The following is a 57671-nucleotide window of genomic DNA, read 5'->3' on the forward strand; positions in this document are numbered from 1 at the left end:
GGCCATGGATGGCCCATCGGCGCGGCCCCATGGAACAACGCCGGAGCAAGGGAACCCCGCCGTCAGGCGGGGCCGAACCGGAGCCCATGGTTTCGCCCCTTTGCCGAAACAAAGGGGCCCGCCGTAAAGGCGGAACCCGTAGGAGCGGATTTATCCGCGAAAAAGCTTCATCCAATCCGGATATGCCCACTGACGAGAAACGATACATTCCCCACACCCGCGCAGGCAGAACAAATGCATTCCCGGATAAATCCGGTCCTACATCAGCTCAAGCTCTCATCAATCACCAGCACAATCTTGCCCGACACCTGATTGGTCGCCAACTCCGCAAAGGCCGCTTCGGCGTCCTTGATCGGGAAAGTCCTGGCCAGTTGCGGCTTGAGACGACCTTCAGTGAACAGCGGCCAGACATGCTGCCCCAGATCACTGAGCAGATCAGCCTTGAACTGTTCATCACGGCTACGCAAGGTAGAACCCAGAATCTGGATACGCTTGCCCAGAACCTGAGCCAGATCCAGCTGGGCATCACGCCCGCCCATCAGGCCGATCAATACCCAGCGACCATCGAGCCCGAGCAGTTTGACGTTCAGCCCCGCGTAATGGGCCCCGACCGGGTCGAGAACCACATCGAACGGTGCAAAGTCACTGAGACTTTCCAGACTGTCGCTACGTACTACGCCGCCCTGCGCTCCCAGCTCGACACAATACGCCAGACGCTCGGTCGAGCCGACGCTGACCCATACCGGGTTGCCGAACGCCTTGCAGAGCTGAATACCTGCTGAACCCACGCCACTGGCCCCGGCATGCAACAAGACTTTTTCGCCAGGCTTCAGACCCGCCAGTTGAAACAGGTTCAACCAGGCCGTGGCATAGACTTCCGGGATCCCGGCAGCTTCATGCAACGACAACCCTTCAGGCACAGGCAGCACATGACGTGCATCGACCACCACTTCTTCGGCCATGGCCCCGCCCGCCAACAACGCGCAGACACGGTCCCCGACCTGCCAGGAAGTGCCCGGACCGACTTCGTCGATCACGCCCGAGCACTCCAGACCAATGATGGACGTGACGCCCGGCGGTGGCGGATACAACCCGGCACGCTGTAACAAATCGGCCCGGTTCAGGCCCGCAGCAGCCACCTTGATACGCACCTGCCCTACATCGAGGGCCGGACTTGGCTCTTCGACCCATTCCACACGTCCTTCAACGCCTTGTAGTGCCTTCACAGTGCCTCCATCGTGAGTCAAGACTGAACCCAAGGCTGTCGCCCCGAGCTGTTGCATTATGCGGCCGGGTCCACGAATGGGCGACCTTTAATCTGCCGACTGTCCGGCACTGTCATTTCTGACAGTGACAAGCAGGTTCATCGATTAAATACTCCCCTGGCACTCCTGCAGCGCAGGACTCCGGAAAGGATTTTGGAGACTTCAAGGAGGTTATCACTCAGCAAGGAGCCATTCGTGAATACGTCCTCACCCCCACAAAACCAGCAAACCGGGCAACTGACTGCCCTGCATATCCCTTCCATCGACCTTGGCGGCAAAAACGGGCTGGGCTGGGCCGATCTGAAAGACCCACTGAAAGGTGTAGCACTGTTCGCAATCACACCAACGGCAACAGTCAAAGGCGACCTCATCGAGTTGCTGTGGAACGGCCAGGTTATCCAGAATCTGCTCGCGAGCCCTGACCGGCCCTCCATCGACTTTTCAGTGCTGCCTCAGGATATTCCCGATGACCCGGAAGTGTCCGAGGTGTTCTACCGGATCACACCCGCAGCGGGCGGTGCACCTGAGGACTCTCCCGTGCGCCAGGTACAGGTCAAACGCAGCGTGCCGGGTGGCCTCGATACGGATAACCACACGCCCTACATCAATGAAAACCTGGCGACTGTCGAAAACCTGCCCTCGAATATCGACATGCCAGCCGACCTGACGCTGACCATCCCCGCCTGGGACAACATGCAGGAAGGCGACGTCCTCCGCCTGTTCTGGACGAGCAACGAATTCGTCGTCGAAAATCCGCCACTGCCTGTGGATCAGGCAGGCAAGCCGCAAACCCTTATTGTCAGCGCCGCGTTGCAAATAGCAGCTGGCAACGGTGACAACCTGACGGTCTATTACGAGATCCGCGACCGGGTGGGCAACTGGTCGGGCTATTCGCTCGTCGCATTTACCAGCATCGATATCCTGGTGCTGCCTGCGCCGATGGTAGAAGAAGCGCCCAACGGCGAGCTGGACCCTATGCTGGGCGTGGCAGGTGCAACTGTGGTGGTGGCTTACCCCGACATGCGTGATACCGACAGCATTCGCGTACGCTGGGACAGCGACGAGGACGTGACCGATCCGCCTTCCCAACCCGGCAATCCTGCAGCAAGCGTGCAGTTCACCGTCACGCCCGATGCAATTGCATCGGGTGTGGGCAAGACACTCCCGATCACTTATGTCGTTACCCGAGGAACAGACGAACAGGAATCCGAGCCTCTGCCCTTGAAAATACAGCCGATACCTGAGTCTGCCCTGCCGAAGCCAGAAGTCCCGCTAGCCAGTTGGCACAAGACCCTGACAGTCCAGCGATTGGTAAAGGATATCGATCTAAACGTGAAAGTGTGGCCGTTCATCGCGATCGGTCAGCGCATCTGGCTGCGTTTTGAAGGCACCGCCCATGATGGCTCGGTCCATAACTGGAATCACCCGACCTGGCAGGATTTCGCGATTACCACTGCTACAGCCCAAAGTACCCAAGTGGCATTGAGTGAACTGCAAAAACTCAAGGGCGGCAGTGACCTGCGGCTGATCATGGAAATATCGTTCGATGGCGGACTGACCCGGACATCTCTCCCGATCGAAACGCTGGGAATCATTTTTTATTACCCTGTCACAGGTGCCGAAAACTGGCATACCTTCCCGAAAGAGGAGTTGCCACTGGATCTTTATGTGCCATGCTCGGACGGCTCGCACCTCAGGGTATTCGGCGCCCCTGCATTCATTGTGGACGTGAGAGATACCTATCCCTCGTTCAGCGAACATACGCTTCAGCTCGCACCGAATTGCAATATCTTATTTGGTTTCGGGGGCTTTATCGAAAGGCTGACCTTATCTCATGTAAGAGCGGACTCAGATGAGAACTACATCAGCTTCTTCGACATCATGGAGACTGAGGTCGAAAGAGAGCCACTACACTCGGGTGTAGATTTCATCAGGTACCAAAAGGATTTCACCTGGCCCTGCCTGTATTTCCGGATAATTTTGAAGAACAACACAGACACCGTATTGCTGGACAACCTGAACTGGTACGCATGGAGCCCTTGAGCCGGCTCCAGCTCCTGAACCGCTGATCCAGCAGATGCAGGATCTCTAACAGAATCAGGCGAGGTTTTGATGGAATACATCCGCCCGCCTGACCCCACTTTCACAATGCATGCATTGAGCAAAAGCTGAATGCTGGCTGAATCGACACCATTTGGCACCAATGCCCTCCAATGACTTCAGAGACCGGCCTATCGCATCCTGTAACGCGGCAGGCGTGGCACTCTGGACAGGAACGCACTCTTCATCCACTCCCTGACCTGATGCCTTCAGCCCCGGAACATATGCTTCGACGCCTTGCAATGCCTTCACAGTGCCTCCATAGTGAGTCCAGACTGAGCCCGAAGCCGTTTGCCCGGGCTTTTGCATTATGCGGCCGGGTCCGAAGGAACCGGCGACCTCAAAGACGGCCTAATATGCGTTATCAATTGTCACCACGTCGAATCAGCATGAAGCACTTATTCCCAAGCACCGCCCTTGCACTGTTTATCGGCCTGAGCGTCTTGCCGATGTCAGCCAGCACCTTTGCCGCCAACAGCTGGGACAACCTTCAGCCTGACCGCGACGAAGTGGTTGCCAGCCTCAACGTGGTTGAGCTGCTCAAGCGACATCACTACAGCAAGCCACCTCTGGACGACAAACGCTCGATCATCATCTATCAGAGCTACCTGAAGCTTCTGGACCCGGCTCGCAGCTATTTCACGGCCAGCGACATCACCGAATTCGACAAGTGGCAGACCCAGTTCGATGATTTCCTCAAGAGCGGCGACCTGAACCCCGGGTTCATCATCTACAAGCGTTATCTGGATCGCGTGAAGGCGCGTATGGATTTCGTGCTGGCCGAGTTGAACAAGGGCGTCGACAAGCTCGACTTCAATGCCAAGGAAACCCTGCTGGTAGACCGCAAGGACGCCGCATGGCCGAAGAATGAAGCCGAACTGGACGACCTGTGGCGCAAACGCGTGAAGGATGAGGTCCTGCGCCTGAAGATCGCGGGCAAGGACCCGTCGAAAATCCAGGAAACCCTGACCAAGCGCTACAAGAATCAACTGGCACGTCTGGGCCAGACCCGCGCCGAAGATATCTTCCAGGCGTACATCAACACCTTCGCCATGTCCTACGATCCGCACACCAACTACCTGTCTCCTGACAGCGCGGAGAACTTCGACATCAACATGAGCCTGTCGCTGGAAGGCATCGGCGCCGTGTTGCAGAGCGATAACGACAACGTGAAGATCGTGCGTCTGGTGCCAGCAGGTCCGGCCGCCAAGACCAAGCAGGTCGCTCCGGCCGACAAGATCGTCGGTGTCGCCCAGGGCGACAAGGAAATGGTCGACGTGATCGGCTGGCGCCTGGACGAAGTGGTCAAGCTGATCCGCGGCCCTAAAGGCTCGGTGGTTCGCCTGGAAGTCATCCCGGCCAGCAACGCGCCGAACGACCAGACCAGCAAGATCGTTTCCATCACCCGCGAAGCGGTCAAGCTTGAAGAACAGGCAGCGAAGAAGTCGATCCTGCACCTGAATCAGGATGGCCGTGACTACAAGCTCGGCGTCATTGAAATTCCCGCGTTCTACCTGGACTTCAAGGCCTACCGCGCCGGCGATCCCGAGTACAAGAGCACCACGCGCGACGTCAAGAAGCTGCTGACCGAGCTCAAGAGCGAGAACGTCGATGGCATCGTGCTGGACCTTCGCAACAATGGCGGTGGTTCGTTGCAGGAAGCCACCGAGCTGACCAGCCTGTTCATCGAACAGGGTCCGACCGTGCTGGTGCGCAATGCCGACGGCAAGGTCGACGTACTGGAAGACGAAGCCAAGGGTGCCTTCTACAAAGGCCCGATGGCGTTGCTGGTCAACCGCCTCTCGGCCTCGGCCTCGGAAATTTTCGCAGGCGCCATGCAGGATTATCACCGTGCACTGGTGATCGGCGGGCAGACCTTCGGCAAAGGCACCGTGCAGACCATTCAGCCGCTCAATCATGGCGAACTGAAACTGACGCTGGCCAAGTTCTACCGGGTTTCCGGTCAGAGCACCCAGCATCAGGGCGTGGTCCCCGATATCACCTATCCGTCGTTGATCGACACCAAGGAAATCGGTGAAAGCGCCCTGCCTGAAGCCATGCCGTGGGACAGCATCAAACCGGCGATCCGCCCAGCCATCGATCCGTTCAAACCGTTCCTGGCGCAGTTGCAGGCACGGCATGACACTCGCACGGCCAAGAACGCCGAGTTTGTGTTCATCGAAGATCGCCTGGCCCTGGCCAAGAAGCTGATGAGCGAGAAGACCGTCAGCCTCAATGAAGCCGACCGTCGTGCCGAACACAGCGCCATCGAAAGCAAGCAGCTGGCCCTTGAAAACACTCGCCGCAAGGCCAAGGGCGAAGAGCCGCTCAAGGAGCTGAAGAAAGAGGACGAAGATGCATTGCCGGTAGAAAACGAGAAGACCAAGCCCGAGGACGATGCCTACCTGGCAGAGACCGGCCGGATTCTGATCGACTACCTGGGCCTGAGCGCGTCAGTGGCAAAGAAATAAGCCCTACGATTAATGGCGATTTAATGGCATTTGTCATCAAACAGTCATTAAGCTGTCGTGAAATATGGGGCTGGACGCACATGCGTTCAGCCCCTTTTTAATAAGAGACCGCCATGACGATGACCGAACAGTTGAGCGCACTGAGTTCTATTCTGGCTCGTAGTGATTTGCAAAGCCTGTTCCAGCCCATCGTCTCGCTTTCAGAGCGCCGTATCCTCGGCTACGAAGCCCTGACTCGCGGCCCCTCCAACAGCAAGCTGCACTCCCCCATCAACCTGTTTTCCGTGGCACGCCAGGCCGGTCGCCTCAGCGAACTGGAACTGGTCTGCCGAGAAAGCGCCTGCCGCCGTTTCAGTCAGCAGAAACTGCCCGGCAAGCTGTTTCTCAATGTCTCCCCCGAATCCCTGCTGGAAATCACCCATCCACCGGGGCGCACGCTCGAGATGCTGCAACGTCATGACATCGCCCCGAAAGATGTCGTGATCGAACTGACCGAGCAGATGCCAACCGACGATTTCGAGCTGCTGTACAACGCTCTGCACCATTATCGCGACATGGGTTTTTCCATCGCCCTCGATGACCTGGGAGCCGGTTATTCCAGCCTGCGGCTGTGGTCGGAGCTGCGTCCCGATTATGTGAAGATCGATCGTCACTTCATCGACGGCATCCATCAGGACGCCGTCAAACGCGAATTCGTCGGCTCCATGCTGCAAATGGCCAAGGCCTCCCGGGCAACCGTGATCGCCGAAGGCATAGAACTGCCGGAAGAGCTGGCGACCCTGACCGACATGGGTGTGGATCTGGTCCAGGGCTACCTGCTGGCCCGGCCACAGGAGCGGCCGCCTCGCGACACACGGGCCATGCTTCCCAAGACCGAGGTGGCCACCGCCTCCTTGAATGAAGATGCCTCCGACCTGAGCGCCCTGCTCAACCCGCAACCTTCGGTGAACCAGGAAACGCCCACCGCCGATGTGCTTGAGGCCTTTCGCAAACAGGCGAACCTCAACTCTCTGGCCGTATTGGATCAGGACGACAAGCCCTGTGGCATCGTTCACCGTCACTCCTTGTCCGAAGTGCTGCTCAAACCCTTCGGTACCGAGCTGTTTGCCCGTAAACCGATCAGCCGCCTGATGAGCGATGACTTCCTGGCCGTGGAAGTCAGCCAGTCGTTGCAACAGGTCAGCCGCCTGCTGACCAGTCGGGCCCGCCAGCGTATCGAAGAAGACTTCATCATCACCAACAATGGTGTCTACGTCGGGCTGGGACGGGTGATCGACGTACTCAAGCTGATCACCGAACTGAAGATCCAGCAGGCCCGCTACGCCAACCCGCTGACCCTGTTACCGGGTAACGTGCCGATCCAGCAATGCCTGACGCGCCTGCTGCAACAGAAACGCGAATCGATGATCTGCTATGTCGATATCGACAGCTTCAAGCCATTCAACGATATCTACGGCTACGCCCGCGGTGACGAGGTGTTGCTCTGTCTGGCGCAATGCCTGAACGACCGGATCGACCCGAGCCGGGACTTTGTCGGCCATATTGGCGGCGATGATTTTCTGATGGTGCTGGGGTTCGAGGACTGGGAAAAGCGCCTTCAGCTACTGCTCGATGATTTCCAGAATCAGTGCCGACGCTTCTACAGGGCAGAACACCTGGAGTCCGGCTGCTTCATCGCCCTCAACCGCCAGGGGCAACGGCAGGAATTCCCGCTACTGTCCCTGTCCATCGGGGTCGTGCACCTGCATGAAGAAAGCTGCTCGCAGGTGGATGCCAGCCAACTGGCCGATCTCGCCTCACAGGCCAAGCACTTCGCCAAGGATGTAACGGGTGCCAGCGTGCACGTGATCGACTCGCTACGGGTGGACTTGTTGTCCAGCGCCTGATGCAAGCAGGCAGGAGCGAATTCATTCGCGAATGAATTCGCTCCTACAACGGATCAGGGTAGGAAAACTCGAATACCCGGACCACTTCCGAAGCGTGCCATGCCGCAGCGGCTACGCCGTCGGAGGGGCCGGAGAATCGGCCCAGCCGCTCGACACACTCAAAGAAACCGGTACGCGGCAAACGGCTCGCGCCCTGACTGATAACCAGGGAACTGCGCAATGGCTGTTCGGCCTGTACGTCCAGAGCGGCCAGATGCTCGAGGGCCGCCGTGAGAGTCAGCATGGCCGGGCTGGGCAATTGCAGACGCTCCAGCAATGCCCGGTAAGTCACCAGATGCCGCTGACTGCGGGCATGTTCCAATTCACTCAACAGTCCATCCCAGTGCTGACGGCTGATGCGTACACTCATGGCTGGCTTCTCCAGCCGGGAAGCCCCAGCTCCCATGCCAGGCTGCGCTTGATCGCGGCATCGGGTTCCCGGGTCCCGTTCTCGATCAGTTCCAGGTAGGAGGGGCTGATGCCCACCGAGCGGGCCAGGTTGACCGCCTCAAGCCCCTTGGCCTGACGCAGAACGGCCAACTGGTCGAAATCGGGGTAATCGGCGCTGCTTGCGACGGGTGTCGCCTGGGCAGGTTCCGGGCGTGCCTTGCTCGTCAGCCCCGCCGCCTGCAGGAGTGCCTGGTACTGAGCCCACGGCAGAACTGCATACTCCGGCTCTCCATCACGAGAAATCACTTGAAGATCCATACATTCCCCCCAGAACGAAAACACATTTTGAACAGATTGGCTCCAAGCCTCGGGCATATTAACAGTGGATGACAACAGGTTGTGTAACAGACCTGACACCTTCAGTCCTTGCGTCCCTCCCGCTCCAGCAATGCCTGAGTGTCTGGCAGCCGTTCGACCACGACCAGTTTCTCCGGTGGCTGTCGCTCACGCCAGGCACGAAAGGCATCCAGTTCGTCCGTCAGGTGCTTCATGATCCAGGCCAGCACGGCAATGTCATCGAACATGCCCAGACCCGGAATCCAGTCAGGAATGGCGTCCAGCGGGCTGAGGAAGTACATCAGCCCCGCGACGATGGACAGAATGGCCTTGGGGCTGATATCGCGGTATTCGCCCCGCCAGTAAGCCAGGCACAGGGCCTGCAGCAAACGCAGGTCTTCCTTGATCCGGCCCAGGCGACTGCCTTCGGTGGCGCCCTTGCGCGCCACGGCAAACAGAAGGCCCGGCAGCCGACCCGCTGCAAGCAGGCGTCGGGCTCCGGGAAGGTAACGAATAAAGTTCCAGGGTGCTTTCATGTTCACTCCCGTTTAAAAAGGTGGTGTCCGTAAACGACTCCAGTCCTTTGACTGCCTGCAAGGTTATCCACATAAGCTGTGGATAACCTTGTGAACAGCAGCCTGTTTCATCCCTGAACCCCCCGCCGTACGGGGGTCCCGGTTAAATCGGGCATTTTTTACTCACATAAAAAAAGCCTATGAAATCGTTGACTTACACGTTTATCGCGGCTAGCCCACAGGTGTTCATGCAGACTGTAGGACAATCTTCGCCGCACCATGATAGTGGGACTGTACGGCTAACGAAGCGTTCGGGAAATACGCCAGATACAAAAACGCCCTGTCGAGACAGGGCGTTTTCAGACAACGGAGCCGAGAATTACTTCTTGGCCTTGGCCGGAGCCGGCTCTTCTTCCGCTTCAGGAGCAGCAGCCGGATCCTTGATGCCGATCAGCTCCAGGTCGAAGACCAGAACCGAGTTGGCAGGGATCATCGGGCTCGGGCTCTGGGCACCGTAGGCCAGATCGCTCGGGATGAAGAGCTTGATCTTCTCGCCGACGTGCATCAGTTGCAGGCCTTCGACCCAGCCAGGAATCACACCGCCAACAGGCAGGTCGATCGGGCTGCCGCGCTCGACGGAGCTGTCGAACACCTTGCCGTCGGTCAGCTTGCCTTCGTAATGAACGGTCACGACGTCAGTCGGCTTTGGCTGAGGACCGTCGGCTTTCTTGACGATTTCATACTGCAGACCGGAAGCGGTGGTGACGACACCCGGCTTCTTGCCGTTTTCCTCGAGGAATTTCTTGCCGGCTGCCGCCGACTCTTCGCTCAGCTTGGCCATACGCTCTTCAGCACGCTTCTGCAGCGCAGCAAAGGCTTCAACCAGCTCTTCGTCCTTGAGTTTTTGATCTTTCTTGCCGACGGCGTCTTCGATACCCAGGGCCACAGCCTTGGAATCCAGATCGTCCATCCCTTCCTGAGCCAGGCTCTTGCCCATGTTCAGGCCAATACCATACGACGCTTTTTGTGCCGGGGTTTTCAGCTCTACAGTGCTGGCTTGTTTATCACAACCTGCGAGTACCAGACCGACCAGGGCAATCGCCGCTGCCAACCGATGCTGTTTCATGCTAATTCCTTGTCCATGCGCCAATAGGGCAAACGAGTAAAGCCGCGAGCTTATCAGGCCGCCGCGATCAATGGCTACCGGCATGAGAGGCACATAAGCGCGATAAGTTCAGGTAAATAAAGGTTTTCTCCGGTTTACGCCGCACCGTTCAGTCGCAGTTCAGTTTCCGGCACCGGATCAGGAAGGGGTCACGACCCCGGCTTTGGGCCAGTTTCGACTGATCTGTATCACCCGCAGACGCCCTGCCCTGGCCAGCATGTCGACAAAATCCGATGACCGGAGCGTGCCCGCCGACAGCCGCGCCTGCACCGACTCGTCCCCTGAATAGGCCCGTGAAACCTGCCTGAGCAACCGGTATTCCTCATCCGAACAGCTGGGCGTATACCCCAGCAAGGCCCCGTCGGGGGATGAAAAATAGATCTCTGACATTATGAAGCCATAACGGACGGGGATCAGTTTCGAGCGTCGTGTCGGCACGTAGCGATACTCGAACATGCGATGCAGATCGTCCGGCTGAAAGAAAGGACGCCCGTCCTGCCGGGCAGCGTCAGGAACAACGGTATCCGGAGCAAAATACATCCCGTCGATGCGATACCCCTCAGGCAACGCGGGCCGGTAATACTCATCGGGATGAAATATTGAACAGGGTGCATACACCATGCTTCCGTCCTGCAGCACCGGCTCTGCGGCCCGATATATGCCACGACGGGGATCCCTCAACAGAAAGCCGACGGCCAGAGAATGGGCTCGCTCCCCGATCCGGGCATGTACATAACGGGCAGCCTCATCGGCACTGCCGAATTCGGGACTCAGAGACAACGGTGCGGGCGGCCAGACAACATCGCAGGCAACCGGCTCAGGCATTTCAGGATAAGGCTTCCAGTCATCCGCGACCCTGCCAGGCTTGCCCCACAGGCGACTGGCCACCACCACATGAAGATCCCCGGCCCCGGCCAGCAACCGGACCACATCGCCAGGCATGAGCGTTCGGGCACGCAAGGCCCGGTACAGCTCACTGAGCTCATAAAGATGAGGCCTGTCAGCCGGGCCGGACACTCGTGCGAACAGTTTTTTCTCAGCTTCGGAATGAGACAGGGTGTATTTGATCAATGAGCCATCCGGCCCCGAAAGATAGGTTACGGGACAGTAGGCGCTGTCGTCGATCACGGCATAAATGTCGGCCACGGACAAAACGTTGGGGTACGTGTCCCTTTCATGCTCAGGCCAGGCATCGAGACCGACCGAAAACGAAGGGTGGGAATGATAGATCGCATAGTCCTCATGACCCAGCGGGTAAAAGACATACCCCTCCTTTTCATGACTCGGAAAGACTTCATTGGGATCGAATTGAAAGGTCTTGCCCGCCATCGGCTCGGTGGCGACGTACTTGCCATCCTTGCGAACCATAATGAAGCCGCCGTATTCCCGGTCGCGCCTGCTCCCTATGACCTCATGAACATGACGCGCCAGCTCATCGGGATCATCGAAAGGCTCACTGAGCGCGGGCATACCGGGATGAGAGGCATAAGGGACCGAGCGCCGGGTCCGTCGTCGTAGTGCTTGCATATGCAGATTCCTTGGATGAAATCCGCAGCGTAGGGGCTGCCCAAGGGAAAACATGTATAGGCAGATATGACATGGCGCTCTGAAAAACAGGCAAGGTATTGCCGCCAGGCCAGGAGGAGTATGAACAGAAGAGGAAAACGAGACGGCCGGAAAGCAAAAAAGCGACCCTAAGGTCGCTTTTCTGTGTGCTTCAAGGAGTTCAAGGGCCTTGAAGCGAGATATGGCGCAGCGGACGGGACTCGAACCCGCGACCCCCGGCGTGACAGGCCGGTATTCTAACCGACTGAACTACCGCTGCGCGTAACACTAAGAGAGATTGGTGGGTGATGACGGGATCGAACCGCCGACCCTCTGCTTGTAAGGCAGATGCTCTCCCGGCTGAGCTAATCACCCTTCACTCTCGGTGTGGCGCGCATTCTACGGAGCGCCCCCTACTCTGGCAAGCACTTTTTCAAATAATTTTTATAATCCTTCCAAAGGCTTAGCGCAGGGTTGGCCCCGGAGGCGGAGCAGCGAATAATGCCCCCCTTTGTATGGAAGGAGAGATTCACCTCATGTGGTTCAAAAACCTGCTTATCTATCGCCTGACCCAGGATGTACCTTTTGACGCCGAGGCGCTGGAAACCGCACTGGCGACCAAACCGGCCCGCGCTTGTGCCAGCCAGGAGTTGACCACTTACGGTTTCGTTGCGCCGTTCGGCAAGGGCGAAGACGCTCCCCTGGTACATGTCAGCCAGGACTTCCTGCTGATTGCCGCCCGCAAGGAAGAACGCATTCTGCCCGGCAGCGTCGTCCGTGATGCCTTGAAGGAAAAGGTCGACGAGATCGAAGCCGAGCAGATGCGCAAGGTCTACAAGAAAGAACGCGATCAACTGAAGGATGAAATCATCCAGGCCTTCCTGCCTCGCGCCTTTATCCGTCGCTCAGCCACCTTCGCCGCCATTGCGCCGAAACAGGGCCTGATTCTGGTCAACGCCTCCAGCCCCAAGCGTGCCGAAGACCTGCTGTCGACGCTGCGTGAAGTGATCGGCTCCCTGCCGGTCCGCCCATTGACCGTCAAGACCGCTCCGAGCGCGATCATGACCGACTGGGTCAAGACCCAGAAAGCCGCCGACAACTTCTTCGTACTGGACGAATGCGAACTGCGCGACACCCACGAAGATGGCGGCATCGTGCGTTGCAAGCGTCAGGACCTGACCAGCGATGAAATCCAGCTGCACCTGAACACCGGCAAGGTCGTGACCCAGCTTTCCCTGGCCTGGCAGGACAAACTGTCGTTCGTGCTGGACGACAAGCTGGTGGTCAAGCGCCTGAAGTTCGAGGACTTGCTGCAGGATCAGGCCGAGCAGGACGGCGGCGATGAAGCCCTGGGCCAACTGGACGCCAGCTTCACCCTGATGATGCTGACCTTCGGCGAGTTCCTCCCGGAACTGTTCGAGGCACTGGGCGGAGAGGAAATCCCGCAAGGGATCTGATCCGCTGAATCAGTGCTGCATGAGAACGCCGCCTACAGAGATAGACGGCGTTTCTTTTTATAAACAAGAAAAAGGAGCAAGCCATGCGGGCGTTGGTAGCCTTGAGTCGTTTTGTAGGGAATACGTTTGCGTACTGGGTCTTGTTGTTCACCATTCTGGCGTTCATCTTTCCTCAAGCGTTCATCGGCCTGAAAGGTTTGATTATCCCGTTGCTGGGGCTGGTCATGTTCGGCATGGGCCTGACCCTCAAGCTTGAAGATTTCTCCGAAGTGGCACGCAATCCATGGCGTGTCGCGCTGGGCGTGGTCGCCCACTTCGTAATCATGCCCGGCGTGGCCTGGTTGCTGTGTCAGATCTTTCATCTGCCACCGGAAATCGCCGTGGGCGTGATTCTGGTGGGCTGCTGCCCAAGCGGCACATCGTCCAATGTCATGGCATGGCTGGCCAAGGGCGATCTGGCGCTGGCTGTCGCCATTGCGGCAGTGACCACCCTGCTCGCTCCGCTGCTGACGCCCACCCTGATCTGGTTACTGGCCTCGGCCTGGTTGCCGGTGTCCTTCCTGGGCATGCTCGAATCGATCCTGCAACTGGTCATGCTGCCAATCGTTCTGGGTGTCGTTGCCCAGCGCCTGTTGGGCGCACGCGTCAGCTATGCCGTCGATGTGTTGCCACTGGTCTCGGTCGTCAGCATCGTCATGATCGTCTGCGCCGTAGTAGCCGTCAGCCAGGCGAAAATTGCTGAATCCGGCCTGCTGATCATGGCCGTTGTGATCCTGCACAACACCTTCGGTTTCCTGCTGGGCTACTTCACTGGCAAGGTCTTCAAACTGCGGCTGCCACAGCGTAAATCCCTGGCCCTGGAAGTCGGCATGCAGAACTCCGCACTGGGTGCCGCGCTGGCCAATGCACACTTCTCGCCTCTGGCAGCCGTGCCCAGCGCGCTGTTCAGCGTCTGGCACAACATTTCGGGAGCGCTGCTCTCGACCTATTTCCGGAAAATGCCTGAAGAAGGCACGTCTCAGGCAGCGAGCAACAAGCCTGTAGAGCATTGATAAGATGACCGGCCTGGCCCCCTCCTTCGGGAGCCAGGCTGACATAAGCCTCTCAAAAACCTCTTACCGTCCGTCGCCCCTCAACAGCTTCACCTGCTCACGAACATCGACAGGTGTCGCCACCTCGGCTGCCATGGCCGGCCCTGCAACCAGGGTCACTCTCGACCAGAAGCGGCGAAACAGCCCCTTGTCCGGATCACGACTGAAAAAGCTGCCCCACAGCCCCTGCAACGCCAGCGGGATGACCGGCACAGGCGTCTCTTCGATGATCCGCGTCATTCCGCCCTTGAAGCCACTGATTTCCCCGTCGAGCGTCAGCTTGCCTTCGGGAAAGATGCAGACCAGTTCACCGTCAGCCAGATACCGGGCAATCCGCTTGAACGCCTGCTCGTAGATCTCGACGTCTTCGTTACGTCCGGCAATCGGAATGGTCCCGGCAGTGCGGAAAATGAAGTTGAGCACCGGCAGGCGGTAGATCTTGTAATACATGACAAAGCGGATCGGCCTGCGCACGGCACCGCCGATCAACAGCGCATCCACAAAGGACACATGGTTGCACACCAACAGCGCAGGGCCTTCTTCCGGGATCAGTTCCAGGTTGCGGTGTTCGACACGGTACAGGGTATGGCTGAGCATCCAGATCATGAACCGCATGGTGAACTCGGGCACGATCCTGAAGATGTAGACGTTGACCCCGACGTTCAGCAGCGACACCACCAGAAACAACTGTGGGATCGACAGCTTGGCCACGCTGAGCAGCAGGATGGAAACGATCGCCGACACGACCATGAACAGCGCATTGAGAATGTTGTTGGACGCTATGACCCGCGAGCGCTCTTTCACGGCCGTGCGGGACTGGATCAAGGCGTACAGCGGCACGATATAGAAGCCACCGAACACGCCGATCCCCAGAATATCCAGCAGCACCCACCAGCCTTGCCCATAAGAGAGCACAGCCAGCCAGTCGTTGGCCTGCACGTTCTGCGGGAAACTTCCCGAATGCCACCACAGCAACAGCCCGAACACCGTCATCCCCATGGAGCCGAACGGTACCAGCCCGATCTCGACCTTGTGACCGGACATCCGCTCGCACAGCAGCGACCCCAGTGCAATACCGATGGAGAACACGGTCAGAATCAGCGTGACAACGGTTTCATCGCCGTACATCCACTCCTTGGCATAGGCCGGAATCTGGGTCAGGTAAATCGCTCCGACGAACCAGAACCAGGAATTGCCGACAATCGAACGCGACACGGCCGGCGTCTGCCCCAGGCCCATGCGCAACGTCGCCCAGGACTGCGTGAAGATGTTCCAGTTCAGCTTCATTTCCGGAGAAGCCGCAGGCGCTTTCGGGATGCCATGGCTGGCAAGGAACCCCAGACACGCCACCAGCACAATCGCGATAGACACCACGACAGCGTAATGACCGCTGGACATCATGATCCCCGCCCCAATGGTGCCAGCGAGAATCGCCAGAAACGTGCCCATTTCCACCAGACCGTTACCGCCGACCAATTCGTGCTCCCGCAAATGTTGCGGCAGGATCGAATACTTGACCGGCCCGAACAGCGCCGAGTGAGTGCCCATGGCAAACAGCGCCAACAACATCATCCACAGATGGTTGAACAGGAACCCGACGGCACCGACCGCCATGATGCCGATCTCGGCCAGCTTGATGAGCCGGATCAGCGCATCCTTGGGGTATTTCTCGCCAAACTGCCCGGCCAGCGCCGAGAACAGAAAGAACGGCAGGATGAACAGCAGCGCGCACAGATTGACGTAGATCGAACGGTCACCGTCGATACTCAGCTTGTAGAGGATGGCAAGAATCAGCGACTGCTTGAAAATGTTGTCGTTGAATGCCCCGAGGGACTGGGTGATGAAAAACGGCAGAAAACGTCGTTTCCCGAGCAGGCTGAATTGTGACTGTTGGCTCATCGTCCGTGGTCCTGAATGGCGTTGGCAATTGGAAGGTCTGAATCCAATACGGGCCACATTGAAGACATAACATTTCCGGATGTCGAGAGCCGTGCCCCCTCATCTCAAGGATGCGACATATCACCACGCTCGACCTTGGTCGAAACAGACGAACGACCGCCATCGTGCGAGACTGCCGACTATCCACGCATTCTGGAAACTCATATGTCGTTGTCCAGCGGGCTGATTGCGGCCGTTGCCCTGACCTACATGGCCATCATGTTTGCCATCGCCTTCTATGGCGACCGGCACAGCGCCTCCCTGCGCCCGACGGTGCGGGCGTGGGTCTATAGCCTTTCGCTGGCTGTTTACTGCACCAGCTGGACATTCTTTGGCGCGGTCGGTCAGGCTGCCGAGCAGTTGTGGTCGTTCCTGCCGATCTATCTGGGGCCTATCGTCCTGATGCTGCTGGCACCCTGGGTGCTGCAAAAGATGGTGTTGATCAGCAAGCAGGAAAACATCACCTCCATCGCTGACTTCATTGCCGCGCGTTACGGCAAGTCGCAACCACTGGCGATCATGGTGGCGCTGATCTGCCTGATTGGCATGCTGCCTTACATTGCCTTGCAGCTCAAAGGCATCGTGCTGGGGGTCGATATCCTGATCGGTGCGGGTGCCGACTCCACCGGGACCGGCGGCCAGGACACTGCGCTGGTGGTGTCGCTGATTCTGGCCCTGTTCACCATCGTGTTCGGTGCCCGCAACCTGGATGTCACCGAACACCATCGCGGCATGGTGCTGGCGATCGCCTTTGAGGCGTTGGTGAAATTGCTGGCGTTCATGGCCGTCGGCGTGTTCGTCACCTTCGGGCTGTACAACGGCTTCGATGACCTGTTCAGCCAGGCACGGCTCGCACCGCGCCTTGAAGAATACTGGCAGGAAACCATCAACTGGCCCGCCATGATTGTGCAGACCGGCGTCGCAATGATGGCGATTGTCTGCCTGCCCCGGCAGTTTCATGTCACGGTCGTGGAAAACATCGAGCCTCAGGACTTGCGCCTGGCCAAGTGGGTATTCCCGGCCTATCTGGCCCTGGCGGCCCTGTTCGTGGTGCCCATCGCCCTCGCCGGGCAAATGATGCTGCCCGACTCGATGCTGCCCGACTCGTTCGTCATCAGTCTGCCGCTGGCCCACGCTCATCCATCCCTGGCGCTGCTGGCGTTCATCGGGGGCGCGTCGGCTGCCACCGGCATGGTGATCGTCGCCAGTGTTGCGCTGTCGACCATGATCTCCAACGACATGCTGTTGCCCTGGCTGCTACGGCGCAAGAATGCCGAGCGCCCGTTCGAGGCATTTCGCTACTGGATGCTGTCGGTACGCCGCATCAGCATCGTGATGATTCTGCTGCTGGCCTATGTCAGCTACCGTATGCTCGGCTCCACCGCGAGCCTGGCCACCATCGGGCAGATCGCCTTTGCCGCCATCACCCAACTGGCCCCGGCCATGTTTGGCGCGCTGTACTGGAAACAGGCCAACCGCCGCGGTGTATTCGCCGGGCTGGCAGCCGGGATCTTCATCTGGTTCTACACCCTGGTGCTGCCCGTCGTGGCCCACGGCATGGACTGGTCGCTGGATAATTTCCCCCTGCTGAACTGGCTGCACAGCAACCCGTTCAACCTGCCCATCACGCCCATGACCCAGAGTGTGGTGCTGTCGATGGTCGGCAACTGCACGCTGTTCGTCTGGGCCTCGATGCTGTCGCGTACCCGAGTGTCTGAGCATTGGCAGGCGAGCCGCTTCATTGGCCAGGAAACCCATGTGCGCCCCGGCAGCCGTCCATTGCTGGCCGTGCAGGTCGAGGACCTGCTGAGCCTTTCATCACGCTTCGTGGGTGAAGAGCGCGCCCGGCAGAGCTTCGTGCGTTTTGCCTATCGTCAGGGCAAGGAGTTCAACCCGAACCAGAACGCCAACGGTGAATGGATCGCCCATACCGAACGGCTGCTGGCCGGGGTCCTGGGGACGTCGTCGGCCAGGGCCGTGGTCAAGGCTGCCATCGAAGGCCGGGACATGCAGCTCGAAGACGTCGTGCGCATCGCCGACGAGGCGTCCGAAGTCCTGCAGTTCAACCGGGCTCTGTTGCAAGGTGCCATCGAGAACATCACCCAGGGCATCAGCGTGGTCGATCAGTCCCTCAGGCTGGTGGCCTGGAACCACCGTTATCTGGAACTGTTCAACTACCCCGAAGGGCTTATCGGTGTCGGACGCCCCATTGCCGACATCATTCGCTACAACGCCGAGCGCGGCCTGTGCGGCCCGGGCGAAGCTGAAGTTCACGTTGCCCGCCGTCTGCACTGGATGCGTCAGGGTCGGGCGCATACGTCCGAACGCCTGTTTCCCAATGGACGGGTGATCGAACTGATCGGCAATCCGATGCCGGGCGGTGGTTTCGTCATGAGTTTCACGGACATCACGGCCTTCCGCGACGCCGAACAGGCCCTCAAGGGCGTCAATGAAAGCCTTGAGCAACGGGTCGCCGAACGGACCCACGAGCTGTCGCAACTGAACCAGGCCTTGACCGAGGCCAAAGGTACGGCCGAAGCGGCCAGTGCCTCGAAGACCCGTTTCCTGGCGGCGGTCAGTCACGACCTGATGCAGCCGCTGAATGCCGCCCGGCTGTTCTCCGCAGCGCTGTCCCATCAGGAAGAAGGCATTTCCAGCGAGGCCCAACAGTTGATCCAGCACCTGGACAGCTCCCTGCGTTCGGCCGAGGACCTGATCAGCGACCTGCTGGATATTTCGCGCCTGGAAAACGGCAAGGTCACACCGGACCGGCAACCCTTTGCCCTCAATGCCCTGTTCGACACCCTGGGCGCAGAGTTCAAGGCGCTGGCCCAGGAGCGCGGCCTGAAGTTCCGGGTAAAAGGTAGCGAACTGCGGATCGACAGCGACATCAAGCTGCTGCGCCGTATCCTGCAGAACTTCCTGACCAATGCCTTCCGCTACGCCAAAGGCCCGATATTGCTGGGCGTCAGGCGTCATGGCGATCATCTGAGTCTGGAAGTCTGGGACCGTGGCCCCGGCATTCCCGAAGATAAACAGCGAGTGATTTTCGAGGAATTCAAACGCCTGGACAGCCACCAGACCCACGCTGCCAAAGGCCTGGGGCTGGGGCTGGCGATTGCCGACGGTCTGTGCAAGGTGCTCAATCACCCGCTTCAGGTCCGCTCATGGCCCGGCAAGGGCAGCCAGTTCAGCGTCACGGTCCCTCTGGCCCAGCCGCTGACACTCAAGCCCAGCGCTCCGGTCGAACCCAGCCGTTTTGTCATGAACGGTACTCAGGTGCTGTGCGTCGACAATGAAGACAGCATCCTGATCGGCATGGACAGCCTGCTGTCACGCTGGGGCTGCCAGGTCTGGACTGCACGCAACCGTGAAGAGTGCGAAAGCCTGCTCGACAGCGGCGTTCGCCCGGAACTGGCGTTGGTGGATTACCACCTGGACGAAGGCGAGATCGGTACCGAACTGATGGCCTGGCTGCGTACCCGACTGGGCCAGCCTGTGCCAGGCGTGTTGATCAGCGCCGATGGCCGCCCGGAACTGATTGCCCAGGTGCATGCCGCCGGACTCGATTACCTGCCGAAACCGGTCAAGCCTGCGGCATTGCGGGCGCTGTTGAGCCGGCATGTGAGTTTGAGCTGACCAGACCGTCAGCAGCGTGCCCGGCATCCACGGGCACGCCCCTTCCCCCCTCGGGTTTTCCCGCTGCAATACGTCACGTTCCAGTGCCCGAGTGCACAACCTTGCCCTGCGTCAATAAGACCGCGCCAATAAATCATCATTTATGGCCTTGGGCCATGACTCCTCTATAAGATGGTAGCTCAAAGACATTACCCAACCCTCCCCCACCTACAACAACAACCCGGGAGTATCTAGGCACCAAGGAGCAGTCAATGTTTATCAGAAACATGCGTATAGGGATCAGAGCCTGCCTGGGCTTTGGATTGGTAGCCGCCTTACTGGCATTCGTAGGCGTCTTCTGCCTCGGAAAGATGTCCGTACTGCGTTCCAGCGCGGAGGTCATCGAGCAATCCTGGATGCCCAACATCGAAAACATGCACGACGTCGGAGCCAACATCGATTCCGTCCGCATGGAAGCCTTGCGACTGATCGCCATTCCGGAAGCGTCCAGCCAGTCGCGCAGCAAGAAAGTCATCGCCGAGGCTCGAACCGAGCTGTTCAAGCGCCTGCAAGACCAGAAAGCCAAAACGACCGATGCCCGGGAAGCCAAGCTGCTGAACGATCTCGAACAATCAGCGACTCGCTATCTGACCCTGCTGGACAAGATCATTGTCTTGATAGACTCCCAGCACTTCGACGACGCCAGAGTCGCCCTCACCGAACAACTCACACCAGAAGGCCGCATACTCGACGGGCATCTGGAAGCCATGATCGGCTTCAGCCAGCAAGGGGCCGATCAGGCCGCCAACGAAGCCGCCGAGCTCTACAACTCCACGCAGAATATCGTGGGCCTGATCATTGTCCTGGCCTTGCTGGGTACCGTGCTGCTGGCATGGCTGCTGACACGCAGCATCGTCAAACCGATCAACGAAGCACTGGGCGTGGCGCAGATCATTGCCCAGGGCAACCTGCGTACGCCGATCAGCCATGAGGGCGTGGATGAGCCGGCACAACTGCTGACCGCGCTGTCGATCATGCAGGACAACCTGCGCTCGACCATCCAGAGCATCAGCGAATCCTCGTCGCAGCTGGCTTCGGCAGCCGAAGAGATGAGTTCGGTCATGGAGCAGAGCACACGCGGCCTTCAGGCGCAGAATGACGAGATTGAACTGGCCGCGGCGGCCGTGACGCAGATGAGCGCTGCCGTCGACGAAGTGGCCAGCAACGCTGTGTCGACCTCGGAAGCGTCCAGAGCCTCGGATGCCGACAGCCAGCATGGCCATCGTCAGGTTACCGAGACCATCGAGTCGATCGAAGGGCTGGTCAGCGAAGTGCTGGGGGCCTCGGAACAGGCACAAGACCTGGCCTCTCAGGCCCAGGACATCGCCAAGGTACTGGAAGTCATCCGGGGTGTTGCCGGGCAGACCAACCTGCTGGCGCTCAATGCCGCCATCGAAGCCGCACGGGCCGGAGAGGCTGGCCGGGGCTTTGCCGTCGTGGCCGATGAAGTGCGCTCGCTGGCCCAGCGTACCCAGGACTCGACGCAGGAAATCGAGCTGATGATCAACAATATTCAGAACGGCACCAACCAGACAGTCGATGCCATGCAGAACAGTGCAGAACAGGCCGGTCAGACCCTCAAGCGTGCCAGCAGCGCAGGCGAGGCCCTTGAAAAGATCACGGCCGCCATTTCGGAGATCAATCAGCGCAATCTGGTCATCGCCAGTGCCGCCGAACAGCAATCGCTGGTCGCCCGGGAAGTGGACCGCAGTCTGGTCAGCATTCGCGATCTGTCCACACAGACTGCCGCCGGTGCGACCCAGACGTCGGCCGCCAGCCAGGAGCTGTCACGCCTGGCCATCGGCCTCAATGGGTTAGTCGCGCGTTTCGCGTTGTAAGATGTTTTTCGCGGATGAATCCGCTCCCACACGGATCTGTGTGGGAGCGGATTCATCCGCGAAAAATCAAAACAGCCAGTTCCACAGCAGAACCGCCACGATCACCGCCAGCACCGGGCGCATGACCCGATAGGCTTTGGGGTTGCGGCGCTTGAACTGCTTGACCTTGCCGCTGAAGCTGTCGCTGAAGCGTTTGCTGTACGCATACGCCCTGTTGATCCCGCCCACACGCTCATCGTCCAGGTTCTGCGGCGCGGTGGCCCGTCCCAGAAAGGCGCTCACGCTGCGATTGATACGGGTCATGAAAGGGTTGGAGAGCGGGCGCTCGACGTCGCAGAACAGGATAACGCGCGTTGTCGGGGTTTCGTTCTTGACCCAATGCACGTAGGTCTCATCGAACATCACGTCTTCGCCATCACGCCACGAATATTCCTTGCCATCGACAAAGATCCGGCAAGCGTCGGAGTTCGGGGTGGACAGCCCCAGGTGATAACGCAGGGAACCGGCAAACGGATCGCGATGCGGGTTGAGATGACTGTCACCCGGCAACAGGGCGAACATCGCGCCTTTGACATTGGGAATGCTGTTGACCAGCTCAACGGTTTTCGGGCACAGGGCTTCGGCAGACGGCAGCGCCTTGTCGTACCATTTCAGGTAGAACCGCTTCCAGCCTTTCTTGAAGAAAGAGCCGAAACCGGCATCGTTGTTCTTCTCGGCAGCACGGATATAGCCTTCATCGAACAGGCGCATGGCCTCATCGCGAATGCCCTCCCAGTTGTCCTTGAGAATATCCAGCTCGGGAAACTGGCTGCGGTCCAGATACGGTTTGGACGGCACGCGGGAAAACAGGTACATCAAGGCGTTATAAGGAGCAAATAGCGCCGAGTGGTTCACGAATTGACGTAACAGCGGCAGCCGCGCCTTGCCACGCAAGTGCACATACAGCGTGCTGCCCAAAAACAGCATCAGGATCGATGCCTTGGCAGCCAGTGAAAAGCTCATGAAACTCTCCTTGTAACAGACGCATGGCTGAACGCTGTCATGTCATGGGTCACTCTTGAACGAAGGTCGAAACCGCCGGATGGTCACCATGGCCATCCGGCTCTTCGACAGCCGAGCATCATAAACACTTGTCGAATCAGTACAAGACAGACAAGTGCAGGATACGTTTACTGCTGCAATTCCTGTTCGGTAAACAGATCGCTGAACAGCATGCTCGACAGATAACGCTCGCCGGAGTCCGGCAGAATCACAACGATGGTCTTGCCCTGCATTTCAGGCTTCTCCGCCAGACGCACGGCAGCCGCCATGGCCGCGCCACAGGAAATGCCGCACAGAATGCCCTCTTCCTGCATCAGCCGCAGTGCCATGGACTTGGCTTCTTCATCGCTGACCAGTTCCACACGATCGACAATCGACAGGTCCAGGTTTCCGGGAATGAAACCGGCGCCAATCCCCTGAATCTTGTGCGGGCTGGGCTTGAGCTCCTCACCGGCCAGAGCCTGGGTGATGATCGGCGACACGTCGGGCTCGACCGCAACAGACAGGATCGGCTTGCCCTGGGTGTTTTTGATGTAGCGCGAAATCCCCGTGATCGTGCCGCCGGTCCCCACTCCCGCCACCAGCACATCGATGGCGCCTTCGGTGTCTTCCCAGATTTCAGGGCCGGTGGTCTTTTCATGGATGGCCGGGTTGGCCGGGTTATCGAACTGAGCCGGCATGAAATAGAGTTCCGGGTTGCTGGCCAGAAGCTCTTCTGCCTTGGCAATGGCACCCTTCATGCCCTTGGCCGGCTCGGTCAGTACCAGTTCAGCGCCCAGCGCCTTGAGCACCTTGCGTCGCTCGATGCTCATGGAAGCCGGCATGGTCAGGATCAGCTTGTAACCACGGGCAGCCGCCACGAACGCCAGGCCGATCCCCGTGTTACCCGAAGTCGGCTCGACAATGGTCATGCCGGGCTTGAGCCTGCCGCTGCTTTCCGCGTCCCAGACCATGTTGGCGCCAATCCGACACTTCACCGAATACCCCGGATTGCGCCCTTCGATCTTGGCCAGAATCGTTACACCCCGAGGAGCGATGCGGTTGATCTGCACCAGAGGCGTATTGCCGATTGAATGGGCGTTATCTGCATATATGCGGCTCATGATCGTGTCCTTGTACGCATGCGTTAAAAACTCAAAGCCTATGCTTACAGCCAGTGCGCGTCCAGTTGCAGCGAACGGATGCAAGCCTGGGGAGTCAACCGTTCAACACATCCAGAGGCTCAGGTCATGAAAACCCGCTACCGCTGGCCACTATGGATACTGGCGACTCTTGTCGTGCTGCTGATCGCCCTCCATGCCGCCCTGCCCTATATGGTGCGGCACTACCTCAACGACAGACTCGCGGACATGGGTGACTACCGCGGCCAGATCAGCGACGTGGACATCGCCCTGTGGCGCGGTGCCTACAGGATCAACGGACTGAATATCGTCAAGGTGGACGGCAAGGTTCCGGTGCCGTTCGTCAAGGTGCCGGTCATCGACCTCGCCGTGAGCTGGCATGCCCTCTGGTACAACCATGCCGTAGTGGCCAGGATGGTGTTCATCGAACCGGAACTGAACTTCGTCGATGGCGGCAAGGACAAGCAGGCGTCACAGACCGGTCAGGGCACAGACTGGCGCACGCAACTGAACAAGCTGCTGCCCATCACCCTCGACGAAGTCCGTATCGAGAATGCACGCATCACCTTCAACAACTTCACTTCCAGCCCCAAGGTCAGGATCGAGGCCGACCGGGTCAATGCCAGCCTTTATAACCTGACCAACGTGGTCGATGTCGAAGGCCGGCGCGACGCCCGCTTTGAAGGCAAGGGCCGGATGCTGGGCAGTGCGACCGTGGAAAGCAGTGCCACTTTCGACCCGATGAGTGACTTCCAGGATTTCGACTTTCGCCTGCGGGCCACAGGTATCTACCTGCGACGGCTCAATGACTTTGCCTCGGCCTATGGCAAGTTCGACTTCAATGCCGGCAACGGCGATCTGGTGATCGAAGCTCAGGCCACCAATGGCCAGCTCAGTGGCTATATCAAGCCGCTGCTGCGCAATGTCGATGTCTTCAACTGGCAACAGGATGTGGAAAACCAGAACAAGGGATTCTTTCGTTCGATCTGGGAAGCACTGGTGGGCGGCAGTGAAACGCTCCTGAAAAACCAGCGGGAAAACCAGTTCGCGACCCGCGTAGAACTCAGCGGCAGCGTTCGACAGCAGGACATCAGCGGCTTCCAGGCCTTTCTGCAAGTGCTGCGCAATGCGTTTGTCCAGGCGTTCAATACACGCTATGAAAGCAACGAAAGCTCCTGAACACGGCTCGACCCTGTGAGCGCAGATCCTTCATTCAATGACTGAATGAGGCATCTGCGTTCACAGTCGGCAGGCCTGCACGCTATAGTCATCACCTTCTTTATGCCCATTGAGCCGCGCCAGCCATTCATGCGCGCGCGTCACGTCAGAGGATTCACCGATGAAGTTCGAAGGCACTCCTGCATACGTCGCCACCGACGACCTCAAGCTGGCGGTCAATGCCGCCATCACTCTGGAGCGGCCGCTGCTGGTCAAGGGAGAACCGGGCACAGGCAAGACCATGCTGGCCGAGCAACTGGCCGAATCCTTCGGTGCCCGCCTGATTACCTGGCACATCAAATCCACCACCAAGGCCCATCAGGGGCTGTATGAATACGATGCGGTCAGCCGCCTGCGGGACTCGCAACTGGGCGTCGATAAAGTCCACGACGTGCGCAACTACCTGAAGAAGGGCAAGCTTTGGGAAGCCTTCGAGTCCGAAGAGCGCGTGATTCTGCTGATCGATGAAATCGACAAGGCCGACATCGAGTTCCCCAACGACCTGCTGCAAGAACTCGACAAGATGGAGTTCTACGTTTACGAAATCGACGAAACCATCAAGGCGAAACAGCGCCCGATCATCATCATTACCTCCAACAACGAGAAAGAACTGCCGGATGCCTTCCTGCGCCGCTGCTTCTTTCACTACATCGCCTTTCCGGACCGCAACACCCTGCAAAAGATCGTCGATGTGCATTACCCCAACATCAAGCAGGATCTGGTCAGCGAAGCGCTGGATGTCTTTTTCGACGTCCGCAAGGTACCGGGTCTGAAGAAAAAGCCTTCGACCTCCGAACTGGTGGACTGGTTGAAGCTGCTGATGGCCGACAACATCAGCGAGGCCGTGCTGCGCGAACGCGATCCGACCAAGGCCATTCCGCCGCTGGCGGGCGCACTGGTCAAGAATGAGCAGGATGTGCAGTTGCTTGAACGCCTGGCGTTCATGAGCCGTCGCGGCAGCCGCTGATCCACCTTATCCAACCTGCCACGAGAAAGGGCGACGGCCATGCTGCTCAACCTGTTCAACGAAATGCGTGCGGCGAAGGTACCGGTGTCATTGCGGGAACTGCTGGACCTGATCAACGCACTGAAACAACGGGTCATCTTCGCCGACATCGACGAGTTCTACTTTCTGGCGCGCACGATTCTGGTCAAGGACGAACGCCACTTCGACAAGTTCGACCGGGCATTCGGTGCGTACTTCAATGGCCTGGAAAACCTCGACGATCATTTGCAGGCCCTGATCCCCGAAGACTGGCTGCGCAAGGAGTTCGAGCGCTCGCTGACGGATGAAGAGCGTGCGCAGATCCAGTCGCTGGGCGGTCTGGACAAGCTGATCGAGGAGTTCAAGAAGCGCCTGGAAGAACAGAAGGAACGCCATGCCGGTGGCAACAAATGGATCGGCACCGGCGGAACCAGCCCGTTCGGCTCAGGGGGCTACAACCCCGAAGGCATTCGCATCGGCGAAGCTGGCGAACGAAGGGGCAAGGCGGTCAAGGTCTGGGATCAGCGTGAGTACAAGAACCTCGACGATCAGGTGGAACTGGGCACCCGCAACATCAAGGTGGCCTTGCGCCGCCTGCGCAAGTTCGCCCGCCAGGGTGCGGCCGACGAGCTGGATATCGACGGCACCATCGATCACACCGCTCGCGATGCAGGCCTTCTGAACATCCAGATGCGCCCCGAACGGCGTAATACCATCAAGCTGCTGCTGTTGTTCGATATCGGCGGCTCGATGGATGCTCATGTGAAGGTCTGCGAAGAGTTGTTCTCGGCCTGCAAGACCGAGTTCAAACACATGGAGTATTTCTACTTTCATAACTTCATTTATGAATCGGTCTGGAAGAACAACCTGCGCCGGGGTTCGGAACGCACGTCAACCCAGGACCTGCTGCACAAGTACGGCGCAGACTACAAAGTGATCTTCATCGGCGATGCCGCCATGGCCCCCTATGAAATCACGCAGCCGGGAGGCAGCGTCGAACACTGGAACGAAGAGGCAGGCTATGTGTGGATGCAGCGCTTCATGGCCAAGTTCAAGAAGATCGTCTGGATCAACCCCTATCCCAAGGATGCCTGGGCCTACACTTCCTCCACCCATATCATCCGCGAGTTGATCGAAGACCAGATGTACCCGCTGACCCTGCGCGGCCTGGAAGAAAGCATGCGGTATCTGGCCAAGTAACGCCTCTCTCCTGTCTTCACTGGCCGGTCATCGACCGGCTTGCTGAAGGCGACCGATAGCACTGAACGTTTCCCCTGGCCGACTAGGCTTGCAGTGACTTGTGAATCCCCAACAGCCGTAATCACAACGACTCTGTTGTATTTCTGACTGTGCCTTCGGCCAGACCGAGGTCTTGCGGGCTTCTCATGATCAATACACTGGGCATCATGCAGCCCTACTTCTTCCCCTATCTCGGTTACTTTCAGCTCATTGCCTCGGTGGAACGGGGAATACTCTTCGATACCGTCCAGTACAAACGTAAAAGCTGGATGAATCGCAACCGGGTGCTGGATGACAAGGGCGGCTGGCAATACATCACCGTTCCCGTGAAGGCCGGTGACGGCATCCTGATAGAGAATACCCAGGTCATCGACCCTGCCAGCGCCTTGAAGCGTATTCAGGGTCAGCTTCAGCACTATCGTGCCTGTGCGCCCTTCTTTCAGCAGACCCTGCACTTGCTCGACCAGAGCTTTGAATCGGCTCGCTCGCTCAGTATCGGTGAACTCAATACTCAGGCCCTGAAAGTCATCTGCGAATACCTCGGCATCGCCTTCAACTGGGTCCCCTGCTCCGAAATGAAACTGGAGTTACCCCCCATTACACACGCTGGCCAATGGGCGCTGGAAATCAGCAGCCTGCTGGGTGCCCGACGCTATATCAATGCACCGGGCGGACGTGAAATATTCATCCCCCGAGAATGGGAGAAACGGGGAATAGAACTGCGATTTCTCAAGCCCTCGCCATTCACCTACCCGACAGCTCCTTACCCTTTCATAGAGAACCTTTCGATTCTGGATGTGTTGATGTGGAATGAGCCTGAAGTCATCGTGGATTACATCCGAAAGCATACGGAGTGTGTTGTTTAAACCTCACCCGGTACTTCTTCGTTTATTTCCCAATTCTGGATTGACACTGATTCTCACCAATGATTACGTCCTGACGATCAGTTGATAAACAACTGCCTGACAGACGCTCTCTTCTGTGCGCCTGAATTAATGTTTTCTCAATAAATACAGCCTTACGCGCTGGGCGCCCTGACGCCTCGACGATAACGGCTGCGTACTGTAAAAGGAATTTGAAGATGGATACGTTCTACAGACACATCTTGATTATTGCACTGGCCTTTACCGGCCTTGGCATGAATCCCATAAGCGCGATAGCCGATCCCACTCCACCTGCAACGGATCAGAACGAAACATCGCCACAAATAGTGGAGTTACCTGACAAACTCAACACGATCATTGACAGCCTGACCCATGACTCAGACGTGAAATACTATTCGTTCACGGCCATTCGTGGGCAACGGGTGTTGATTAACCAGATCGACCCGGCAAACGCTCCCTGGTTAATTGAATATAAGGATGGCGACATCTGGAAAACCAAATATGGTGATGAAGCCTATACCACTCCCAATCTTGATGTTGGAAAACAAATACAGCTCAGGGTCTCGAGAAAACCGCAACACAGCATTCCGGAAAATTCACGCTATGAAATCCTGTTTGGTTCGGCACCCCGATTGTCCGATCACCAGGTTACAGGGGATGCAGAACAATTCACGCCCTATTTCGGCAAGCACAGGGCCTATCGAACGCTTGACTGGCAAACCCAGGTCGTCGATTACAAGGGACACCCGCTTGAAGGGGTGAGGGTTACGCTTGAGTTGAATATCAATCAGGATTCAAACTCAAGTTATATCGCATCACAAGGCACAAGTAACAAAAGCGGCTTTATCAGGACATCACTCTCACTGCCTGCATGTCATGGCAGTAAAGCAACCGACCCCTTCTGGATCTGGCAACACGGTTTCAGGACAAAATGGCAACTGACCTACAACCCAGGCAATTGGTTCATGTACCCCAACAGCCATGAAAAAGGAGGTGTAGGCAGCAAAAACGGTGAGAAGGTTTCATTCGTACATATCTGCACTCAAAGAATCATCCGCTGAATAGTATTAAAGAAATGCAATGTGCTAACGGGCATACCGCCCGTTAGCCAACAAGCTATCAATCCGTTTGTTCAGGGGAGAAGTAAAGGGCATAAGGAGCACTTCGTCCTTCCAGAGTAACATCGATAACACTGGCAACCATCCTGGCGTACTCCAGGGCCATATATCTCAGGCTTTCTTTCTCATTCAGCAGTTTCGTAAAAAGGCTCTCCGTCACCTCGCTGGATTTACCAGGTAGAGGCACAGGCTTGAACTCTCCTTTTTCATTGATCGAAAATTTAAGGTCCTGCTCGGAAAACTCCATTCCCGAAGCCTTTAGGGTATCCTTTATTTCATCTACAGCCTCACTGATCCTGCCGTTCAATGACTCGGCATAACTGACCCGTCCATTGATCCTTGCCTGCTCATAAACTTCCCTGAGATTCCACGCCTTGAAATAAAAACCACCATTCTCGGTTTCACCATAACGGCTGATCATATCGGACTCATGATAGATGGCAGCCGGAGGGGGTCTGTTGAATTCAACCTGGCAGGACGCCTCGGTGATTTCGTCCAGCGTGCCTTCACGCTTGGCTTTATCGTAAGCGATCTTCAACGCCTCTCTGTAGGTAAGATGCTGCTCGACGTACAAAGTGATATTCATATACAGCGTCTCTTATGATTGTTGTCGTCCCTTTCTATGACGGCAAACAATCAAAAAATCCGACCTGACACTGATGTATGAAAACACTTATCTCGTTGAATGAATTCAGCTACAACCGTTGTTATTACGCAGTATTAACAGCAACCGAACCCAGTTGTACTTACATACGTTTTACCGAAAATACCAGAAAGCCATCGAGGCAAGGTGAGTCTTCGCGGTTTCAGCCGCGAAGACATTGAAACGTTGCAGGCAAGAAGTTCAGCGCCACTCCCGGTTCAACGCTGGCTTGCGCCGACCGCCTGTAACCACCCATCCCAGCAACAGAAAGAGGCTTTCGATCACCAGCGCCAGCAGCAAGGCCGAAATGATGCCCCAGGCAATGACTTCAGGTGCCAGCAGCACCTGCCAGGTGTAGCCATTGAAGGTTTCGCGGCGGATGTCGGGATCGGCCGAGGTCGCGACGTACCAGGCTCTGGAATACCACGAGCCCTGCAAGCCGAGCCATTGACGCTCAAGGGCGTGGGTACGGGTCAGCAGCGAGCTGATGTTATCGGCGTCGCTGCGAAATACCGGGTCTTCGCTGTTGCGATAGTGCTGGATCAGCGCCTGGATATCACCCTTGAAGAACTGCTGCGCTGTCGCGTTGTAGCCCTTGATGGCCTGTTGCGCTTCGATCAGATGCGCTTCCACCCGCTTGCTGTAATCACTGATGAACCCCGGAGCCTGGACCCCGAACAACAGGCCGGCCGTGAACAAGACCAGTCGCAGATAACTTCGCAGCATTTAGATCCCTCTTGTTGATTTATGCGGGTTTTACAGCGGGGTATCGGTTGATCCTCGGGTGATGCATTCTCCCTTGCGCCACAGTCCCCATTGGCCGGGTTCATAGCGGTTCCAGGTTTCGTTCTCGGTCAAGGCTTCGGTCGCAATGACCGTGACAACATCATGAGGCGTGGTCTCGGCCTGAAAATCGACGATCATGTCGACATCCTTGAGGCGCGCAGGCCCGAACGGTGCTCGGCGGGTGATGTGGACCAGTTTGCTGCTGCAAAAACAGAACAGCCAGTCACCATCGCTGAGCAGGCAATTGAACACGCCCTTTCCCCGGTATTCGGAACAGGCCTGGATCAGGGAGGGTAGCAGCTGCTCGATGTCCACCGGCTCGGGAAAAGCTTCACGAACGCGATTGAGCAGATCACAGAAGGCCGCTTCGCTGTCGGTATCGCCTACAGGCCGGTAGAAAGTGGCCTGCGGGCTGAAGTCCGCCAGTTGGCCATTATGCGCGAAACACCAGTTGCGGCCCCAGAGTTCACGTACGAACGGATGCGTGTTGGACAGGCAGACCTTGCCGACATTGGCCTGTCGAATATGGCCGATGACCACTTCACTCTTGATGGGATAGCGCTGCACCAGCTGGGCGACTTCCGATTCGCTGCTGGCCGCCGGGTCCTGGAACAGACGCAGGCCGCGCCCTTCATAAAAGGCAATGCCCCAGCCATCCCGATGCGGACCGGTACGCCCGCCCCTCTGCATCAGCCCGGTAAAGCTGAAAACGATATCGGTCGGGACATTGGCGCTCATGCCCAGTAATTCACACATGCTCAGGTTCTCGCTTCAATACGTACCGAACGCTTGCCAACGAAGCGGGTTCTACAGACGGGGCTCGACTCGCCCGCGACTCGCAGTACCGGCCGGTGCAGCTGGCCTGCGGCCATAACGATCGTCCCTGGCAAAAGGCTCGTCATCCGCCTCTTCGGGCTCGGCCACCGGTTTTGGCTGGACTGGCTTGCGGTTCCGCTCAATGGGCCAGCGCACCAGCACAAACAGCAGGTAAGCAACAAAGGCGAACATGCCGTACGTGGACAGGTCGATCAGTGCGCTCCACACATTGCTGCCGACCTTGAACAGCAGGTCCAGTGCAGTGACAGCCACGGCAGGTGCGAACAATTCCTTCGCAGGATCAACGATGGTCGGCGTGAACAGAAGCACGGCTCCCACGACACGCAGCGGCTCTTTCAGATAGCGCCACATCCAGCGAGTCATCAGAAACCACACCAGCAGACAGCCCGATGCGGCGAATGCATAGAGGCCCCAGGCGATCAGATAGTCGTTCTCGGTCATGACGTCCGTGGTAAGGCAGGTAATAATGAGGCGCTTATGATAACGACTTTTCACTGGCCCGGCTCGCCCGGCTTCAGTAATCGGTGCCAGCCACCGAGACCTCAATGAACCGATGCCTTTAAAGAGAGCCCAGCATGTCCTTCTCGAATGCCACCTCCAGCGCCCCTGTCGCTCGCAAGGCCGACGGCTCCGATCCCTATGCCTGGCTACAGAATCGCGACAGCGATGAAGTGCTCGATTACCTGAAAGCTGAAAACGACTATCAGGAGCTGCAACTGGCCGATCAGGCTGAATTGCGCGAAACCCTGTTCCAGGAGATCAAGGGCCGGATTCTGGAAACCGATCTGTCACTGCCTTCTCCCTGGGGCCCGTACCTGTATTACACGCGGACCACCGAAGGCGACGAATATGCCCGGCATTATCGCTGCCCGCGCCCGGCGAACGGCTCGAACGATGTCGATGAAAACCATGAAGAACTGCTGCTGGACCCCAACGTACTGGCCAATGGCGGATTCTTCTCACTGGGCACCTTCAGCATCAGCCCGGACCACCAGCGCCTGGCCTACAGCCTGGACACCACGGGCGAAGAGGTCTATCGGCTTTACGTCAAGGAGCTGAGCAACGGTCAGGTCAGCAGCCTGCCGTTCGACGATTGCGACGGCAGCATGACCTGGGCCAACGACAGCCAGACGCTGTTCTTCGGCGAGCTGGACGACACCCATCGCCCGCACAAGCTTTATCGCCATCGGCTGGGCAGCGATTCGGCCGAGCTGGTGTTCAACGAGCCGGACGGGCGCTTCTTCCTGCATTGCTTTCGCAGCAGCTCCGAACGCCAGTTGGTACTGCTGCTCAACAGCAAGACCACCAGCGAAGCCTGGGTGCTGGATGCCGATCATCCCGGCCAGGCCTTTGTCTGCCTGGCCGAACGGGTCGAAGGTCACGAATACTTCCCGGATCATGGCCAGCTCGATGGCGTCTGGAGCTGGTTTATCCGCAGCAATCAGAGCGGTATCAACTTCGCGCTGTATCAGGCGGCCGAAAAAAGCTCCGGCGTCCCCACCCGCGACGATTGGCAGACACTGGTCCCGCACAGCGATTCGGTAATGCTTGAAGGCCTGAGCCTCAATGCCAGCTGCCTGACACTGAGCCTTCGGGAAGGCGGCCTGCCGATCATAGAAGTTCGCCCGCAAGGCCTGCCAGCCTATCGCGTGCAATTGCCGGATGCGGCCTACAGCCTGTATGTACAGGATTCACTGGAGTTCGACAGCGACTGCATTCGCTTGCGTTATCAGTCCCTCAATCGCCCTCCTCAGGTGCGTCAACTGACCCTGGCCACCGGCGCACAGACCGTGCTCAAGGAAACCCCGGTACTCGGCACCTTCGATGCCGATGACTATGTCAGCCAACGTCTGTGGGCCACTGCACCCGATGGCACTCAGGTGCCTATCAGCCTGGTGGTCAAGCGCGAGTTGCTGGGCCAGGCGACACCGCTGTACCTGTATGGCTACGGTGCCTACGGCGAAAGCCTGGACCCGTGGTTTTCCCATGCCCGCCTGAGCCTGCTGAACCGTGGCGTGGCTTTCGCCATTGCCCATGTGCGCGGCGGCGGTGAACTGGGCGAAGCCTGGTACCGCAACGGCAAGCAGGAACACAAGCAGAACACCTTCGATGATTTCATTGCCTGTGCCGAACACCTGATTGCCCAGGGCCTGACCCGCTCCGAACAATTGGTCATCAGTGGCGGCAGCGCCGGTGGCCTGCTGATCGGTGCGGTGCTCAACCAGCGCCCCGAGCTGTTCAAGGCCGCCATTGCCGAAGTGCCGTTCGTGGATGTGCTCAATACCATGCTCGACCCCGAGCTGCCGCTGACCGTCACCGAATACGACGAGTGGGGCAATCCTCAGGAGCCCGAGGTTCATGCGCGCATCAAGGCCTACGCGCCTTACGAGAATGTCAGTGCCCAGGCCTATCCCGCCACACTCGTCATTGCCGGTTACAACGACAGCCGCGTGCAGTATTGGGAAGCCGCCAAATGGGTCGCCCGATTGCGTGCGACCAGGACAGACGACAACCTCCTGCTGCTCAAGACCGAACTGGGTGCCGGGCATGGTGGCATGAGCGGACGCTATCAGGGGCTGCGCGATGTCGCGCTGGAATACGGGTTTATCTTCAAGGTTTTGCAGTTGGACTGAACTTGGCCTGAAAAGTCTGTCTTAGTAGCATCGGGAGCACTGACCTGCTCCCCTGCGACTCATTCAGACAGAACAAGACCGAACCATGTCAGAACAACCGTCACACCTGAACAATGCCATACGCGACATGCTGCTGGACTGCGGCCTGTTCGATACGTTGCTGCCCGCCGATTATCTGACCGTCGCGGGGTATTTCAGCATCAGCGACATCCAGGAAGGCCAGAGTATTTTCAATGAAGGCGATGCCGGTACGTTCATGTGCATCATCGATCGAGGCACGGTTTCGGTACAGAAACTGAACCCCGAAGGCCAGCAGGTGGAAATCGCCACGCTGCGTCGGGGCCGGGCTTTTGGCGAAATGGCCGTACTGGATGGCGAACGCCGTTCGGCCAGTTGCATTGCCGCTTCGGACTGCCAGTTGTTGAATCTGGGGCGCGACTCCCTGGACAAGATGCTTGAAGAGGCACCAAAGATTGCCGCCAAGATCATTCGGGCTCTGGCCGTCTCACTGTCCAAGCGTTTGCGCATGGTGGATGGCCAACTGCTTTCCCAGCAGGTGTGAGTTTCGTCATCTGACGCTAAACTTGTGCGCATCTCCGCTTTCAATGCGCACACGACACAGGTGACACCATGAGCACGGCCAACCCTCCTTCCAACACGTCCAAGCTGGACCGTATCCTGGCCGACGCCCAGCGTGACCGTGAAATGGGTTATCGCGACAAGGCGCTGCGCATGTACCCCCATGTCTGCGGACGTTGCGCTCGCGAGTTCTCGGGCAAGCGCCTGAGCGAACTGACCGTTCACCATCGCGATCACAACCATGACAACAACCCGCAGGACGGTTCCAACTGGGAATTGCTGTGCCTGTATTGCCACGACAACGAGCATTCGCGCTACACGGATCAGCAGTATTTCTCGGACAGCTCCCTCAGCACACCGAAAGCGGCCAAGGCCACCCACAACCCGTTTGCGGCGCTGGCGGGAATGATGAAGAAAGATCAATAACCGCCCTTTCAGGCATGGAGCCGCTATGAAATCGTAGCGGTCCCCTCTGCGAACGCCTGATGCGATCTGGCTATTTCAATGGCATGGGCAATCCCGTGCCTGCACTCGATATTGCGAGCGATCCCTCCGAGAGAGCTCTGCCCTGCTCCCAATAAAGAACCGCCATTGATCAACACGGCAAGCCCGGCGGTTACCCACATTTTTCCACCACTCATGATGCCCGCCTCCGGGAAGCGCCGGCGACCTGCTGAAGCTCGGCCAGTGCAGGCGCACTCGCTTCATAAGTACGGGTTTTAAGCTGAGGGTTCATGCTGGTGATGGTGACCACGGCAATGAAAACGACGTAAAGAGAGATCGCGATATAAGCGCCCTGTTTGATTGAATCAAGAATGGCAGTGGCCATGTTTACAACTCCACAATGTGTTTCATGGCCGACAGGATCGTCGATAAACGGCTTATTTAAAAACGATGACTCTGCATGACAACTATCAGCGCGCTTGATAATGAGCGCATTACACCTCCTCTTGATAACCCCATAAAAAACGCCCCGTTACTTCTTGAGTAACGGGGCGTTTGTCGGAACGCTCAGGCCACAGTAGATGCCTGGTCTGCCACGTAATGGACAGGGGTCGCAAAAACCTGTGTGAGCGTGTGAAAGCGATGGATGATCACTGATCGTTCAAGACTTCACTGCGCAGACTTGTGATCCAGTGCGGCATAGAAGTTGGCACTTTGTTGCAGGTACTTGGGTGTATACGTCTGGGTCGCGTGAGCCTTTTTATCGGTCACTTCAACACTGGCACTGGCCGGAAGAACAACGGATGCCGAAATGGCCGATGCGGCAATGATGGAAAAGATATTGAAGTTCATATCGCTGACCCTCGGTAGTCTTTTATATAAGCACGCTTGGATTCAAGTGGTGGCCGTTCTGGCCGTGACTCAAACTTACGCCCGAGGAAGGTCATTCAAAAATCTTTTATGGCACTAGCTCATATCAATTGGATTAATAATGGCTCCAGCCCACGTAAACCGAGGGCTGGAGCCTTGAGGCGTTCAATCGTCGGTCAGGAAATGCAGATCCGAAGGCGAATCAAGATCGACTCTCTGCACCGTTTCCCCCAGCATTCCGCTTTGCGGATCACGGCGAACCGTCACGATCTGATTGCTTTTCTGATTGGCAAACAGCATGAAATGGCCACTGGGGTCGACACTGAACTCCCGAGGCTCCTTCCCTTCCACCGAACGACGCTGTATTTCCTCGAGCGCCCCGGTGGCCGGGTCGATCCGGAACACCAGTATCTGATTAGCCTCACCACGGTTGGTGACATAGAGGAACCGACCATCAGGTGATGCATGCAGGCCCGCTGCGCCATTGAGCTGCTGCACACCCTGATTTTTCAGGTCGATCAGTTGAGTCTGCCTGAACTCGCCGTCCAGGTAATCGAACACCACGACCTGCGCCGTCATCTCCACAACCAGCCAGGCATGCCTGCCGTCGCGGCTGAACAGGATATGCCGTGGCCCGCTGCCGGCAGGCAACTGGACCGAAGGCGTGCTGGCTGGCTGCAAAGGCCTGTCCTGGCTGCCGTCATAGCGGTACACAAACAGCTTGTCGGCCCCCAGATCCGCAGCCACCACATAATTGCCATCAGGAGTCGGCACCGCCGCATGCACATGGGAGGACATCTGCCGTTCCCGGTTGACCTCGCTGGCACGATTAGGTCCGGCCACCTGTACGACCTCTTGAAGCTTGCCATCCTTGCCAACCGGTACCACCGCCAGAGAACCGCCCGGATCGGGTTGTACCGCATAGTTGGAAACCAGCAGGTATCGGCCGTCAGGGCTCAGGCTCGAATGCGTGGGTTCTTCGCCCTGGCTCCTGACCTGATTGATGAACGTCACCTCATGAGTACCGGGAGCAATGGCAAAACTGCTGACCTTGCCCACCACATCACTCTGCCCCGGTCCGTTCTCATTGACCGCATACAGATAACGGCCATCTCTGGATACGGTCAGCCAGGAAGGGTTTTCAGTCCGGATCACCTGACGCGGCGCGGGGTCGATCTTGCCCGTCTGGCTGTTGAAAGCGAAACGGTAGATGCCTTCACTCTTGCCCTGAGTGTAGGAACCCACCAGCAAATCGATATCGGACATGGTCTGGGCCTGAACGGGGAAAACGCTGATTGCGCTGGCAAGCGCCAGCCACGGCAGAAACGCGGGGGTCATAGAGGCATTCCTTTCTTGTTGAAATTATGGGTGCCGGCTACGCGACAGTCCGATGTATGACACCGCTGTCGCTCAGGTAGTTTTATCGCAGAATCAATCCAGTTCGCCTTCATCCTCATCGCCTGGCGTAAACGCATCGAGGCAGACAATACGGTGATCGGCAGTGCCGTCGTTGATGACCCAGCTTTGCAGGCTTTCATCGAAGGTGGCAGCCTGAATCTGCGCCTGGCTGAAGCGCCATACCTTGCGCTCGCGGCCATCCATGCACTCGATATTCAAGTCATCGGCCAGGGTGAACTCCCAAGCGTGCAGGCCATCGATTTCCAGCATGGTGGTGGCTTGCAGGGCGGCCAGAAGGGTGGTGGGTGTGGTTGTCATGGGGGAAATCATCAGCCTTGGGGAAAAGACGAATGATAGGACAAAAGGGGCATCGGCGGCATCAGAACCACGCCACTCACACAATAAACCACCTTGACTTCAGATACCCCTTGATACGTTCAGGTTTAATACCCCGCTACACCACAGGTGTGATCACACCCTTATCAATCGAAGCGACCTTGTCCATGGGCACTTCAATTTGCTGTTCCGGAGAAGTCATACTGTAAAATGTCGCCAGACGTGTTTGATAGTCCACCAATCCAAGGGTGCCACGCTGAGGTTCTTTAGTACCACAAAAGGCAGCAGGAATTATGAACTCAGTACCTTCTGGGGTAAAAGCGAATATTGACTCGTCACGCAGTTCCAAAGCAACAGCATATTCGTCAAACCAGCGCGTCCCGGTCCAGTAAATAATCCTTTCCGCATTGGCAGGTGGCGCCTTGCCAAAGCGTTTGTCACGCACCTCACGCCGATTGACGCTGGTGATATTATCAACAAGTACAGTATCCACCCTCCCCTTATAGTTTTTATATTCAACCGTAATCGTCCGCTTCGCGGCATCAACCGCTTGCAGCGTACCCTCATACACAATATTGACCTCCCCGGACTTCTCCGTCACCCTGACAGGAGACCCCAGTTTGGTTTTAACAAAACTGTCCATCACCTCATCCATTGTGCCCACTCCTGTGACACCCATACGCCCCTATTATATTAGTTGTGTTTTTTTGCCCTCCCAGACCATCAGGCGGGACCGCTAGACCATTTTCAACTTTAAAGCCCAGTGATTAAGCCCCGATAATTGACTATAAAAACCATGAAGGGTGTTCTGAAAACATACCCCCTTACTATTACTTTAGGTCTTTAAACTTAGAGTCAATATTCAATAAAACGATTAACGTTCTTCAATGCCACTCTCTGTTCAGTCCCCCGAAAAGAAACGAGAAACAAGGGGGAACGGAGCTAATAATTGCGCGATGATGGCGCTCAAATCCAAGGTGTTGAGCGCCTCTTCTGAACTACAGCCCGGTAAGTGCCAGCCATGCCCTTATCGACCTGGGCAACTCCCGGCCCTTCCCCACATAACTGACAAGGCTGCTCATCAGGATGGCAAGCACGCCAGTCCCCATCAGCAGAAGCAAGCGTAATTTTATGGACATCCGGCTGCTCTCTTGTGGTCCGTCAGATAGAGCCAAACATGGATATAGAGTGGTTGTCGGCACCTGCGCCCGCTTAGTTAAGACCATTTGCAGGCTTTCGCTCCCAGGCATGCTCCAGGCACGCCATGTACCTGTGTGAAAACGCCCGGCATTGTCTACCCTTCTGAACGGCCAAGGTTATCAGCAGACGCTCTGGAACAGGCCATTCAAGCCCCCATGAAGGAGAAAGAACATGTCGAACGACACCGGCCTCGACCGCCGGGCATTGCTCAAAGCCGGTGCCTTACTCGGTGCAGGCCTCGCCATGCCAGGCTGCGCAACAAGCAGCAACACCTCACCTGCTGCGGCACAAAAGCCCGCTCACCTATTGATCCGCCACGCCACGATTCTGAGCATGGACCCGCAACTCGGCGACATCCGCGACGGGGATGTGCGCATTCGCGATGGGCTCATCGTTGCCGTCGGCAAGCAGCTCCCCATCGAAGGAGCCACGGTACTGGATGCAACGGGCATGATTCTGATCCCCGGCATCGTCGACACGCACTGGCACCTGTGGAACAGCCTCATGCGCAACAGCGCGCCGGTACGCGGTGAAGCCTTCTTCAAGACTCAACTGGCACTGAGCAAAAGGCTGACACCCGAGCTGTCCGCCCTTGGCGTACGCCTTGGGCTGGCACAAGCCACCGCCGCCGGGATCACGACCGTCAATAACTGGGCCCACAACATTCGTAACCCGGCCTTTGCCTACGCGGAATTGCAAGCATTGGTACAGAGCGGATTAAGGTCCCGAATGTGGTACGGCTACCCTCAGGAGCTGGCCGCCACGGCGCCGATGGATTTCAATGACATCCAGCGCTTCCAGAAACAACTGGAGGCACCGGCTTATCGCCGGGTGGATCTGGGCATGGCCATCCGCGGCCCGGAACGCACGGAGGCCAACATATGGCAGCAGGAGTTCGCCTTTGCCAGGCAGCACGCCCTGCCCGTCTCGACGCATATCGGCGTCACCCGTCAGGCGCAACAGAAAAAGGCCATCCAGCAATTGGCCCGACTCGGACTTCTGAGCCCCGACTTGCAACTGGTGCACGCCACCCACGTGGACGCCGCCGACTTGCAAGCCATTGCCCACAGCGGTGCGACGGTCTGCCTGACGCCACTGACAGAAATGCGCATCGGCTATGGCCTGCCGCCGGTAATGGCCTTGCATGACGCCAGGGTGCCCTTGAGCCTGGGCATCGACACGCTGGTCTTGAGCGGCAACGCCAACCCGTTCATGGTCATGCAGACCACCCTGAACCTGGCCACGGCCATGAGCGAAAACGAAGCAGCTCTGACAGCGGCAGACGTACTCTACTGGGCGACCCAGGGCGGAGCGGACAGTATGGGGCTGGGTAAAGTCATCGGCTCCATCACCGTGGGCAAACGTGCCGATCTGGCACTGATCGACGGGCATAGGCTCGGGATTGCACCGATAACCGATGCGACAGCCAGTGTTGTACAAAGCGCCACGCCCAATGATGTCGATACCGTGATTGCCGAGGGCCGGCTGCTCAAACAGGGCGGCAAGCTGTTGGAAGTGGACACCGAAAAACTGGCAAACGAAGCGATCGAGGGATGGCTGGCAATCAGTCGGTCTTGAGGTTCTCGTTCCCCTCTAGCGCTCGTTCATGTCGCCCCAGTAAATATCCGCACACACCCCAGCCCGCGGCCAGCAACGCCCCCACCAGCATGGCCGCGGCGGGGTGCTCACCCAGCAGGTCAATCGCCCGCTTTAGCCAGCCACTCGCCGCATCGCCGCCGCGATAGACCACCGTGTCGATAAAGTTCTTGGCCTTGTACTTCTGCTCGGCCGGCAAGACGGCGTAAAGCATTTCCCGCCCCGGCCTGACAAGGGCATATTCACCGACCCGGCGCACAACCATGACCACCACGAATATCGAGAACAACGGTGCAACCGCCAACGCCAGAAAACCCGGCACCATCAGCACCGGAACAAGGATCAACAACACGCCGACACCCAGACGCCTGGCCAGATGACCTGCCAGAAAAACCTGAACGATCAGGGACAAGGCCTGCACGGTGGCGTCGATCAGACCGAAGACGCGTGTCTGATCGGTGCGGTCCGGAAAATACTCGACCATCAGACGAGCCTGCTCGAAATACAGAAAGGTGTTGATACTCGCCAGCATCAGCACAAACAGCGTGATCCCCATCAAGTAAGGCGATCGCAGTGTCTGGGTCGCGCCCGAAAAGGGATTGCCACCCAGAGCCTTGTGCCTCGGCGCTGGCTCATCGGCCTGCGCCAGAGGACGTCCCTCCCGCCAGCGATGCAACCCGGTTGCCGCACCGGCACAGACCCACAACAGCAATGCACTGATCATCAATAAACCGGCATGCCCCAGCGGCTTGACCAGCATCGCGCCCATCACAGGCCCCACCAGCCCGCCAACGCTTGCACCTCCGGCAATCAACGCAAAAGTGCGCCTGGCCTGTCCGGCCGTCATCACATCGGCCAGGACGCTCCAGGCCAGTGAAATCGCAATCAGATTGAACACCGACAACCAGATATAAAAGGTACGTGCCGCCCAGACGCTGTCCGGGTAAAGCCAGAACACCGCGGCGAACATCAACAAGATGAAGGCGCAGCCCGTGTAGATCCAGAGCGCCAATACCCGGCGAGGGACTTTCGAGGCCAGCCAGCCAAACACCGGCAACATGACCAGTGTGGCCAGGAACGTGCCCGTAAACAGCCATTGCAGGTTATCCACCCCGCCCGCAATCCCCATCGTTTCTCGCACGGGGCGTAGCATGAAGTACCCCGTGAACAACGCGAAAAACATCAGAAGGCCAATGAGCACAGGCCGGGCCTCGCCTGGTTCGATGTTGAACAGTCTGAAAACATTGTGCATCAGTGGCGTAGCGGGTTTGCCAGGCATCGTTGCTCCTGATGTGCTGAAACTCGACTGAAAAAAATATCAAAAAGCCACTACTGTTTTGATCAATGCTGTCGATAAAGGCGGCATCGTTTTAACTTACAGGGATTGGTTACATGCCGCTTTATATACTTCGCCGTCTGGCAACACTGACTTTACTCGCTTGCCTGGCGCTTACCGGCTGCGCAAATGTTCAACCGCCAGTACCACTGGATCAACAATTCTGGGATACCAAAGAGCCAACCATCGGCGTAGCAATCAGCGTGCTGCCAGAACCGGTGCTTGCACTGACAGGTAATCAGGGTCTTCTGGATCTGGCCATCAATAAAGGCGTCAACAGCAGCCTCAGCGATAACGTCGAGAAATGGCAAGTGCGCGATTTCAATACACTGCCCGATGCCATTGTCGCCAAGTTACAGGCCAAAGGTTACAAGGCCAAACGAATCAACGAGCCGGTGGATTTGAATGCCTATAAGGAAATCAGTTTTCGCGAAGGCTATACAGTCCGCGACCTGACCCCCCTCAAAGCCGCTTATGGTGTTGATCGCCTGTTATTGGTCAATATCCTGGTGACCGGAGCAACTCGCAGCTATCACAGCATCGTGCCGACCAGCGTTCCCATGGCACAGGTAGGTGGACAGGGCATGATTGTCAATCTGGCAGACAACAAACTACTGTGGTTTCAACCCTTTGCCGCCGTGCAGGCCGCTCAAGGCGAGTGGGACGAACCGACTTACACCAACCTGACCAATGCGTTCTACCAGACGATAGACACAAGCCGTCAGCAAATGCTTACACCGTTCAAATAATGAAACGCTTGCTGAAAGCGGCCAGCGCCCTGATCCTGCTGACACTTGTCGGTTGCGCACAGAAATCCGCGCCGCAAGCTGGCTTCAAGTCTCAAGACGCGACGTCATACGTCTTGGCCCATGGGATCAAAGTGGACCTGCAACTGCCACAGGCATTTGTCGGTGCCAACACCGTGATCGACGCCAAAACGGCGCAAGCCGCAGCGTCGTCGAGCCACAATCTGGTCGCGAGTTCGAGCAATAGCGCCGGAGTCGCCGGACTGCTGGTAGCCAGCTTGATCAACACTCAGATGGGCAGCGGTAGCTTGCAGCGTAATGCAGAACAAAGCGCCCTAGAGGATTCTCGGCCGCTGGCGGATCTGTTGGCAAGCATGCCGTTGCAGGAGTATCTGCAACGGCGCTTCCAGCAAGCCTCGCTGGCCGCAGGCCTCAAGCAAGGAACGGGGGACATCAGCGCACGTCTGGCAATAGAACCTCAACTGATACTGACACCTGATCGAAGCACCTTCGTATTGAGCAATCAGGTGCAGGTTCAAGATATTGCCGGTACAGCCCTGTATCGCATGCGCATCGAAGTGGCCGGTCAGCCGATTCGGCGCTGCGGCGAACAATGCATCGATGATGGAGCCCTGGATCTGAAACAGGTCACAGCTGTTCTCGATGAGTGTATCGACGAGTCGATGCGCGTGCTGGTCAATGATCTGATACTGCCAACACCACCGGAATCTGCTCAGGAAACCATACGCTATGTGCTCAATGGTCAACGTGTAGTCGAGCGTGGTTATCAGTTGACCGGCAGCGGCAAATACTGGCGTTATCGTAACCTTTACGGCGCGCTGAAATCAGTGCCTGTGCCGTTCGAGGATGCAATGACACCGGCACAATTGCAGTCGGTTTACGGACGATAGCGAAAATCGTTTTCCTCCCTGCCGCTCGTATTGCCCATTTACGATGCTCTTGAGCAGAGAAGACAGTTTCGCGGGAACATGGGCTCCTTACGTGTCCCGAATCGCGTGCTCTGCTCAGGGTCATGTAATGATCAACCAGCTCCCCCCACCCTACGCGCCCGCGCCGCATGCAGTTTCTTGTAGCTGTCGATCAGGCGCTGATGCCTGTCGAGCCCTTCCAGCTTCATGCTCGTCGGCGTCAGGCCGAAGAAGCGCACGCTGCCGTCCATTGAGCCGAGCACGGCGTCCATCCGCTCGTTGCCGAACATACGGCGGAAATTGACTTCGTAATCCTCGAGAGCCAGTTCTTCGTCCAGTTCCACTTCCAGCACCACATTCAGGGCCTGATAGAACAAGCCGCGCTCGACGGTGTTGTCGTTGAATTGCAGGAAGGCCTCCACCAGCTCTTTCGCGTCTTCAAATCGCTTCAGAGCGAGATGGATCAGCAGTTTCAGCTCCAGAATCGTCAACTGTCCCCAGGCCGTGTTGTCGTCGAACTCGATGCCGATCAAGGTCGTGATATCGGTGTAATCATCCAGCTCGCTGTCTTCCAGACGCTTGACCAGTTTCTTCAGTGCGACAGGGCTCAGCGTATGCAGGTTCAGGATGTCGGCGCGGAACGCCAGTGCCTTGTTGGTGTTATCCCAGATCAGGTCTTCCACCGGGTAGATCTCGGAATAACCCGGCACCAGGATACGGCAGGCCGACGCCCCCAGATGCTCGTACACCGCCATGTACACTTCCTTGCCCATGTCTTCGAGAATGCCGAACAGGGTCGCGGCTTCTTCGGCATTGGAGTTTTCACCCTGGCCGGAGAAATCCCATTCGACAAACTCGAAATCAGACCTGGCACTGAAGAAGCGCCACGACACCACGCCGCTGGAGTCGATGAAGTGCTCGACAAAGTTGTTCGGTTCGGTCACTGCATGGCTTTCAAAGGTCGGCTGAGGCAAGTCGTTCAGGCCCTCGAAGCTGCGGCCCTGCAGCAACTCCGTCAGGCTACGTTCCAGCGCCACTTCAAAACTCGGGTGTGCCCCGAACGAAGCAAACACGCCGCCGGTGCGCGGGTTCATCAAGGTGACGCACATCACGGGGAATTCCCCGCCCAGCGACGCATCCTTGACCAGTACCGGGAAGCCCTGCGCCTCCAGCCCCTGAATGCCGGCCAGGATGCCGGGGTATTTTGCCAGCACGTCCTGCGGCACATCGGGCAGTGCGATTTCACCTTCCAGAATTTCGCGCTTGACCGCCCGCTCGAAGATTTCAGACAGGCACTGAACCTGCGCTTCGGCCAGCGTGTTACCGGCGCTCATGCCGTTGCTGAGGAACAGGTTTTCGATCAGGTTGGACGGGAAATACACCACCTCGCCATCCGACTGGCGCACATAGGGCAGCGAACAGATACCACGCTCGGTGTTGCCGGAGTTGGTGTCGTAGAGATGCGAGCCACGCAGTTCGCCGTCGGGGTTGTAGATCTCCAGGCAGTATTCGTCGAGGATTTCCTCTGGCAGCGCATCCTTGCGGCCCGGCTTGAACCAGCGCTCGTCCGGGTAATGCACGAATTCCGCATTGGCGATCTCTTCTCCCCAGAACTGATCGTTGTAGAAGAAGTTGCAGTTCAGCCGCTCGATGAACTCGCCCAGCGCCGAGGCCAGCGCGCTTTCCTTGGTCGCGCCCTTGCCGTTGGTGAAACACATCGGCGACTGCGCATCACGGATATGCAGCGACCACACATTGGGAACGATATTGCGCCACGAAGCGATTTCGATCTTCATGCCCAGGTCCGCCAGAATGCCCGACATATTGGCGATGGTCTGTTCCAGCGGCAGGTCCTTGCCTGCAATGCAGGTGCCTGCGCCTGACACCGTGGCAGGCATCAGCAACGCCTGGGCATCGGCGTCCAGGTTTTCCACCTCCTCGATCACGAACTCCGGCCCGGCCTGCACCACTTTCTTGACCGTGCAACGGTCGATGGAACGCAGGATGCCCTGACGGTCCTTGGCAGAGATATCCGCCGGCAGCTCGACCTGGATCTTGAAGATCTGGTTGTAGCGGTTCTCCGGGTCGACAATGTTGTTCTGCGACAGCCGGATGTTGTCCGTGGGAATGTTGCGGGTCTCGCAATACAACTTCACGAAGTAAGCCGCACACAAGGCCGATGAGGCCAGGAAATAGTCGAACGGTCCCGGTGCCGAACCATCGCCCTTGTAGCGGATAGGCTGATCGGCCACCACCGTGAAGTCATCGAATTTGGCTTCAAGACGAAGGTTGTCGAGAAAGTTGACCTTGATTTCCATGTGGGATTACCAGAATAGCGAGCATACGATTTGGCCGCCATTATCCGGTTTTTCAGAGGGAAGTCTTGTGCTTTCAGGGTTTTTAGCCCAGCGCCCGGCGTCACAGCCGTCTTGTTTTCACTCAGGAAAAGTCGATGTGTTTACGCTTGAACAAACGAGGGAGATGACCTGTACGCCATCGAGGACCGCAGCGACTCCATTGTTTTAGCCAACCTGAACCAGCCGACGTTCCTCATGTGCGATGAACGAGGTTTATGGATCAGCGAGGACTCGACACACCGCGCCCGCTTGTTGCTGGTTGACCCGCAAGGGCATCAGCAGACCATCCTGTCGTTTCTGAAAGCCCCGCAATCGATCATTCGTACCGACCGAGGCACTTACTTGCTGGCGGAAGGTGGGCGTGACCGGATTCTGGAGCTGACGCCGCCTGTCGCGCAGTAAACCGTGGGAGCGAATTCATTCGCGAGAGGCCCGTGAGGCCGAAGAGAATCTATAGCCCTCAATGACGTCTCGCGAATGAATTCGCTCCTACAGAAATCAAGCGGCGTTCCGGGTCCTACATGTATCAAACCCCGGCGCGCAAGGCCTCGAGCACAAGCGAAAAGGCCGGCGACGGCAACTTTCGGCTGGGGTAATACAGGTGATACCCCTCAAACGGAGGGCACCAGTCGGCCAGTACACGGACCAGACGGCCGTCCTCGATATAGGGTGAAAACTCCTCCTCAGGCAGATAGGCAACTCCCAGACCTCCGACGGCAGCCTCCGCGATATGAGGGGTGGTGTTGAAGATCAGTTGGCTCTCGACACGGACTTTCACCTTGCGACCGCGCCGCTCGAACTCCCAGGCGTCCAGCCCGCCATGGGTGGGAAAACGGATGTCGATGCAGCGGTGGGCCATCAGGTCCTGCGGTGTCCTGGGGGGCGGGTTTCTGGCGAAGTAAGACGGCGCGGCCACCACCGCCATGCGCAAGGCCGGGCCAATGGGCACCGCAATCATGTCTTTATGGACGGTGCTGCTGAAGCGCACGCCAGCATCGAAACGATCGGCCACGATATCCCGAAATCCATAATTGATATCGAACTCAAGCTTGATGTCGGGATACTCCAGCAACAGCGGCATGAGCCTGGGCAACAGGATGGTTTTCAGGACGAAATCACCGCAGGTTATACGTACCGTTCCCGCCGGCTTGTCACGAAGCTCCGTCAGGGCATCCAGCTCAGCCTCGATCTCGTCGAAGCGGTAACCGATGGTCTGCATGAGACGTTCACCGGCGCTGGTGGGTGAAACGCTACGGGTCGTGCGGGTCAGCAACCGGATTTTCAGACGCTTCTCCAGCCCGGAAACCGTCTGGCTCAGGGCTGACTGGGTCACCCCCAAATGTGCCGCTGCACGGGTAAAGCTGCCCTCACGTGCCACGGTCACGAAGGCCAGCAAATCGTTGAGATTGTGTCGTGGCATAGGATTCGACCCCACTCCATTGATTAGCCCGGCTTATAACGAGATCAACCGTTCATTAGCTTATCAAGCATGCCTGACTCGCTGAGAATACGGCAAGCCGCGCACAGAGACTTCTTGCAGGCAAATCAACATCGCGGGGCGAGCACTGCAACGACGTGGCGTACCCCCTTCCCTATCCACTTGAAACGGGAGCTCTTCGTGAAAAAACTCATCATGTTGCTCAGCCTTTTCATGGCGTCGCTCTCAGCAACAGGAGCCGATATGTCCAATGGCGCAAATAACTTCTACACCAGCGATCAAGTGACCGTGCAGAAGGTCACCTTCAAGAATCAGTACCAGATGAAAACCGCCGGGAACCTGTTCATTCCCAAGAACCTGAATCTGGGCAACAAGCATCCGGCGATCATTGTCGGGCACCCGATGGGCGCAGTGAAGGAGCAGAGTGCGAACCTTTATGCGCAGAAAATGGCCGAACAGGGCTTTGTCACTCTGTCTCTGGACTTGTCCTTCTGGGGTGATAGTGAAGGGCAACCGCGCAATGCGGTTTCACCGGATCTCTACGCCGAAGACTTCAGTGCGGCCGTCGACTATCTGGGCACCCAGACTTTCGTGGACCGTAACCGGATCGGTGTCATCGGTATCTGCGGCAGCGGCAGCTTTGTCATCAGCGCAGCCAAGATCGACCCTCGCATGAAAGCCATTGCCACCGTCAGCATGTACGACATGGGCGCCGCCAACCGCAATGGCCTCAAACACTCAGCGACGCTCGAACAGAGAAAACAGACCATCGCGGCAGCGGCCGAGCAGCGTTATGTCGAGTTCACGGGAGGCGAGACGAAATACACCAGCGGCACCGTCCACGAACTGACCGACAAGTCCAATGCCATCGAGCGCGAGTTCTATGATTTCTATCGCACGCCTCGTGGCGAGTTCACGCCAAAGGGCTCGTCTCCCCTGCTGACCACGCACCCCACGCTGACCAGCAACATCAAGTTCCTGAACTTCTACCCGTTCAACGATATCGAGACGATTTCTCCACGCCCGATGTTGTTCATCGCCGGTGAAAACGCTCACTCTCGCGAATTCAGCGAAGAAGCCTATCGACTGGCGGGGCAGCCCAAGGAACTGGTGATCGTGCCGGGTGCCGGTCATGTGGACCTCTATGACCGTGTCGACCTGATCCCGTTTGACAGACTGGCTTCGTTTTTTCTGACTCACCTGAAGTAACCACGGCCCCCGGTCCTGCCAACAGGCAGAACCGGGGAAACCCATATCGGGTGCCGGCTACCGCACCAGGCAAGGCTTCTTGTTATCGAACGTCTAGCCGGAAATCAGGTACTGCATGGCGATGGCATCGTCCCGGGCACGATCGGCGTCTTGCGGGCCACGCTCAGGGAGTTGCCACGACGCAGGAGCATGTCCGAGAACACACCACCCAGAATCCCGCCCAGGAAACCGCACATGGCAGGCAGGGACGCGATGATCCCGGCCTTGAGGATCGTCATGCCCCGCTCCTGCACCAGGTAGACAGGGAACCAGGTAAGGAAGAAGTACGTCAGCGAGTTGATGCAGAACTGCCCGAGATAGACACCGGCCATCATGCGGTTGGTGAGCAGTTGACGGACATAGGTCCACTTGGGGCCGCCGTCCTTTTTCTGCCGCTGTTCATCGATATCGACCAGACCACCGTTTTCAGCGATGTACTGAACCTCGGCGGCATTGGCCAGCGGGTGCTTTTTCGGGCTATGAATGACCCACAGCCAGACCATGGAAAACAGCTTGATCGCTCACAACCATGAAGCCATCGGAGCGGGCCTTGGGTTTCTGTCGTTCAGCGAGAAGTCCGGGCTTTCAGGGCGTCGTAACGCTCAGTCCCGTATTACAAACCGCTCGGAAAGCAGCTGTACACGCTGCATCAGGAGATCAGGGGATGGCTGGTCTGCCAGCAGCCCGTCCAGCGCCAGGATAAACACCTCGGCAGCCGCTTCGTCCTGCAGGATGTTCAACGCGGTGAACGATCCAGCGGGCAAGGTGATTCTTGTATGGGGTCAGCAAGGTTGCCGCCACTGAGTTCGCCATGCGCAGGGCGACACTGACCCGGCCTCAAGCCAACAGTTCGGAAATCCACTGAACCTGCTGCGCAATCTCCTGCACCTTCGCCTCGGGCACGACCTGTCGCGCCCGGGCGAAATCGGCCAGAGTCTTCTGCCTGCTGTGCAGCATGCGCTGCCATTTGGCCAGAAATGCCGGGCTGCGAGCCTGCATCAGTACAGGACCGAAATACAGCTCCTCATCGGAATACAGCACCGGCCCGGAACGCTCGGCCACGATGATCTCGTAGTCGAAACGGTTTTCCCGCAGCACCTCCTCGCAGAGGATGCGATAACCATTGTCCATCAGCCACTGGCGCAACGGCTGTTCACCGCCATTGGGCTGCATGATCAGAAGCTCCTGACCACTCAAGCACGCCTTGTCGCTGTCGAGAATGTCCCGAATCGTCTCCCCGCCCATGCCGCACAGACTGATCGCCGTAATCCCGTCCCCCGGCTCAATAGCCGCCAGCCCGTTGGCCAGGCGCACGGTAATCTGATCGTCCAGCTCGTTCTCCCGCACCGAACGCCGGGCCGCATGAAACGGCGTCAACGCCACCTCCCCCGCCACCGCCGCCTCGATGGCGCCACGCAACACCAGCGCCACCGGCAGATAAGCGTGATCCGAACCGATATCGGCCAGCCGCGCACCGACAGGCACATACGCCGCCACACGCTCCAGACGCATGGACAAGGTTTGTTCGTTCAACGGTTGTCCTCTTGATCGCGCGTTAGCCAGATTGGGGCGCGATTCTGGAGATGATAAGGGGGGATTTCAAATTTATCGGTCCAGGCAACCAATGTAGGAGCGAATTCATTCGCGAAGACAATATTTCAGCCAATCTATTGGCTGCGGATGTACTGGCTTTTCGCGAATGAATTCGCTCCTACATCAGAGGCTGCGTTTCGGTAGAAACGTATCGGGTGGCACTCCAGCCATGCCTCAACGCCGCTCACTCCGGGTACTCACATCGACCCACACGGCCAGCACCAGAATGCTGCCTTTGACGATCATCTGCCAGTAACTGTCCACGTCGAGCATGGACATGCCGTTGTCGAGGCTGGTGATGACCAGTGCTCCGAGCAAAGCGCCGTAAACCGTGCCGGAGCCGCCGCGCATGGAGGTGCCGCCGATGAAGCAGGCGGCGATGGCGTCGAGTTCGCCCATGCTGCCAGCCGAGGGGGAGCCCGCAGCCAGACGCGCGGTATTGACCATCCCGGCCAGGGCGCACATCACGCCCATGATGCCAAAGATCCACAACTTCACCGCCTGCACGTTGATACCGGACAGGCGCGTGGCCTCCATATTGCTGCCCACCGAATAGACCCGACGCCCGAACACGGTCTGGCTGGTCACGTAGCTGAACACGCCAAGCAGAATCAGCAACAGCAGCACCGGCACGGGAATGCCGTCGTAGCTGTTGAGTGTCTGGACGAAAGCCGCCAACACGGCGCCGATCAACACCACACGCAGTAAATCCTGCATCAGCGAATGCGCCGCCAGCCCGTGCAGCGCACGGTTGCGGCGTTGTTTCCAGGTCAGGAACAGCGTCAGCGCGAACAGCACGATGCCCAGGCCCGTTCCGACCGTATGCGGCAGATAGCCCTGCCCCACGTAGACGAGTTCCGGCGATACCGGAGCGATGGTCGTACCGCCGGTAATTCCCAGCAGAATGCCGCGAAACGCCAGCATGCCGCCCAGCCCGACGATGAACGACGGGATGCGCAGGTAAGCGGTCATGTAGCCGTTGGCGAGGCCGATCATCAGCCCGCACAAGGCGACGATGCTCAGGTTGGCCAGCAGCGGTATGTGGTAGATCACGTCGAGAATCGCCGCCAGCCCGCCCAACAGTCCCAGCAACGAGCCGACCGACAGGTCGATCTCGCCGCTGATGATCACCAGCACCATGCCGCAGGCCAGAATCCCGGTGATGGACATCTGCCGCAACAGATTGGAAAGGTTACGCGGGGTCAGGAATCCGCCCTCGGTCTGCCAACTGAAAAACAGCCAGATGATCGCCACGGCGATGACCAGCGCGAGCATTTTGTAGCGTGTGAAAAGCTGTTTGACCTGGTTCATCACGCGGACTTCCGATCGTTAGGGTTAGGGCCAGCGGCCTGGCTGAGCGCGGCGGCGAGCACCTGTTCCTGAGTCAGTTCGTGATTGATGAAGTCACCGCGCAACTGGCCTTCGCCGATCACCAGTACCCGGTCTGAGACACCGAGCACTTCGGCCAGCTCCGAGGAGACCATGATGATCGACACGCCTTCGGCTGCCAGCGCCCCCATCAGCTTGTAGATTTCATACTTGGCACCGACATCAACACCCCGGGTCGGCTCGTCGAGGATCAGCACCTTGGGTCGGGTCAGCAGCATCTTGGCCAGCACGGCTTTTTGCTGATTGCCGCCCGAGAGACTGGTGATCGGCAGGAACGGGCTCGCCGTCTTGAGGTGCATGCGCGAGATTTCATGATCAATGCTGTGCAGCTCGGCCTCGGCGTCGATACGGGTCAGTTTCGCGTAACTGTCCAGCACCGCCAGAGAGATGTTCTGGCCGACGCCCAGGTCTGGAATGATGCCCTGACGCTTGCGGTCCTCGGGGACCATGCACAGCCCGGCGCGGATGGACTTGAGCGGCGTGCGGGTATCGATCAACCGGCCATCGAGCCAGACCTCCCCTTCGTAGCGACCGGTATACGCGCCGAACAGCGCCGACACCAGCTCCGTGCGACCGGCCCCCACCAGTCCGGCTATGCCGAGAATTTCCCCACGCTTGAGAACGAACGAAATGTCGTCGACCCGCTTGCGTTTCGGGTTATCGACGTCGTAGCAGGTGATGTGTCGCGCCTCGAAAATCACCTCGCCAATGCGGTGGGGGTCGGTGGGGTACAGGTTGCTCATTTCCCGACCGACCATCTGGGTGATGATCTGCGGAATGTCCATGTCCGCCATGGCGGTCGTGGCGATGTGTTTGCCGTCACGGATCACCGAAATGGTATCGCAAACGGCGGCCACTTCATCGAGCTTGTGGGAGATGTAGACGCACGCTACGCCCTTGGCCTTGAGGTCGCGGATGATGTCCAGCAGCACCTCGATTTCCGAACGGGTCAGGGCCGAAGACGGCTCATCGAGAATCAGCAGCCGCGCCTTTTTGTTCAGCGCTTTGGCGATCTCCACCAGTTGCTGATGGCCGCCCCCGTACTGGGACACCGGCAGCGACACGTTCATGTCCGGGACTTTCAGTTCACGCATCAGGGCTTCGGCGCGACGGGTCATGGCCGGGTAGTTCATGCGCCCACCGAACAGCGTCAGCTCATGGCCCATGAAGATGTTTTCCGTCACTGACAGGTCGGGCACCAGGGTCAGTTCCTGATGAATGATGACGATACCGGCGGCTTCGGTTTCGCTGATCGACTGCGCCTTGAGCGGCTGACCGTCCCAGAGGATTTCACCGTCCCAGGTGCCGTGCGGATAGACCGCCGACAGCACTTTCATCAGCGTGGATTTACCGGCACCGTTCTCGCCGCACAGGCCGATGCACTCCCCCGCCCGGACCTTGATGTCGATGCCATTGAGGGCTTTGACGCCGTCGAAGGTTTTGACGATGCCATTCATTTGCAGCAGATAGTCGGACATGGCGAGGGCTCGCACGAAAAGGCTCCACTCCCCGGCCACAGGCCGGAGGCCAAACCCGCAGGCGGGAACGTCCCGGACCTGCGGAGTTGTTCAATCGAGTCATGTCGCTCGAAAGATCACTGCCCGGCAATCTGCGCCTTGGTGTAGAACCCGTCCTTTTCCAACAGGTCGATGTTGGCCTTGGTCAACGGAGTTGGCGTCAGGAGGATGGTGTCGACTTGCTTCTTGCCATTGTCGTACTGCGAGCTGTAGGTGGGCTTTTCGTTACGCGCCAATTGCACCGAGAGCTTTGCGGCTTCGGAGGCGATCAGTTTCAGCGGTTTGTAGACGGTCATGGTCTGCGTGCCATCGATTACCCGCTTGACCGCTGCCAGGTCGGCATCCTGCCCCGAAATCGGCACCTTGCCAGCCAGTTTCTGCGCGGCCAGCGCCTGGATCGCACCGCCAGCGGTAGCGTCGTTGGAAGCCACGATGCCATCGATCTTGTTGTCGTTACGGGTCAGGGCATTCTCGACGATGCTCAGCGCTTCGGTGGGGTTCCACTCCTTCACCCACTGCTGACCGACGATCTTGATATCGCCCCGGTCAATGGCCGGTTGCAACACCTTCATCTGACCTTCGCGGAGGATTTTTGCGTTGTTGTCGGTGGGCGCGCCGCCGAGCAAAAAGTAATTGCCCTTGGGCGCGGCCTGCAGCACACCGTTGGCCTGCATCTCGCCCACCTTTTCGTTATCGAAGGAAATGTAGGCATCGATATCGGCGTTGAGAATCAGCCGGTCATAGGACACCACCTTGATCCCGGCCTTCTTGGCTTCGGCCACCGCGTTGGTCAACACCGTGGCGTTGAACGGCACGATCACGATCACATCCACGCCACGGGAAATGAGGTTTTCGATCTGGGAGATCTGCTTCTGTTCGTTGGCATCGGCCGACTGGACAAAGACCTTGGCGTTCATCTTTTCCGCCGCCGCGACGAAGTAATCCCGGTCACGGGACCAGCGCTCCAGGCGCAGGTCATCGATGGAAAAACCGATTTTCGGGTTGGCTGAATCGGCCATGGCCGGAATCGACAACAGGGCCAGCGCCCCGGCCAGTAGCGTGCGTTTGAAGGTGTTCATGGTGGTGCGTCCTTTTATTGTTGTTTGAAAGACACTGCCTGACGATGAATATCGTGCTGGTACAACTGTAGAGCGTCGCCCGGTTGGCCCGGCACAGATTTGTCGTGAGAATGTAACAACGGCTGGCCGTCAGCGATAAATGAACCGGTTGACGAGGTTTTCCAGCATTTCCTGCCTGCCGCTGACGGCCTGCGGGTTCAGCTCGTTGGCGAAAGCATGTTCGGCCAGCGATTCGAGGCTGAACCCACCGGCGAGCACCTGTTGGCCCAACGGCTGCTGCCAGCCCGCGTAGCGCTGATCCTTGAAGTGCTGCAATCGGTCGTTCTGCAACATCGCCGCCGCACGCTCCAGAGACAGCGCAAGCACATCCATCGCCGCGACATGGCCATGGAACAGATCGATTTCGTCGAGGCTCTGGCGTCGCACCTTGGAATCGAAATTGAACCCGCCGTTCTTGAAGCCTCCCGCCTTGAGAATTTCATAGGTGGCCAGGGTCATCTCTTCGACACTGTTGGGAAACTGATCGGTATCCCAGCCGTTCTGCGGGTCGCCACGGTTGGCATCGATGCTGCCGAAAATCCCCAGTGAAACTGCCGTGGCAATCTCATGATGGAAACTGTGACCGGCCAGGGTCGCGTGGTTGGCCTCGATGTTGACCTTGATTTCGTTTTCCAGACCGAACTGCTGCAAAAAGCCGAATACCGTGGCGCTGTCGTAATCGTACTGGTGCTTGGTCGGCTCCTGCGGCTTGGGCTCGATCAGCAGATCTCCCTGAAAACCGATCTTGTGTTTGTGCTCGACCACCATGCGCATGAAGCGACCCATCTGTTCGCGCTCGCGCTTCAAGTCGGTGTTGAGCAGGGTTTCATAGCCTTCGCGCCCGCCCCACAACACGTAGCTGGAGCCTTTGAGGCGCTGGGTGGCGTTCATCGCACTGAACACCTGAGCGGCGGCGCAGGCAAACACTTCCGGGTCCGGGTTACTGGCAGCACCCGCGGCAAAACGTGGATTGCTGAAACAATTGGCGGTGCCCCACAACAGCTTGATGCCGCTTTGCGCCTGATGCTGCTCCAGGCGGTCGACCATCTGCGCGAAGTGGTTGCGGTACTCCCGGAGCGAGCTGCCTTCCGGCGCTACATCCGTATCATGGAAGCAGTAATAGTCGATCCCCAGCTTGCTGAAGAACTCGAAGGCCGCTTCTGCCTTGCCCATCGCCACTTCCATCGGATCGCCCGCGTGCTGCCATGGACGCTTGAAGGTCCCTGCGCCAAACACATCGGAACCCGGCCATACAAAGCTGTGCCAATAGCAGACCGCCATACGCAAGTGCTCGCGCATGGGTTTGCCGAGGATGAGCTTGTTGGCATCGTAGTAGCGGAAAGCCAGAGGCGAATCGCTGGCCGGGCCTTCGTAGAGAACCCTTTCGACTTCGGGGAAGTAAGCCATGGGCAATGTCCTTTGTTGTTCTTGTCGGTGGCTCGATACTAACAACCGCCCTGCGCCTGAAAATTATGAAAATCGCCAACAGAGAGTGCGATTTTGCGTACTGGCGCCTACGCTGTGACCACTCCTTTGGTGTGAACCGGCCCAGGACAATAACAATGAAAACCATACCGCCCGTACACCGCGTTGCCCTGCTGTTCAACGGCAGCAAGATCTACGACCGCGGCATCATCAGCGGCATCGGCAACTACCTGAGCAGCACCCGCGCATCCTGGGATCTGTTTCTGGAAGAAGACTTCCTCTGCCGCCTGAAAGGCATCGAACGCTGGCAAGGTGACGGGATCATCGCCGACTTCGACGACCCGCTGATTGGCGAAGCGCTGGCCGGAAGCAAACTGCCGGTGGTGGCCGTGGGCGGCTCCTATCAGGACGAGCGCGCCTACCCCAAAGGCATTCCCTACGTCGCCACCGACAACAAGGCAATGATCACCCTCGCCTACGAACACCTGATCGAAGCCGGGCTGACGCGCTTTGCCTGCTTCAGCCTGCCCGAAGCCCAGGCCAACCGCTGGGCCCAGGAGCGGGAAAAAGCCTTTCGCTGGCTGATGCAACGCGACGGCCTGCACGCCGAGGTCTACCGCGGCATGGGCACCAGCGCGCCGCTGTGGGACAGCGCCGTCGAACAACAGATCGCCTGGCTGCAAAGCCTGCCCAAGCCCATCGGCATCATCGCCGTCAGCGACGCCCGCGCCCGACAACTGCTGCAAGCCTGCCTCACCGCCGGCATCGCCGTGCCGGAACAGGTCGCCCTGATCGGCATCGACAACGACCCGTTGACCCGCAGCCTGACCCGCGTGCCACTAAGCTCCGTCGTCCAGGGCACCGAAACCATGGGCCGCACCGCCGCGCACCTGCTGCACCAGATGCTGCACGGCATGCCAGCCAAAGGCACCCAGATCCTGATCCCCCCCGACGCGATCAACGTCCAGGTCTCCAGCCTGCACCAACCCTTGGGCGACCCGTACGTCATGCAAGCCCTGCTCTTCATCCGCCAATACGCCTGCCAGGGCATCAAGACCGCACAAGTCGCGGCCTACGTCGGCGTATCCCGCTCATCGCTGGAATCCCACTTCCGCAAAGTGCGCGGCTGCAGCGTGCATGACGAGATACTGCGTTTTAAATTGGCGGCGGTGACGGATGAGTTGAAGGATGGGGGCGTGACGATTGCGGAAGCGGCGCGGAATTGTGGGTTCAAGTCTGCGCAGTATTTGCATACGGTGTTTCGGCGGGAGTTTGGGTGTACGCCGCGGGGGGGAGTACGGTGCTAAAGGGTTACTTTCGGCCGATTGTGTTGAAAAAGTCGGTTTTCTGAAGTGGCTAGAAGATTGACCGGTGAAAGCCCCTTTCCAGCGCGCTGCTACGTGAAATCTGAGTCCGCTAACCTCAGCCGAAAGCGGAGATCTCAATCACAGACGCATACTTTTCTGCTGCGAAAACTATGGCCGACTTTTTCAACAGAATCGGCCAAAAGCAGCCACTCGCGACGGTCCCTATAGGCCAAAGCTCACGTTAACGAGATCTGCGTCTGATTGCAGCCAGTTGATGGCTTTAACGTAATGGTACACTCTAGCACCGACACGTGTGTCAGTGAAACATCAAGAAATTTGTGTGCTCAACAGTGAGCAATAAGTTCTTATAATTTGATTGCTACACGAAACTAGTAAGGACACCACTTGAGATTAGCAAAGCGCTTTATAGTCATTAAATATTAATTGCAAGCGTGCAGTGGCCGCCGGATTCAAAAAATTTGAGAGCAAGTATGACAGCTAATGAAGACAAGAAAGAAAGCCTTAGCTTTCTGAGTAAAGCCGAAAAATATGGATTGAAACTTGCAGAATTAATTCCTGGGCTAGAAAAGCCCGCGACTATCATAAAGCACTTGCGTGACTTTCAT

The 57671-nt window shown here is 57.9% G+C and carries 48 protein-coding genes, 2 tRNA genes and 2 pseudogenes (1 of these 52 running past the window's edge); 22 read left to right on the plus strand and 30 right to left on the minus strand.

Features of this window, described 5'->3' with window-relative positions:
• Positions 1-263: 263 nt before the first annotated feature.
• A complete protein-coding gene (locus tag ACIPY9_RS20570; protein ID WP_400705675.1) occupies positions 264-1226 on the minus strand; it encodes an NAD(P)H-quinone oxidoreductase in 963 nt (320 codons plus the stop codon).
• 234 nt (positions 1227-1460) lie between these two features.
• On the opposite strand from ACIPY9_RS20570, the gene ACIPY9_RS20575 reads away from it, so the two are divergent.
• The 3 genes from ACIPY9_RS20575 to ACIPY9_RS20585 all read left to right on the plus strand — a co-directional run bounded on the left by ACIPY9_RS20575 (position 1461) and on the right by ACIPY9_RS20585 (position 7722).
• Positions 1461-3308: a hypothetical protein gene (locus ACIPY9_RS20575; protein ID WP_400705678.1), complete on the plus strand. Its 1848-nt coding sequence runs from the start codon at positions 1461-1463 to the stop codon at positions 3306-3308.
• Between the two features lie 446 nt (positions 3309-3754).
• Positions 3755-5836, plus strand: coding sequence for a carboxy terminal-processing peptidase (locus ACIPY9_RS20580; RefSeq protein WP_400705681.1), 2082 nt, complete (start codon positions 3755-3757; stop codon positions 5834-5836).
• Between the two features lie 113 nt (positions 5837-5949).
• A complete protein-coding gene (locus ACIPY9_RS20585; protein ID WP_400705684.1) occupies positions 5950-7722 on the plus strand; it encodes a bifunctional diguanylate cyclase/phosphodiesterase in 1773 nt (590 codons plus the stop codon).
• Positions 7723-7765: 43 nt separating this feature from the next.
• Here the strand turns inward: ACIPY9_RS20585 and ACIPY9_RS20590 are convergent, their stop codons facing one another.
• From ACIPY9_RS20590 to ACIPY9_RS20620, 7 genes are all read right to left on the minus strand, one after another.
• On the minus strand, positions 7766-8131 hold the full coding sequence (locus ACIPY9_RS20590; RefSeq protein WP_400705687.1) for a hypothetical protein: 366 nt from the start codon (positions 8129-8131) through the stop codon (positions 7766-7768).
• On the minus strand, positions 8128-8469 hold the full coding sequence (locus tag ACIPY9_RS20595) for a helix-turn-helix domain-containing protein (protein WP_400705690.1): 342 nt from the start codon (positions 8467-8469) through the stop codon (positions 8128-8130). Before ACIPY9_RS20595 ends, ACIPY9_RS20590 begins: the two co-directional genes overlap by 4 nt.
• 101 nt (positions 8470-8570) lie before the next feature.
• Positions 8571-9023 carry a YkvA family protein gene (locus ACIPY9_RS20600; RefSeq protein WP_400705693.1) on the minus strand — a complete coding sequence of 151 codons (453 nt, stop codon included), beginning with the start codon at positions 9021-9023 and terminating at the stop codon, positions 8571-8573.
• A gap of 358 nt (positions 9024-9381) precedes the next feature.
• On the minus strand, positions 9382-10128 hold the full coding sequence (locus ACIPY9_RS20605) for an FKBP-type peptidyl-prolyl cis-trans isomerase (protein ID WP_200999817.1): 747 nt from the start codon (positions 10126-10128) through the stop codon (positions 9382-9384).
• A gap of 177 nt (positions 10129-10305) precedes the next feature.
• Positions 10306-11694: a DUF4329 domain-containing protein gene (locus tag ACIPY9_RS20610; RefSeq protein WP_400705697.1), complete on the minus strand. Its 1389-nt coding sequence runs from the start codon at positions 11692-11694 to the stop codon at positions 10306-10308.
• A 221-nt stretch (positions 11695-11915) separates the two neighbouring features.
• Positions 11916-11992: transfer RNA gene (locus ACIPY9_RS20615), tRNA-Asp, on the minus strand.
• 19 nt (positions 11993-12011) lie between these two features.
• Positions 12012-12087, minus strand: a tRNA-Val gene (locus ACIPY9_RS20620).
• Positions 12088-12248: 161 nt separating this feature from the next.
• On the opposite strand from ACIPY9_RS20620, the gene rdgC reads away from it, so the two are divergent.
• Positions 12249-13169, plus strand: coding sequence for a recombination-associated protein RdgC (gene rdgC, locus ACIPY9_RS20625; protein ID WP_117164134.1), 921 nt, complete (start codon positions 12249-12251; stop codon positions 13167-13169).
• Between the two features lie 83 nt (positions 13170-13252).
• Entirely contained in the window at positions 13253-14221 is a 969-nt protein-coding gene (locus ACIPY9_RS20630) for a bile acid:sodium symporter family protein (RefSeq protein ID WP_400705700.1), read from the plus strand.
• Between the two features lie 63 nt (positions 14222-14284).
• Here ACIPY9_RS20630 and ACIPY9_RS20635 read toward each other — a convergent pair whose 3' ends face one another.
• The gene (locus ACIPY9_RS20635) at positions 14285-16159 is read right to left on the minus strand and encodes an MFS transporter (RefSeq protein ID WP_400705703.1); all 1875 of its coding nucleotides are present in this window, start codon (positions 16157-16159) and stop codon (positions 14285-14287) included.
• Positions 16160-16363: 204 nt separating this feature from the next.
• Between ACIPY9_RS20635 and ACIPY9_RS20640 the strand changes: the two genes are divergently transcribed.
• Complete coding sequence (locus tag ACIPY9_RS20640; protein WP_400705706.1) at positions 16364-19837, plus strand: NahK/ErcS family hybrid sensor histidine kinase/response regulator; 3474 nt, start codon at positions 16364-16366, stop codon at positions 19835-19837.
• 251 nt (positions 19838-20088) lie between these two features.
• The gene (locus tag ACIPY9_RS20645; RefSeq protein WP_400705709.1) at positions 20089-21714 is read left to right on the plus strand and encodes a methyl-accepting chemotaxis protein; all 1626 of its coding nucleotides are present in this window, start codon (positions 20089-20091) and stop codon (positions 21712-21714) included.
• A gap of 66 nt (positions 21715-21780) precedes the next feature.
• Here the strand turns inward: ACIPY9_RS20645 and ACIPY9_RS20650 are convergent, their stop codons facing one another.
• Together ACIPY9_RS20650 and cysK are read right to left on the minus strand one after the other, a co-directional pair.
• Positions 21781-22716, minus strand: a complete 936-nt coding sequence (locus ACIPY9_RS20650) for an aspartyl/asparaginyl beta-hydroxylase domain-containing protein (protein WP_400705712.1) — start codon at positions 22714-22716, stop codon at positions 21781-21783.
• A 167-nt stretch (positions 22717-22883) separates the two neighbouring features.
• Positions 22884-23858: a cysteine synthase A gene (cysK, locus tag ACIPY9_RS20655; protein ID WP_400705715.1), complete on the minus strand. Its 975-nt coding sequence runs from the start codon at positions 23856-23858 to the stop codon at positions 22884-22886.
• A gap of 126 nt (positions 23859-23984) precedes the next feature.
• On the opposite strand from cysK, the gene ACIPY9_RS20660 reads away from it, so the two are divergent.
• The 5 genes from ACIPY9_RS20660 (at position 23985) to ACIPY9_RS20680 (ending at position 29263) form a co-directional block, all read left to right on the plus strand.
• Complete coding sequence (locus ACIPY9_RS20660; protein WP_400705718.1) at positions 23985-25055, plus strand: DUF748 domain-containing protein; 1071 nt, start codon at positions 23985-23987, stop codon at positions 25053-25055.
• A 160-nt stretch (positions 25056-25215) separates the two neighbouring features.
• Complete coding sequence (locus tag ACIPY9_RS20665) at positions 25216-26061, plus strand: AAA family ATPase (protein WP_400705721.1); 846 nt, start codon at positions 25216-25218, stop codon at positions 26059-26061.
• 39 nt (positions 26062-26100) lie between these two features.
• On the plus strand, positions 26101-27279 hold the full coding sequence (locus tag ACIPY9_RS20670) for a VWA domain-containing protein (RefSeq protein WP_400705724.1): 1179 nt from the start codon (positions 26101-26103) through the stop codon (positions 27277-27279).
• Between the two features lie 185 nt (positions 27280-27464).
• Complete coding sequence (locus tag ACIPY9_RS20675; protein WP_400705727.1) at positions 27465-28184, plus strand: WbqC family protein; 720 nt, start codon at positions 27465-27467, stop codon at positions 28182-28184.
• Between the two features lie 215 nt (positions 28185-28399).
• Positions 28400-29263, plus strand: coding sequence for a hypothetical protein (locus ACIPY9_RS20680; protein WP_400705730.1), 864 nt, complete (start codon positions 28400-28402; stop codon positions 29261-29263).
• A 58-nt stretch (positions 29264-29321) separates the two neighbouring features.
• On the opposite strand, the gene ACIPY9_RS20685 is transcribed toward ACIPY9_RS20680, so the two are convergent.
• From ACIPY9_RS20685 to ACIPY9_RS20700, 4 genes are all read right to left on the minus strand, one after another.
• Positions 29322-29906 carry a hypothetical protein gene (locus ACIPY9_RS20685; RefSeq protein WP_400705733.1) on the minus strand — a complete coding sequence of 195 codons (585 nt, stop codon included), beginning with the start codon at positions 29904-29906 and terminating at the stop codon, positions 29322-29324.
• 258 nt (positions 29907-30164) lie between these two features.
• Positions 30165-30689: a DUF2937 family protein gene (locus ACIPY9_RS20690; RefSeq protein WP_400705736.1), complete on the minus strand. Its 525-nt coding sequence runs from the start codon at positions 30687-30689 to the stop codon at positions 30165-30167.
• Positions 30690-30719: 30 nt separating this feature from the next.
• On the minus strand, positions 30720-31505 hold the full coding sequence (locus ACIPY9_RS20695; protein WP_400705739.1) for a class II glutamine amidotransferase: 786 nt from the start codon (positions 31503-31505) through the stop codon (positions 30720-30722).
• A gap of 51 nt (positions 31506-31556) precedes the next feature.
• Positions 31557-32027, minus strand: a complete 471-nt coding sequence (locus ACIPY9_RS20700; RefSeq protein WP_400705742.1) for an MFS transporter — start codon at positions 32025-32027, stop codon at positions 31557-31559.
• Positions 32028-32161: 134 nt separating this feature from the next.
• Here ACIPY9_RS20700 and ACIPY9_RS20705 point away from each other — a divergent pair, with 134 nt between their 5' ends.
• The 3 genes from ACIPY9_RS20705 to ACIPY9_RS20715 all read left to right on the plus strand — a co-directional run bounded on the left by ACIPY9_RS20705 (position 32162) and on the right by ACIPY9_RS20715 (position 35224).
• Positions 32162-34219: a S9 family peptidase gene (locus ACIPY9_RS20705; protein WP_400705745.1), complete on the plus strand. Its 2058-nt coding sequence runs from the start codon at positions 32162-32164 to the stop codon at positions 34217-34219.
• A gap of 85 nt (positions 34220-34304) precedes the next feature.
• Complete coding sequence (locus ACIPY9_RS20710) at positions 34305-34781, plus strand: cyclic nucleotide-binding domain-containing protein (RefSeq protein WP_400705748.1); 477 nt, start codon at positions 34305-34307, stop codon at positions 34779-34781.
• A 68-nt stretch (positions 34782-34849) separates the two neighbouring features.
• Positions 34850-35224: a YajD family HNH nuclease gene (locus tag ACIPY9_RS20715; RefSeq protein WP_400705751.1), complete on the plus strand. Its 375-nt coding sequence runs from the start codon at positions 34850-34852 to the stop codon at positions 35222-35224.
• Positions 35225-35435: 211 nt separating this feature from the next.
• On the opposite strand, the gene ACIPY9_RS20720 is transcribed toward ACIPY9_RS20715, so the two are convergent.
• The 5 genes from ACIPY9_RS20720 to ACIPY9_RS20740 form a co-directional block, all read right to left on the minus strand.
• Positions 35436-35627, minus strand: a complete 192-nt coding sequence (locus ACIPY9_RS20720) for a hypothetical protein (RefSeq protein ID WP_400705754.1) — start codon at positions 35625-35627, stop codon at positions 35436-35438.
• Positions 35628-35911: 284 nt separating this feature from the next.
• Positions 35912-36094, minus strand: coding sequence for a hypothetical protein (locus ACIPY9_RS20725; RefSeq protein WP_400705757.1), 183 nt, complete (start codon positions 36092-36094; stop codon positions 35912-35914).
• A 183-nt stretch (positions 36095-36277) separates the two neighbouring features.
• Entirely contained in the window at positions 36278-37450 is a 1173-nt protein-coding gene (locus tag ACIPY9_RS20730) for a lactonase family protein (RefSeq protein ID WP_400705760.1), read from the minus strand.
• A 93-nt stretch (positions 37451-37543) separates the two neighbouring features.
• The gene (locus tag ACIPY9_RS20735) at positions 37544-37828 is read right to left on the minus strand and encodes a DUF5629 family protein (protein WP_400705763.1); all 285 of its coding nucleotides are present in this window, start codon (positions 37826-37828) and stop codon (positions 37544-37546) included.
• 136 nt (positions 37829-37964) lie between these two features.
• Positions 37965-38501, minus strand: coding sequence for a hypothetical protein (locus ACIPY9_RS20740; protein ID WP_400705766.1), 537 nt, complete (start codon positions 38499-38501; stop codon positions 37965-37967).
• A 716-nt stretch (positions 38502-39217) separates the two neighbouring features.
• Between ACIPY9_RS20740 and ACIPY9_RS20745 the strand changes: the two genes are divergently transcribed.
• Positions 39218-40624 carry an amidohydrolase family protein gene (locus ACIPY9_RS20745; protein WP_400705769.1) on the plus strand — a complete coding sequence of 469 codons (1407 nt, stop codon included), beginning with the start codon at positions 39218-39220 and terminating at the stop codon, positions 40622-40624.
• Here ACIPY9_RS20745 and ACIPY9_RS20750 read toward each other — a convergent pair.
• A complete protein-coding gene (locus ACIPY9_RS20750; RefSeq protein ID WP_400705772.1) occupies positions 40611-41921 on the minus strand; it encodes an NTP/NDP exchange transporter in 1311 nt (436 codons plus the stop codon). The genes ACIPY9_RS20745 and ACIPY9_RS20750 overlap by 14 nt on opposite strands.
• A 113-nt stretch (positions 41922-42034) precedes the next feature.
• Between ACIPY9_RS20750 and ACIPY9_RS20755 the strand changes: the two genes are divergently transcribed.
• Positions 42035-42727: a hypothetical protein gene (locus tag ACIPY9_RS20755; RefSeq protein ID WP_400705775.1), complete on the plus strand. Its 693-nt coding sequence runs from the start codon at positions 42035-42037 to the stop codon at positions 42725-42727.
• The gene (locus tag ACIPY9_RS20760; RefSeq protein ID WP_400705778.1) at positions 42727-43635 is read left to right on the plus strand and encodes a hypothetical protein; all 909 of its coding nucleotides are present in this window, start codon (positions 42727-42729) and stop codon (positions 43633-43635) included. The genes ACIPY9_RS20755 and ACIPY9_RS20760 overlap by 1 nt, the downstream gene beginning before the upstream one ends.
• A 131-nt stretch (positions 43636-43766) precedes the next feature.
• Here ACIPY9_RS20760 and ACIPY9_RS20765 read toward each other — a convergent pair whose 3' ends face one another.
• Positions 43767-45971 (minus strand): OsmC domain/YcaO domain-containing protein, encoded by a 2205-nt coding sequence (locus tag ACIPY9_RS20765; protein ID WP_400705781.1) that lies wholly within the window; start codon positions 45969-45971, stop codon positions 43767-43769.
• A gap of 180 nt (positions 45972-46151) precedes the next feature.
• Between ACIPY9_RS20765 and ACIPY9_RS20770 the strand changes: the two are divergent.
• Positions 46152-46412 (plus strand): annotated as a pseudogene (locus ACIPY9_RS20770) (hypothetical protein); the annotation flags it as partial.
• A 124-nt stretch (positions 46413-46536) separates the two neighbouring features.
• On the opposite strand, the gene ACIPY9_RS20775 reads toward ACIPY9_RS20770, so the two are convergent.
• A complete protein-coding gene (locus ACIPY9_RS20775; RefSeq protein ID WP_400705784.1) occupies positions 46537-47430 on the minus strand; it encodes a LysR family transcriptional regulator in 894 nt (297 codons plus the stop codon).
• 213 nt (positions 47431-47643) lie between these two features.
• Here ACIPY9_RS20775 and ACIPY9_RS20780 point away from each other — a divergent pair, with 213 nt between their 5' ends.
• The gene (locus tag ACIPY9_RS20780; RefSeq protein ID WP_400705956.1) at positions 47644-48657 is read left to right on the plus strand and encodes an alpha/beta hydrolase; all 1014 of its coding nucleotides are present in this window, start codon (positions 47644-47646) and stop codon (positions 48655-48657) included.
• Positions 48658-48776: 119 nt separating this feature from the next.
• Here ACIPY9_RS20780 and ACIPY9_RS20785 read toward each other — a convergent pair.
• The 7 genes and pseudogenes from ACIPY9_RS20785 to xylA form a co-directional block, all read right to left on the minus strand.
• A pseudogene (locus ACIPY9_RS20785) lies at positions 48777-49208 on the minus strand (MFS transporter); the annotation flags it as partial.
• Positions 49209-49298: 90 nt separating this feature from the next.
• Positions 49299-49460 (minus strand): hypothetical protein, encoded by a 162-nt coding sequence (locus ACIPY9_RS20790; protein ID WP_400705787.1) that lies wholly within the window; start codon positions 49458-49460, stop codon positions 49299-49301.
• 73 nt (positions 49461-49533) lie between these two features.
• Entirely contained in the window at positions 49534-50229 is a 696-nt protein-coding gene (locus ACIPY9_RS20795; protein WP_400705790.1) for a tRNA (adenine(22)-N(1))-methyltransferase, read from the minus strand.
• A gap of 234 nt (positions 50230-50463) precedes the next feature.
• On the minus strand, positions 50464-51600 hold the full coding sequence (locus tag ACIPY9_RS20800; protein ID WP_400705793.1) for a sugar ABC transporter permease: 1137 nt from the start codon (positions 51598-51600) through the stop codon (positions 50464-50466).
• On the minus strand, positions 51600-53156 hold the full coding sequence (gene xylG / locus ACIPY9_RS20805) for a D-xylose ABC transporter ATP-binding protein (RefSeq protein ID WP_400705959.1): 1557 nt from the start codon (positions 53154-53156) through the stop codon (positions 51600-51602). Before xylG ends, ACIPY9_RS20800 begins: the two co-directional genes overlap by 1 nt.
• A 116-nt stretch (positions 53157-53272) precedes the next feature.
• Positions 53273-54274 carry a D-xylose ABC transporter substrate-binding protein gene (gene xylF / locus ACIPY9_RS20810; protein WP_400705796.1) on the minus strand — a complete coding sequence of 334 codons (1002 nt, stop codon included), beginning with the start codon at positions 54272-54274 and terminating at the stop codon, positions 53273-53275.
• Between the two features lie 129 nt (positions 54275-54403).
• On the minus strand, positions 54404-55720 hold the full coding sequence (xylA, locus tag ACIPY9_RS20815) for a xylose isomerase (RefSeq protein WP_400705803.1): 1317 nt from the start codon (positions 55718-55720) through the stop codon (positions 54404-54406).
• 155 nt (positions 55721-55875) lie between these two features.
• On the opposite strand from xylA, the gene ACIPY9_RS20820 reads away from it, so the two are divergent.
• Together ACIPY9_RS20820 and ACIPY9_RS20825 are read left to right on the plus strand one after the other, a co-directional pair.
• Positions 55876-57045 carry a XylR family transcriptional regulator gene (locus tag ACIPY9_RS20820; protein ID WP_400705806.1) on the plus strand — a complete coding sequence of 390 codons (1170 nt, stop codon included), beginning with the start codon at positions 55876-55878 and terminating at the stop codon, positions 57043-57045.
• A gap of 491 nt (positions 57046-57536) precedes the next feature.
• A protein-coding gene (locus ACIPY9_RS20825; RefSeq protein ID WP_400705809.1) for a hypothetical protein crosses the window boundary here: on the plus strand, positions 57537-57671 show its 5' end (the start). Its footprint extends 882 nt past the window's final position; the window shows 135 of its 1017 coding nt (coding positions 1-135); the start codon lies at positions 57537-57539; its stop codon lies beyond the right edge, outside the window.

The organism is Pseudomonas sp. NPDC089734 (assembly GCF_044748865.1).
Classification (GTDB): Bacteria; Pseudomonadota; Gammaproteobacteria; order Pseudomonadales; family Pseudomonadaceae; genus Aquipseudomonas.

What these genes read in the sequence shown, in the direction of transcription:
- ACIPY9_RS20595 (WP_400705690.1), bottom strand. Translation starts at nt 8,469, where the DNA reads ATGGATCTTCAAGTGATTTCTCGTGATGGAGAGCCGGAGTATGCAGTT.
- ACIPY9_RS20650 (WP_400705712.1), bottom strand. Translation starts at nt 22,716, where the DNA reads ATGAGCTTTTCACTGGCTGCCAAGGCATCGATCCTGATGCTGTTTTTG.
- ACIPY9_RS20635 (WP_400705703.1), bottom strand. Translation starts at nt 16,159, where the DNA reads ATGAGCCAACAGTCACAATTCAGCCTGCTCGGGAAACGACGTTTTCTG.
- ACIPY9_RS20820 (WP_400705806.1), top strand. Translation starts at nt 55,876, where the DNA reads ATGAAAACCATACCGCCCGTACACCGCGTTGCCCTGCTGTTCAACGGC.
- ACIPY9_RS20755 (WP_400705775.1), top strand. Translation starts at nt 42,035, where the DNA reads ATGCCGCTTTATATACTTCGCCGTCTGGCAACACTGACTTTACTCGCT.
- ACIPY9_RS20585 (WP_400705684.1), top strand. Translation starts at nt 5,950, where the DNA reads ATGACGATGACCGAACAGTTGAGCGCACTGAGTTCTATTCTGGCTCGT.
- ACIPY9_RS20740 (WP_400705766.1), bottom strand. Translation starts at nt 38,501, where the DNA reads ATGGATGAGGTGATGGACAGTTTTGTTAAAACCAAACTGGGGTCTCCT.
- rdgC (WP_117164134.1), top strand. Translation starts at nt 12,249, where the DNA reads ATGTGGTTCAAAAACCTGCTTATCTATCGCCTGACCCAGGATGTACCT.
- ACIPY9_RS20695 (WP_400705739.1), bottom strand. Translation starts at nt 31,505, where the DNA reads ATGTGTGAATTACTGGGCATGAGCGCCAATGTCCCGACCGATATCGTT.
- ACIPY9_RS20735 (WP_400705763.1), bottom strand. Translation starts at nt 37,828, where the DNA reads ATGACAACCACACCCACCACCCTTCTGGCCGCCCTGCAAGCCACCACC.
- ACIPY9_RS20690 (WP_400705736.1), bottom strand. Translation starts at nt 30,689, where the DNA reads ATGCTGCGAAGTTATCTGCGACTGGTCTTGTTCACGGCCGGCCTGTTG.
- ACIPY9_RS20630 (WP_400705700.1), top strand. Translation starts at nt 13,253, where the DNA reads ATGCGGGCGTTGGTAGCCTTGAGTCGTTTTGTAGGGAATACGTTTGCG.
- xylG (WP_400705959.1), bottom strand. Translation starts at nt 53,156, where the DNA reads ATGTCCGACTATCTGCTGCAAATGAATGGCATCGTCAAAACCTTCGAC.
- ACIPY9_RS20760 (WP_400705778.1), top strand. Translation starts at nt 42,727, where the DNA reads ATGAAACGCTTGCTGAAAGCGGCCAGCGCCCTGATCCTGCTGACACTT.
- ACIPY9_RS20710 (WP_400705748.1), top strand. Translation starts at nt 34,305, where the DNA reads ATGTCAGAACAACCGTCACACCTGAACAATGCCATACGCGACATGCTG.
- ACIPY9_RS20590 (WP_400705687.1), bottom strand. Translation starts at nt 8,131, where the DNA reads ATGAGTGTACGCATCAGCCGTCAGCACTGGGATGGACTGTTGAGTGAA.
- ACIPY9_RS20645 (WP_400705709.1), top strand. Translation starts at nt 20,089, where the DNA reads ATGTTTATCAGAAACATGCGTATAGGGATCAGAGCCTGCCTGGGCTTT.
- ACIPY9_RS20745 (WP_400705769.1), top strand. Translation starts at nt 39,218, where the DNA reads ATGTCGAACGACACCGGCCTCGACCGCCGGGCATTGCTCAAAGCCGGT.
- ACIPY9_RS20675 (WP_400705727.1), top strand. Translation starts at nt 27,465, where the DNA reads ATGATCAATACACTGGGCATCATGCAGCCCTACTTCTTCCCCTATCTC.
- ACIPY9_RS20715 (WP_400705751.1), top strand. Translation starts at nt 34,850, where the DNA reads ATGAGCACGGCCAACCCTCCTTCCAACACGTCCAAGCTGGACCGTATC.
- ACIPY9_RS20685 (WP_400705733.1), bottom strand. Translation starts at nt 29,906, where the DNA reads ATGAATATCACTTTGTACGTCGAGCAGCATCTTACCTACAGAGAGGCG.
- ACIPY9_RS20605 (WP_200999817.1), bottom strand. Translation starts at nt 10,128, where the DNA reads ATGAAACAGCATCGGTTGGCAGCGGCGATTGCCCTGGTCGGTCTGGTA.
- xylF (WP_400705796.1), bottom strand. Translation starts at nt 54,274, where the DNA reads ATGAACACCTTCAAACGCACGCTACTGGCCGGGGCGCTGGCCCTGTTG.
- ACIPY9_RS20660 (WP_400705718.1), top strand. Translation starts at nt 23,985, where the DNA reads ATGAAAACCCGCTACCGCTGGCCACTATGGATACTGGCGACTCTTGTC.
- ACIPY9_RS20600 (WP_400705693.1), bottom strand. Translation starts at nt 9,023, where the DNA reads ATGAAAGCACCCTGGAACTTTATTCGTTACCTTCCCGGAGCCCGACGC.
- ACIPY9_RS20780 (WP_400705956.1), top strand. Translation starts at nt 47,644, where the DNA reads ATGTTGCTCAGCCTTTTCATGGCGTCGCTCTCAGCAACAGGAGCCGAT.
- ACIPY9_RS20640 (WP_400705706.1), top strand. Translation starts at nt 16,364, where the DNA reads ATGTCGTTGTCCAGCGGGCTGATTGCGGCCGTTGCCCTGACCTACATG.
- ACIPY9_RS20580 (WP_400705681.1), top strand. Translation starts at nt 3,755, where the DNA reads ATGAAGCACTTATTCCCAAGCACCGCCCTTGCACTGTTTATCGGCCTG.
- ACIPY9_RS20750 (WP_400705772.1), bottom strand. Translation starts at nt 41,921, where the DNA reads ATGCCTGGCAAACCCGCTACGCCACTGATGCACAATGTTTTCAGACTG.
- xylA (WP_400705803.1), bottom strand. Translation starts at nt 55,720, where the DNA reads ATGGCTTACTTCCCCGAAGTCGAAAGGGTTCTCTACGAAGGCCCGGCC.
- cysK (WP_400705715.1), bottom strand. Translation starts at nt 23,858, where the DNA reads ATGAGCCGCATATATGCAGATAACGCCCATTCAATCGGCAATACGCCT.
- ACIPY9_RS20800 (WP_400705793.1), bottom strand. Translation starts at nt 51,600, where the DNA reads ATGAACCAGGTCAAACAGCTTTTCACACGCTACAAAATGCTCGCGCTG.
- ACIPY9_RS20705 (WP_400705745.1), top strand. Translation starts at nt 32,162, where the DNA reads ATGTCCTTCTCGAATGCCACCTCCAGCGCCCCTGTCGCTCGCAAGGCC.
- ACIPY9_RS20680 (WP_400705730.1), top strand. Translation starts at nt 28,400, where the DNA reads ATGGATACGTTCTACAGACACATCTTGATTATTGCACTGGCCTTTACC.
- ACIPY9_RS20665 (WP_400705721.1), top strand. Translation starts at nt 25,216, where the DNA reads ATGAAGTTCGAAGGCACTCCTGCATACGTCGCCACCGACGACCTCAAG.
- ACIPY9_RS20730 (WP_400705760.1), bottom strand. Translation starts at nt 37,450, where the DNA reads ATGACCCCCGCGTTTCTGCCGTGGCTGGCGCTTGCCAGCGCAATCAGC.
- ACIPY9_RS20670 (WP_400705724.1), top strand. Translation starts at nt 26,101, where the DNA reads ATGCTGCTCAACCTGTTCAACGAAATGCGTGCGGCGAAGGTACCGGTG.
- ACIPY9_RS20610 (WP_400705697.1), bottom strand. Translation starts at nt 11,694, where the DNA reads ATGCAAGCACTACGACGACGGACCCGGCGCTCGGTCCCTTATGCCTCT.
- ACIPY9_RS20700 (WP_400705742.1), bottom strand. Translation starts at nt 32,027, where the DNA reads ATGACCGAGAACGACTATCTGATCGCCTGGGGCCTCTATGCATTCGCC.
- ACIPY9_RS20775 (WP_400705784.1), bottom strand. Translation starts at nt 47,430, where the DNA reads ATGCCACGACACAATCTCAACGATTTGCTGGCCTTCGTGACCGTGGCA.
- ACIPY9_RS20765 (WP_400705781.1), bottom strand. Translation starts at nt 45,971, where the DNA reads ATGGAAATCAAGGTCAACTTTCTCGACAACCTTCGTCTTGAAGCCAAA.
- ACIPY9_RS20725 (WP_400705757.1), bottom strand. Translation starts at nt 36,094, where the DNA reads ATGAACTTCAATATCTTTTCCATCATTGCCGCATCGGCCATTTCGGCA.
- ACIPY9_RS20720 (WP_400705754.1), bottom strand. Translation starts at nt 35,627, where the DNA reads ATGGCCACTGCCATTCTTGATTCAATCAAACAGGGCGCTTATATCGCG.